Here is a 56,002-nt window from a genome sequence, read left to right as displayed (position 1 = left end):
AGTCGTCAGATCCAGCAGATCGACGTCGGTCAGCTTGTCCAGTGCGGCCAGCGCCTTCTCGACTCCGGTGGTGCTCGACGGTTCGTTGCCCGCGAGGTAGTCACGGACGATCAGTTGGCGATCGACGTCGTTGTCGCCCAACAACTCTTCGAGCTGGAGGGCGAGCTGCCTGCCGTCGGTGCCGAGTTCGAGGACGTTCTGCTCGATCTCCACCGACACTCTCCGCACCATTTCGAGGCGCTGCGCGACGGTCAGGGCGTCGCGCAGGGTCACGAAGTCCTCGATCTCGACCACCGAGAGTTGGCGGGTGTTGTCGTCGAGCCTGGCCTTGTAGCGCTCGAGGGTCGCGACGGCCTGATTGGCGCGCGAGAGGATGGTGGCCGAGCCCTCCACGACGTGCCTGATACCGCCGATGTAGACGCTGACGATGCTCATCGACTGGCTCACCGAGACGACGGGGTAGCCGGTCTGCATGGCAGTTCGCTCGGCGGCGCGGTGTCGGGTACCGGATTCGACGGTGGGGATCTTGTGGTCGGGTACGAGCTGCACATTGGCGCGCACGATTCGCTTACCATCGGTCGAAAGCACCACTGCGCCATCCATTTTGGACAACTCGCGAAGTCTGGTGGGCGCGAACTCGACATCGAGCTCGAACCCGCCGTCGCAGATCGCCTCGACCTCGTCGTCGTATCCGAGGACGATCAGGCCGCCGGTGCGGCCGCGCAGAATTCGCTCGAGACCGTCGCGCAGGGCGGTTCCCGGTGCGAGCCGGGCGATGGTCTCGCGCAACGCTGGGGACGGCGTGGTGCCCTCCATGGCCAACCCCCTCGTGTCATGGCAGCGGCTTGGGCTCAGGCTGCGGATACTGTGCGAACAAAGAATACTGCGCTGCTACATGCGGGCAGTCAGACAAAGAATACTGCCCGGTGTCATACGGGTCGCATACGCGTGTAGGTCAACGCCTCGCCGACGTTCGTGACGGTCTTGACCTTGATGCCGTCCGGTATGGGGCCGGCGTCCTCGGGGACGATGGCGTAGTTGAACCCCAATCGCGCGGCCTCGGCGAGACGGCGACCCAGCCCGGCGACGCGGCGCACCTCGCCTGCCAGGCCCACTTCGCCCAGAATCACCATGCCCGGCGGAAGTGGTTGATCGCGGACCGCCGATGCCACGGCCGCGGCCAGCGCGAGATCGGCCGACGGTTCGCTGGTGCGCATCCCGCCGACCGTCGCCGCGTAGACCTCCGCCTTGGACACTTTGACCCCGCAGCGGCGTTCCAGCACGGCCAGGATCATCGCAACGCGGGCGTGATCGAGCCCGCTGACCGCCCGCCGAGGCGACGGCATCGCGGTGTCGACGATCAACGCTTGCAGCTCCGCCAACAACGGCCGTTTGCCGTCCATCGTGACGGTCACGGCAGTTCCGGGCACGGCGTCGCCCCGATGATGCAGGAACAGCCCGGACGGATCACTGATGCCGACGATCCCGGTTTCGCGCAGCTCGAAACAGCCGACCTCGTCGGATGCGCCGAATCGGTTCTTGACGCCGCGAATCATCCGCAGGGTGGAGTGTTTGTCGCCCTCGAAGTTGAGCACCACGTCGACGAGATGCTCGAGCGACCGCGGACCTGCCACCGCACCTTCCTTGGTGACGTGTCCGACGAGCAGCACCGCAACCCCGGTCGTCTTGGCCAGCGTGGTCAGCGCGCTCGTGATGGCGCGGACCTGGGTGACGCCGCCGATGACGCCGTCGACGTCTGCGGCGAGCATCGTCTGCACGGAATCGACGATCAGCAGGCTGGGCTTGACCTGCTCCACGTGGCCGAAGACGGTGGCGAGGTCGGACTCGGCGGCGAGGAAGACGCGCTCGTGTACCGCGCCGGTTCGATCGGCCCGCAACCGCACCTGACCCGCCGACTCCTCGCCGGTGACGTAGAGCGCGCGGCGATCGGGTGCCGAGCGGGCCCACCGATGCACCACCTCGAGCAACAGCGTCGACTTGCCGACTCCGGGCTCGCCGGCAAGGAGCACGACCGAACCGGGGACGAGGCCGCCACCCAGAACGCGATCGAACTCGTCGATCCCGGTGGTGTTGGCCTGCGAGGTGGCACTGCTGATGGTCGTCAGAGCCGCAGCAGGCGTGGTGGGAATCATGGCCCCGCCGCCCGAACGCAGAGCCGATGCACCCGCGCGCGTCGCGAGCGGAGCGGCAGTGGCCTGGACCTCGTCCATCGAGCCCCAGTCACCGCATTCGGGACAGCGACCGACCCACTTGGAGACCGAGTGACGGCACGCGGAACAGCGGTAGCTCGACTTCAGTTTGACCACGCCGAGAGCCTAACGATCGGCGCCGACAGGGTCGGGGCGGCGGCTATTCGCCTTCGCTGTGCTCGGCTACCGCGGACTCGTCGCGCTCGAGCTCGTAACCGGCATCGACCGGAACGTTGACGACGACCTCGCCCGCGTTCGCGAACTCGAACGTGACCGGCAGCGTCAGGCCCGGTCGAACGTTCTCGGAGATGTCGGCCATCTCCACCTTGATCAGCTGGATCGGCAGCAGCGGATCGTCGAGCTGAACATCCGCGGGCGAACCTGCGCCGAGCGCGGTCAGCGGAGCGATCTCGTTGCTGCCTGCTTCCGCCTCGTCGACGATGGTGACCTGAGCCTCGGGGGAGGAGATGTCGGTCAGCTCGTCGGCCACGGTCGGGTTGGAATTGATGGCCGTGAAGCCGAGCTCGACGGTGCCGCCGGGCTCGATGCTGTATTCCTCGGAGGTGGGGTACACCACGTGCACGTTGCGCAGCTGGATGTCTCCGACGTCGACGGAGTTGCCGTTGACCGCGGCGACCTGAGTTGCAGTCTGGGAGATCTGACCTGCGCCGCACGCGGTGAGGGCCAACGCGCCACCGGCGAGAAGAGCGAGGGCGGCGGCCGTCCTGCGATGGCGGCCAAGCGGTGTCGCAGCGTCTAATGCAGTCACTTCGGTCGTCCTCCATGTGGTGCCGGGCCGGCTCGGTCCATCTCGTCCATTAGGCAGAGTAGTAGTTCTCGTCCACCGGCCGCTCGTGGGGTCGGCCAGCGGCCCGATGACGCCAGGTGAGGGTGCCTGTCAGGAGTGGGAACCGCGGAACGACCCTCGGGAAAATGTGGCCCCGGATACACGTCGATCCGTCTGTGTCAACCCCTGATTCGGCACCGCTATGCCCCTGACCTGCACCGTTGATATGAGCCGTGGTATTCTGGGTAAATCGAAAGGGGCACTTGTCACATGATTTTCAAGGTCGGAGACACCGTCGTTTACCCCCATCACGGAGCGGCGCTGATCGAAGCGATAGAGACACGCACCATCAAGGGTGAACCGAGAGAGTATCTGGTTCTCAAGGTCGCGCAAGGCGACCTCACCGTTCGAGTTCCCGCGGACAACGCAGAATACGTAGGCGTTCGCGACGTCGTCGGGCAAGAAGGTCTCGACAAAGTCTTTCAGGTGCTCCGCGCGCCGCACACCGAAGAGCCCACCAACTGGTCGCGTCGGTACAAGGCCAACCTGGAGAAGCTCGCTTCCGGTGACGTGAACAAGGTTGCCGAGGTCGTCCGCGATCTCTGGCGACGCGAGCAGGATCGCGGACTGTCGGCAGGCGAGAAGCGCATGCTCGCCAAGGCACGTCAGATTCTGGTCGGCGAGCTCGCACTCGCCGAGGGAACGGATCAGGCCAAGGCCGACACCATGCTCGACGAAGTTCTCGCTACAGCTTCATAAAGTGAACGGTACTGCCGGCGACGTGGTCGCCCTGGTACCCGCAGCAGGCAAAGGCCTTCGGCTCGGATATGACGAGCCGAAGGCATTCGTCTGTCTGGGTACCGACTCTCTTCTGACACGGTCCGTCGACGGTCTCCGGGCCTCGGGTGCCGTCGATCGCATCGTCCTCATCGTGCCGGCCGAGCTGCTCGACGCGGCCCGCCGTCATGTCGGTGACGACGTCACCGTCGTGGCCGGAGGGCTCGAGCGGACCGATTCGGTACGCGCCGGTCTCGCCGCTGTCGGCGACGCAGCAGTCGTGCTCGTCCACGATGCAGCCCGGGCCCTCACCCCACCGACGCTGATCGCCCGCGTCGTGGCCGAGGTACGAGCCGGACGCTCCGCCGTCATTCCGGTTCTCCCGGTCGTCGACACCATCAAGGAAGTCGACATCATGGGCGCAGTGGTCGGTACCCCGGACCGCGCGAGTCTGCGCTCGGTGCAGACCCCGCAGGGCTTCGACGCCGACGTCCTGCGCCGCGCGTACGACGCAACATCCGACATCTCCACCGACGACGCGGGCCTCGTCGAGCGCATCGGCGAGACGGTGCACTCCATCGTCGGCGATGCTCTCGCGTTCAAGATCACCACTCCACACGACCTGCTACTGGCAAAGGCGCTGCTGTGAACAGTCGAGACGAGCTGTGAGAGTCGGCATAGGCACCGACGTCCATCCCACTGCGCCCGGTCGGCCCTGTTGGCTGGCCGGCTTGCTGTTCGAGGACGCAGACGGACTCGACGGGCATTCCGACGGCGACGTGGCCTCGCACGCCCTGTGCGACGCGCTGCTGTCCGCGTCCGGACTGGGCGATCTCGGATCGGTGTTCGGGACCGGTCGTCCGGAATGGGACGGTGTCAGTGGAGCTGCCATGTTGACCGAGGTCAAGCGGCTGCTCGACGCGGACGGTTTCGCGATCGGGAACGCAGCGGTGCAGATCATCGGCAATCGGCCCAAGATCGGACCGCGCCGCGTCGAGGCCCAGGAAGTTCTTTCGCGGGTGCTCGGTGCGCCGGTATCGGTGTCTGCGACCACCACCGACGGGCTCGGGCTGACCGGTCGCGGTGAAGGAATCGCGGCCATCGCGACCGCACTTGTCATGACGAGGTAAAACCACCGGTAGCATTGCTGGTCGTGACCCTTCACCTACACGACACCGAGACGAGGGCCCTGCGGGAATTCACCCCCTTGGTCCCTGGCCATGCATCGGTGTACCTGTGTGGGGCAACGGTGCAGGGCGAACCTCATATCGGCCACGTCCGCAGCGGCGTCGCGTTCGACGTACTGCGCCGCTGGTTGCTGGCACACGATTACGACGTCGCATTCGTTCGCAACGTGACCGACATCGACGACAAGATTCTCAACAAGGCGCGTGACGCGGGCCGTCCGTGGTGGGAGTGGGCTGCTACCTACGAGCGATCCTTCACCTGGGCCTACGACCGGCTCGGGGTGCTCCCGCCGTCCGCGGAGCCGCGTGCGACCGGGCACATCACCCAGATGGTCCGGATGATCGAGCGTCTGATCGAACGCGGCCATGCCTACGCCGATTCGTGCGGCGACGTCTACTTCGACGTGCAGAGCTTCCCGAGCTACGGCGCACTGTCCGGGCACAAGCTCGACGACGTGCACCAGGGCGAGAGCGTCGCCGAGGGCAAGCGTGACCCGCGCGACTTCACGCTGTGGAAGGGCGCGAAGCCCGACGAGCCGTCGTGGCCGACGCCGTGGGGTCCCGGCCGTCCGGGCTGGCATCTCGAGTGCTCGGCGATGGCGGAGAACTACCTCGGTTCGGATTTCGACATCCACTGCGGCGGGCTGGATCTGGTGTTCCCACATCACGAGAACGAGCGCGCGCAGTCCATGGCGGCCGGAGACGGCTTCTCGCGGTACTGGTTGCACAACGGGTGGGTGACGATGGGCGGCGAGAAGATGTCGAAGTCTCTCGGCAACGTGCTCTCGGTGCCGAACGTGCTGAAAAAGGTTCGGCCGCAAGAGCTTCGGTACTACCTCGGCGGAGCACACTACCGCTCGATGCTGGAGTATTCCGATACCGCACTCGAGACCGCGGCCGTGACGTACCGGGGCATCGAAGGGTTCGTCAAACGAGCCGTCGAACGCGCCGGTGAGGTGCCGATGGGCAAGTGGACGGCCGGATTCGCCGAGGCTCTCGACGACGACCTCGCAGTTCCCAAGGCGCTGGCCGAGATTCACGCCACCGTCACGTTGGGCAACACCGCACTCGAATCCGGTGACCTACCGGCAGCGGTGGAGTACGCAGGCAGTGTGCGCGCGATGCTCGACATCCTCGGTGTCGACCCGCTCGATCCGCACTGGAGCAAAGACAGTGGTTCCGACGCAGCAGCTCTCAGTGCCCTCGGCGTCCTGGTCCAGGCCGAGCTGGAGCGTCGAGCAACGGCGAAGGCGACCAAGGACTGGGCCGCCGCCGACGACATACGCGATCGACTTGCGAAAGCCGGAGTCGACGTGACAGATACACCCAACGGGCCCGAATGGTCGCTGGGTACGAGTAAGACCGACGAAGCAGGTTTGTGATGGCAGGCAATTCGAGTAGGCGCGGCGCAATCCGCAAGGACGGCACCAAGAAGGGACAGGTCGCCGGATCCGGCGGCAAGCGTCGGAAGGGCCTCGAGGGTCGCGGCGCGACGCCGCCCGCCTCCGAGCGCACCAAGCATCCCGCCGCGCGTCGGGCCAAGCTCGCCGAGAAGTCCGCAACGAACCGCGGCGGCAACACCGGTGGCCGCGCGGGTGGACGACCGGCCGGACGCAAGGCCGAAGACGGTCCCGAGGTGGTACTCGGTCGCAACCCGGTGGTCGAGTGCCTGCGCGCGGGCGTGCCCGCCACCGCACTGTGGGTTGCCGTCGGTACCGACAGCGACGATCGACTCAAGGAAGCCGTGCAGCGGGCGGGCGATGCGCGGATCTCCATCCTCGAAGTTCCTCGTTCGGATCTGGACAAGCTCAGTGCCAACGGACTGCACCAGGGCCTGGCCCTGCAGGTGCCGCCGTACCGCTACGCGCACCCCGACGATCTGATCTCGAACGCGCGCACGCACCAGGAGCCGGCTCTGCTCGTGGCGCTCGACAACATCACCGACCCGCGCAACCTCGGTGCCGTCGTGCGATCGGTGGCTGCCTTCGGCGGTCATGGCGTCGTGATTCCGCAGCGTCGCAGTGCCAGCGTGTCCGCAGTGGCATGGCGAACCAGTGCCGGTGCCGCAGCTCGCCTGCCCATCGCGCGAGCAGTGAATCTGACTCGTACACTGAAGGATTGGCAGTCCAAGGGCGTCACCGTCGTCGGCCTCGATGCCGGCGGCGACACCGAACTCGACACGTTCGACGGTAAGGGTCCGGTCGTCATCGTCGTCGGATCCGAGGGCAAGGGCCTGTCGCGTCTGGTCAGCGAGACCTGCGATCACATCCTGTCGATCCCGATGGCGGGGCCGGTGGAATCACTCAACGCATCCGTCGCCGCGGGCGTCGTCCTGGCCGACATCGCTCGTCAGCGTCGCGGATAGGAACGGTCCGGGGCCGGGATCAACCGACAGCGCGGAAGCGGATCCGGGTGCCGGGCGTCAACTGCGCGGCTGCGGACACGTCCGCCGCGGTGACGACGGCGATCACCGGATAACCGCCCGTGACGGGATGGTCGGCGAGAAACAGCACCGGCTGCCCGGACGGTGGAACCTGTAGAGCGCCGAGAACCATTCCCTCACTGGCCAATTCGCTGTCGAGCGCGCGGGCCAGCGGCTCGGAGCCGTCGAGCCTGATCCCGACGCGATCGGTGTCCGGCGTGACCGTCCACGGCTGCTCCAGCAGCAGCGATCGGGCGTGCTCGGTGAACCAGTTCTCGCGCGGCCCGAACGTGACGTGCAGTGTGGCTCGGCTCGATGGCGGCGGTACGAAATCCGCGGCGGGCCATTCCCCGCTGCCGTTGCCGACGGCGACCACATCGCCGGCGGAGAGCGCTGCCGGTCCGAGACCGGACATCGTGTCCGTCGATCGGCTGCTGAGGACGGCGGGGACGTCGATCCCACCCCGCACTGCCAAATAGCTACGCAGACCCCATGTGGGCGTGGTCAATTCCAGTACCTGTCCGGCTCGGACCACGAGCGTCGTATTCAGTCCCTGCACGGTGCCGTCCACGCGGCAGATCACGTGCGCTCCGGTGACGGCCACGATCGCGTCGAACTCGGCGCGTAGCTTCAGGCCACCGAAGGTCACTTCCAGCGTGGCGGCGTCGGAGTTGTTGCCCACCAATCGGTTCGCGGCATCGTGCGAGAGCCGGTCTGCGGCCCCCGAGCGCCCCACACCGATCGACGCATACCCTGGGCGACCGCGATCCTGGACGGTGCACAGTGGTCCCGTCTGCAGAACGGTCAGGGCTCTCATGCCTGCTCGAATCGGACGGTGGTGCCGGGCCGCAGCAGCGCGGGTGGGTCGCGGTCCAGGTTCCACAGTTGCGCGTCGGTGCGCCCGATCAGTTGCCAGCCGCCGGGGGAGGAGCGCGGATAGATGCCCGAGAACTCACCCGCCAGCCCCACCGAACCGGCCGGGACGCTGGTGCGCGGCGACGTGCGCCGCGGAACGTGCAGCCGCGCGTCGGTGCCGACGAGATAGCCGAAGCCGGGTGCGAAGCCGCCGAACGCAACAATCCACGCTTGATCGGTATGTGCGGCAACGACTTCGGTGGTGGACAGGCCGGTCAGTCGGGCCACCTCGTCGAGGTCTTCGCCGTCGTAGACCACCGAGATAGTCACGGTGTCGGACCGGTCGTCGTCCACGTCGACTGCGGGTTCGGTGGCCGAGATCCAGTCCAGTATCGGCTGCTTCGGCCCGTCGAACATCACCAGCACGGTGCGGGCGGCGGGAACCAGATCGACGACTCGAGACGGTGGATCGGCTGTCAGAGAGCGGTAGTACGCCATCGTCTCGTCCAGCCCGTCGAACTCGACGAGCACTGCATTCTCGCCCGCCGGGACAATGCGCATCAGACGAAGGCTGTCACGTCGATACCGTTGCCGCGCAGCAGTTCCGACACGGCCGTTGCCATCGCGACCGCGCCGGGGGAATCGCCGTGCAGGCAGATCGACTCGGCGGCAACGGCGATGCGCGAGCCGTCGACTGCCAGGGTGGTGCCGTCGGTGATCATGGTCAGCACGCGCTGGGCGACGGCGTCGGGATCGGACAGCACGGCGCCGGGTTCCGAGCGGGCCACCAGCGTTCCCTGCGGGGTGTACGCGCGGTCGGCGAAAGCCTCGGTGACAGTGCGGAGCCCGGCTCGCTCCGCTTCGTCGAGGAACGCCGAACCGGGCAGGCCGAGCACCGGCAGCGTGGGGTCGTAGGCGAGAACGGCGTCGACCACGGCCTTGGCCTGAACGCGATGGTGCACGATCGCGTTGTACAGCGCGCCGTGCGGTTTGACGTAGGCAACGGCCGAACCGGAGACCTGAGCGAGGCCGTCGAGTGCGCCCATCTGATAGATCACGTCGGCGGTGAGATCGGCCGAGGAGACGTCGAGAAAGCGTCTGCCGAATCCGGCGAGGTCGTGATAGCCCACCTGCGCACCGATCCGCACGGCTGCGTTCGAGGCCGAGCGGCACGTGCGCAGCAGAGTGGTGGGATCACCGGCATGGAAGCCGCACGCAACGTTGGCGCTCGACACCAGTGCGAGCATCGCGTCGTCGTCCCCGAGAGTCCATGCACCGTAGCTTTCGCCGAGATCGGCGTTGAGGTCGATGGACACCCTCGTCATCCTAGGCGGCAACCAGCCGTCCGGAATTGGCCTTGCGGGTTCCGCCGATCGCACGGCAGACGAGATAGATCACGAAGGAGATGGTGGTGACGAACGTCGACACCGGAAGCCCGGGGGCGAGGGAGAGCAGGATGCCTCCGACGGCGGCGATTTCGGCGAACAGGATGGACAGCAGCGTCGCCTTGAGTGGGCTGGCAGTGACCCGCGCGGCGGCTGCGGCGGGAGTGATGAGCAGCGAGAGCACCAGCAGCGCTCCGACGATCTGGACGCCCAGTGCGCACGCGACGCCGACGAGCACGGCGAAGACGACCGAGAGTGCGCGGACGGGGACGCCGCGGGCCAGCGCCACCTCGGGGTCGGTGCTGGCGAACAGCAGCGGCCGATAGACCACAGTGAGGACGATCAGCACCAGGACGGCGCACACCAGCAGCAACTGGATCCCGCTCTGCCCGACGCCGACGATCTGGCCGATCAGCAGCGAGAAGCTGGTGCCGGTTCGGCCGGGATAGAGCCAGATGAACAACACCGACAAGCCGAGGCCGAAGGACATGATGACGCCGATGACCGAGTCGCGGTCGCGGGCCTTGCTGCCGAGCAGGGCGAACATCACCGCCGCGACCACGGACCCCACGATGGCTCCGAGGCCGACGGTGATGCCGACGAGCAGTGCGGCAGACGCGCCGGTGAGCGAGAGCTCACTCGATCCGTGCACCGCGAACGCCCACTGGCGGCTGACGATCAGCGGGCCCAGTGCGCCGGCGAGCAATCCGAGGATCGCGGCGGCGAGCAGAGCCTGCTGGACGAAGTCGTAGGTCAGGAGATTGGCGGTGGTGTCGAAGTCGAGCATCTTCGAGAATGCGTCGAGAACCTTCTCGTTCATGCCTTGTCTTCTCTGTCGTGCGGCACGGGTGGATGGTGGGCACCGGCCGAGCCGAGTGCATCGATGGAGTCACCGGTTCCGACCACGATGAGCCGGCCGCGCACCTTCAACACCTCGACCTCGGTGCCGTAGAGCTCGGACAGGACCTCGGTGGTCATGACATCGGCGGGAGTCCCGATGCGGAACCGGCCGTCGACGATGTAGACGATGCGATCGACGAGCGGGAGGATCGGGTTGATCTCGTGCGTCACGAACAGCACTGCCGTCCCGTGCTCCCGCCGTCGGCGATCGATGAGGCCCGAGACCAGAGACTGGTTGGCGAGGTCGAGGCTGAGCAGGGGCTCGTCACACAGCAGGACCGACGGATCGCCGACGAGTGCCTGGGCGATGCGCAGCCGCTGCTGTTCACCGCCGGACATCGAGCCCACGGGAGCGCCCGCGAAGGAGTTGGCGTCGACCTGATCGATCGCGCGCTGCACCGTCTCCTTGCGTTGCCGCATGCCGCGCAGGCCCATGCCCCACCGATGGCCGTCCCAGCCGAGGCCGACGAGGTCGCGTCCGCGAAGGGGTAGATCGTCGTCGATGTTGCGTTGCTGGGGCACGTAGCCGACGCCCGACTGGCCGCGACGGACGGGATGGCCGTCTATCGCGGCCGTGCCGGACGTGAGGTGATTCTGGCCCAGCAGCACCTTGAGCAGAGACGTCTTGCCCGACCCGTTGGGGCCGAGAACGGCGATGAACTCGCCCTTCTCGACCGCCAGATCCAGGTTCTGCCACAGCGTGCGCTCACCGAACGCCAGTCCGGCATCGCGCAGTTCTACAGCAGGCATGTACTACAGCTTTCCATCAACCGGTCCGAGATCAGGAGTCGGATCGGCTCAAGGGGTGGTTGCGAGGGCGGCCTGCAGATCCGTCGCTGCCTTGGTCTGCCACTCGAGGTACGTCATCCCGGCGGGCAGAGTCTCGGTGACCTCGACGACGGGGATGCCCGCGGCCTCACTGGTGGAGCGAATGTCCTGTGTCACAGCATCTTCGGTCTGGATGTTGTAGATCAGCGCGCGGACGGACTTCGAGGTGAACAGATCACGCGTTGCGGCGATCGATGCCGGAGACGGGTCGTTGCCCTCCTCGATGGCGTCCTTGAAATCCTCGGGGGTGCGATCGTCGAGATCGGACTCCTCGATGAGGTAGTGCGCGATCGGCTCGGTCTGCGCCACCGGTGCGTCGGGGTGATCGGCAGCGATCTTCGCCGTCACGTCGGTGATGCCGTGGACCTGCTCGTGGAACGTCTCGGCGTTGGCGGTGTACTGCGCAGCGTTGTCGGGATCGAGCTGACCGAGCTTGTCGGCGATCTCCTCGGCGGTGTGTGCGGCGACCTCGGCGTTGTACCAGACGTGTTCGTTGACCTCGCCGTGCGAATGGCCGTGATCGTCCGTTGCTTCTGCTTCTGTTTCCGGTGTCGCTTCGTCGGAGGCGGGCTCGGAGTCGTGATCGTGGCTGTCCTCGAGCAGGGAGAAGGCATCGACCGACGGCACGTCCTGGCCCTCGGATCCGAGGATGTCCTCGATGAACTGGTCGTAGCCGCCACCGTTGTAGACCACGAGCGACGCCTCGGCTACGGAAGCCGCGTCGGCGGGGCTCGCCTCGTAGGAGTGCGGGTCCGCGGACGGGTCGGAGATGATCGACGTCACTGTCGCCAGGTCGCCTGCAACCGCCTCGGCGACGCTTCCCCAGACGTTCGTGGACGCGACGATCGTGATCGGTCCGTCGACCGCGGTGGCCGGAGCCGACTCGGTGCTCGCGGATTCGGTGGAGCTGCACGCGCTGAGTGTGAGGGCTGCGGCGCAGGTCAGGCCCAGTGCAGCCGTGAGCTTGGTCCGGGACGCGCGATGAGTGGACGACATCGATGTACTCCTGTGAGCGGAACTTGACGCTAATGGAAACCGTTACCGTTGTACTCTAGCGCGCAGTGGGGTGACGGATCGAATCGGACGAACGAGACCTCGAGTTTCTCTACGCCGTGTTGTGGGACTAACGTCCCGGTTATGGTCAGGTCAAGCGAACCGCGACGTCAGGCGACGTTGGCGTCGATCGCAGCCGAGCTGAAGGTATCGCGCACCACCGTCTCGAACGCCTACAACCGACCCGATCAGCTCTCTCCGGAACTCCGCGAACGCGTCCTCCAGGCCGCCAAGCGCCGCGGATACGCCGGCCCCGACCCCGTCGCGCGATCGCTGCGCACCCGCAAGGCCGGAGCCATCGGACTGCTCCTCACCGAAGCTCTGAGCTACTCCTTCCGCGACCCCGCCGCGATGAGCTTCCTCGCCGGACTCGCCGAATCCTGCGAAGCCGCCGGACAGGGCCTACTGCTTATCCCCGCCGGAGCCGAACGCGACGACGTGCAAGCCGCAGCCGTCGTCCAACAAGCAGGAGTCGACGGCTTCGTCGTCTACTCCGTCGCCGACGACGACCCCTACCTCGCAGCCGTTCGCGAACGCCACCTACCGATCGTCGTCTGCGATCAGCCTCGCAACATCCCCGAAGCGGCCCTCGTCGCCATCGACGATCGAGGCGCGATGAAAATGCTTGCCGCACATCTCATCTCGCAAGGACACGAGCATCTCGCCGTCCTGTGCATGCGGCTCGGACGCGACCGCCGCGATGGCGTCGTACCCCCGGGGCGGTTGGCGGACAGCCACTTCCACGTCCAACGCGAACGCATCGCCGGAGTCCAGGCAGCCATGATCGACGCCGGACTCGACCCCGACATCCTCACCGTCGTCGAACGCTTCGACCACACCGTGCGCTCCGGCCACTCCGCTGCAGCCCAAGCACTTCAGGCCAACCGCGAAACCACCGCCCTGCTCTGCACCACCGACGTCATCGCCCTCGGCGCACTCAACTTCGCCCGAGTCTCCGGAATCGATGTGCCGAGCCAACTCTCGGTCACCGGATTCGACGGCATCTCCGACGCCATCCGCGAGAACCTCACCACCGTGCGCCAAGACGCCGAAGAAAAAGGCCGTCGAGCAGGCAAACTGGTGCTCTCGTCCTCCCACTCGGGCATCGTCGCCGCCGAAACTCTGCCGACCGAACTCTTCCGCGGCCGAACCGCAGGACCGCCGCCGAAACAGCCGCCCGCTATCGCCTGAGCTTTGCCGCCGCCCCCTCGTTCGCCCGCCCGCCTCCCGGCCCGCCCGCCCGCGTCAATGGACCACTGCACGGCTCAGACGTATGCAATGCGCCATTGACCCGGAGGACCCCGGTGGGTGAATGAACCATTGCACGGGTCAGACGTATGCAAGGGTCCATTGACGCAGCGGGGTGAGCCCTAGGCGCTGAGCAATCTCGCACAACGCAGCAGACCCAGGTGACTGTAGGCCTGCGGATGGTTGCCGAGGGATCGTTCGGCGATGGGGTCGTATTCCTCACTGAGCAGTCCGGTGGGGCCTGCGGCGCTGACGAGTTGAGCGAACAATGCTTCGGCTTCGGCGCGTTGTCCCACCAGGAGGTATGCCTCGACGAGCCAGGCCGCACAGAGGTGGAAGCCACCTTCGCCACCGGGCAGTCCGTCGTCGTGGCGGTATCGGTACACGGTCGAGCCGCTGCGCAGTTCGGCTTCGGTGGCGGTGACGGTGGCCGCGAAGCGTGGGTCGGCCGGGTCGATCAGTCCGGACAGTCCTATGAACAACGTCGCGGCGTCGAGGTCGGTGCCGTCGTACGCGGCGGTGAAGGACTGCACTTCCTCGTTCCAGCCGTTGGCGAGCACTTCCTCGCGGATGGTCTCTCGCAGCGACGCCCAGCCGGGTTCGGTTGTGCGACCGAAGGTTTCGGCCAGCCGGATGGCGCGATCGACGGTGATCCAGCCCATCACCTTGGAGTAGACGTGGTGACGGGGGTTGTCGCGGATCTCCCAGATGCCGTGGTCAGGCTCGAACCAGCGTCGCTCGACGGCTTCGACCATGGCGCGGACGAGGTCCCAATCGTCGTCGGACAGACCGTGGTCCGATCCTGTGGCCTTGCGTGCGTGGGCGAGAGCGGACACCAGTTCGACGATGGGACCGAAGACGTCCAGCTGAACCTGTTGATTGGCAGCATTTCCCACGCGCACCGGACGCGAACCGGCGTAGCCGGGCAGCTCGTCGATGACAGCCTCGGGTGGGAGGCCGAGACCCCAGATGGTGTAGAGCGGGTGCAGACGCTCGGGGCCGGAGACCGACTCGAGCACACCGTGGATCCAGGAAAGGTAGTTCTCGGCCTCCGCCATCGATCCGACGTCGACCAGCGCGGCTGCGGTGAGTGCGGCGTCGCGCAGCCAGCAGTAGCGGTAGTCCCAGTTACGGACTCCGCCGATGTCCTCGGGCAGTGAGGTGGTGGCCGCAGCCATGATCGAGCCGGACTCGGCGTGTACGAGACCGCGGAGGGTCAGTGCCGATCGCTTCATCAGATCGCGCTTGAGAGGAGGCAGGTCAAGGCCGTCGGCCCAGTCCTTCCAGTACGCCTCCGACGCGCGGCGACGCTCCACCTCGTCCCACGGGTGTTCACTCAGATCGTCTGTGCCGAGCCGCAATTCGAGAACGATCGGTCCGTTGGACGGATCGACCTCGGCGTGTGCCGTCTGCTGAGATCCGTCGGAGACGATGTTCCAGGTGACGCCGGGACTGCGCAGCACCATCGGATCTGCGGTACCGAGAATGCGCAGGCCGTCGACGTCGGGTTCGAGTGAGGCCCAGGCCTTTCCGAATTCCGGACGCGGTGCGAAGGTGACCACGGCGGTGGCCTTGCCGGTGATGACTCGCGTCAGCGCGGTCTGGCCCTGGCCGATGTCGTGCGGCAGGTAGTCGGTGACCTGCAGGCTGGCCCACTTGGTCTGCACCGTCATCGTGCCGTCCACGTACTGCTGACTCAGCGGAAGTGATGCGCGGGTGGGTCCGACGCTGAAGTGGCCGGCCTGATCGCCGCCGAGCAGGTGCGCGAACACTGCTGCGGAGTCGGGTTCGGGGTGGCACAGCCAGGTGACGTCGGCGTCGGGGGTCAGCAGCGCAACGGCATTGGGGCTGGCCAACATCGTCAGTCGTTCGATGCGTGGGGCGTCGGCTCCCGAAAGCCACTGCCGTCGCTCTTCGAGCAGAAATGCCAGGGCGAGCGCGACCTGCTCGGTGCTGTCGATCCGGAACTCCGCGAGGGTGTCTCCCGGCCCGATCTTGACGCCGATGTCCGGCCCGTGCAGGTGTCCGAACGCCTTCTCGTCGGTGACGTCGTCGCCGAAAAAGACTGCAGCAGTAGCGGCTTCCTGGTGGCGAAGAATGTCGAGGGCGACGCCCTTGTCGGTGACGATGACGGCCAGCTCGATGACGGACTTGCCCTCGGTGACCTGAACGCCGTCCCGTGCAGCGGCGCCGGATCGCACCGCTGCGAGCGCTTCGTCACCGGCGGCGGTCTCGGCATTGCGGACGTGCAGCGCGACGCTGGCCGGCTTGGTCTCGATACTCACGCCGGGATGGGCGTCGGCGATGGCCTGCAGTTCGCCGGTGATGGCGGTGAGGAGCTTCTTGGCGTTCTCGTCGATGGCGTTGATGAATCCGGCGTCGAACTCGCTGCCGTGGCTACCCACCAGCTGCACCTCGGACGGCAGGCGGGAGAGGATCGCGAGATCGCGGAGGGCACGTCCGGAGATGACGGCAGCGTTGGTGCCGGCCAGGGAGGCGAGCCCGCGCATGGCGCTGACCGACTCGGGGTGCGGGAAGGCCTTCTGCGGGTCGGAGACGATCGGCGCCATGGTGCCGTCGTAATCGGACGCGACGAGCAGACGCGGAGTCCGAGCTACTCCAACGAGTGCGCGGCGAAGTTCGAGCGGCAATTCGAGAGCAGTCACCCGTCGAATCTAGGCGATGAACCCCGCCTCGGCGTACCTGGCTTTGTGCGCGTGATGTATCACTGCTGGTCGGGGACCAGACCGGGCGACGGAGTCACACCGGAGGCCGCCGACATCGAGGCGGCGGACTTGGTGACGATGGCCAGCATGGCGCGCTGCGCGCCGTCTGCGTCGCCGGATTGGATCGACGAGGCGACTACACCGTGCAGGCGGATCGCCTCCGGGTCGGCCTGCCGCGACATCAGGGCGTGGCGGGTGCGGCCGGCGAGCACCTCCACCACGATGTCGGACATCGACCGCAACATCGGGTTGCCCGAGGCTGCGAGCAACGTGCGATGGAAATTGCTGTCGTGTTCGAGGTAGGCGTCGGAATCCGCGGCCCGGGACGTCGACGACATTCCGATGACAGCGGCCGTCAGCGCGCCACATTGCTCGGGCGTTGCTCGATGCGCGGCGAGCTTGGCTGCCAAAGGCTCGATGCCCGAACGTAATTCGCTGAGCAGCAGCAACTGCTCGGCGCGGGCGGGCCCGGCCAGTTGCCAGCGGATGACCACCGGGTCGAGGGAGTTCCAGTTCTGCGAGCCCTGCACGGTGATCCCCACGCGCCGACGCACGGTGAGCAACCCCAGCGATTCCAGGACACGGACCACTTCCCGGACGACGGTCCGCGACACGGTGAACCGCACGGCGACGTCGTCGGCCGAGATTCGGGTTCCGCTCGGGATCGCGCCGCTCACGATGTCGCGACCGAGCTCGTCGAGCACCGAATCGTGAAGCTGGCGGAAGTCGCTGGTCTCGCTCATGTCCGACCGATCGTCCCATGGGTTGCCCGGATTCTCGCGTCTGTCCGATCCGCCGGAGCGAGATGGAGCAGTATCGAGGGATGGCATCACAGACGACAGGCAGAGCGCATCATCCGGTTCTCGTAGTGATGGGAGTGTCCGGTTCGGGCAAGTCGACGGTGGCGGGAATTCTCGCCGGCGCGTTGAAATGGGACCTGCAGGAGGGCGACGACCTGCATCCGGACGCCAACGTGGCCAAGATGGCGGCCGGTCAGCCGCTGACCGACGAGGACCGGTGGCCGTGGCTAGACGTGATCGCGGAATGGATCACCGACCACACCACGACGGGCCGATCGGGGATCGTGACGTGCTCGGCTCTCAAGCGGACGTATCGGGACGTGCTGGCTGCTGGGTCCAGGGAGGGGTCGGAGGTGATCTTCGTGCATCTGGCCGGAACGAAGGATCGGATCAGCGGACGCCTCAATGCTCGGATGGACCACTTCATGCCGTCCTCGCTGCTCGACACGCAGATCTCGACCCTCGAGCCGCTGGGTGAGGACGAGAACTCCATCGTCGTCGACATCGGTCCGCCCCCGACCAAGATCGCCGAGCACATTCTGCTCGAACTCGAGAAGCGCGCGGGAATGTCCGAGAGCCACTGATCGAGGAAAACTCAAGCAAGCATGCTTGCTTTTAAGTACTACGAATGACCGAAAGGACTTGTAAAAGTATGACGAATACGAGATAGTGAGCTTGTTCACTTTTCAGTGAGGAGACAGCTCATGGTGCGAGGCGCACCCGCCAGGCCGGTCCAACTTCCCGTCCCCAACGCAGACGTTTGGGACTGGCAACTCGACGGACTGTGTCGCGGATTGGACTCGTCCGTGTTCTTCCATCCCGAAGGCGAACGAGGTCGCGCTCGCACCTCGCGTGAGAAATCCGCCAAGCAGGTCTGCGGCCGTTGCCCGGTACTCGAACAATGCCGCCAGCACGCCCTCGAGGCGAACGAGCCCTACGGCGTGTGGGGCGGAATGTCTGCACACGATCGCGCCGACTTCTACCGCGGGGCCGTCCGAACCGCTTGAACCTGCTGTACCGCGGGGAGTCGACCCGAAAGGCGTAGTGCGGCTTCCCATATTGCAGTGACGTCGTCGATCGACAGATCCGATTCGGTTCTGAGTACCCGCAACGCCACATCCGGAGACGGATGGTAGGTGAACCCCATTGCCTGAGTCATATCCCATGTGTGGATGACCGTGTTGTTGACTTGTCGGTCGTACCAGGCGTGGGCCGTGCGGGTGATGCCGTCGATGCTGTGGAGCGATTCCCGGTCGGCAACCGCAGCGAAGGCATTCTCCAATGCCCGTGACGTCCGGCGGTAGCGCTCCTCGTATCCTCCGCCGTACAAATGTGCCGCCGCCTCGAGGTCCGATCTCGTGACCTTGTCGGCTTTGGACACCTTTTTGTGCACCGGCTCATCTGCGAGGCCACGAGCGATGGAGATGTTCTCTTCGATCAGGTGGATGTACAAGTCTCCGATGTCCCAGCTGTTCGCCGGTGTTGCTTGCCCGAGGTCGCCATGAGTCACCTCCGATAGGTACTCGGCCAGAATTTCGGTAGCGGTATGTAGCGCATTGACGTCCATCGCTGGGTCCCTTCGGACATGTCGGTACGCCTCGCCGAGTCGTCGTGTCGTCAGCAAGGGCCGAGGTTGACGGGTGAGTGTTTAACGTTGGCCTTGAAAGCAACGCAAATCATCTACCACGGTAGACGGTACCATCTACGACGGTAGATGAATTTGGGAGGGTTGTCCATGACTGGTTCCGGGAATTCGCCGAGCGACGAGCCTGACCTGGCCGCGCTCATCTTCCGAGTGGTACCACGATTGGGGTCTTTGGAAGCACCCGTCCTTCGCGACGCCGGGCTTTCGATGTGGGAGTACGCAATCTTGACCGAGGTGGCTTCTGGTGCCGCCGTGTCTCAGAAGGAGTTGTCGCGCAGAACCAAGCGAGATCCGACCCGGCTCGGTAAGCACCTGGACGAGCTCATCTCGCGAGATCTCGTCTACCGAGAGCGGTCTCGCGATCAACGTCAGCGCACGGTCGGCATCACGCCGAGTGGACGACTGCTGTTGGAATCGGTCCGCGTAAAGATCAGAATGGTCGAAGACGATCTGCTGCGAACGGGCCTGTCCGAGAGCGAGAGCACGACCTTCCGCGAACTCCTCGCACGACTCGCGAATGCGTGCGAACAGTAGGGTGCGTTCAGGAATGTTTTTCGATGCCGAACTGCTCAGCGAACCGACCAGTGAAGAGATCGGCACCCTTGTACTGGGAAACCATCTCGGTCGGCGCGAGTGTGGGTCCGTCGGGCGAAGGTAGCTGGCCGACGCCAGCTCGAGTGCCCAGGGGGAGAAGAATCATCGGGTACCCGAGAGGCTCGTAGGTGGCTCGAGGAACCCCACCTGCGATTTGGGTCTTGATATTCTCGGCGACGACGGCGGCGTGCTGGCCGGCGTACCCGGCCATCTTCGCCTCGGCGAGGTTGGTGATGTCGCCGATGGCGTAGACGTGGTCATGACCGAGAATGTTGAGCCGCTGGGTGACGGGGACCTCGCCCCGAGCGGTACGCGTCGTGAGCTTCTCGTCGCTGAGGTAGTCGCTGCTGATGGTGGCACCGTAGGCCTGAAACCAGATATCGACCGTGATCTCCACGCTAGTGGTGGTGTGCACGGTAACGATGGCGAGCTCGTTTGGTCGGGTGCGTGGGGGTGCGGTCAGTCTCGCGCCGAGCATCATCTTGATGCCGAGCGCGTCGAGCTGACGGTGCAGTTCGCGGCGGACATCGGGCAGGAACCCGGGTAAGAGCTCGTCGGCGGGGTCGATGATGGTGATGTCTTTGTCGGGCCAGATTTCTCTGGTTTCTCCTGCTAATTCCAGACCGACGGGGCCCGCACCGAGGATCAGAACTCGTTGAGCTCCGTCGAGGGCCTTGTGAGTTCGGCGCAGGTCTTCGAGTGCGGAGGCGGTGGCATTCGAGGTGGGGTTCGCGGGGTAGGGATAGGTGGATCCGGTGGCCAAGACGACGTAGTCGGCCGTGATGCGGTCACCGCTGCTGAGGGTGAGGCCCGCCGGGTCCACTGATACGGCCTTGTCGCGGATGAGGGTGGCGCGGGTCAGAATTTGGTCGAGGGGAAAAAACAAGTTGTCTGCCCAGTCGGGTCTGGCGAGCGCGCGCAGTGAGCCGGCGACGTTGACGAAAGAATCGCGCGGGTCGATGAGGGTGACGTCGGCGTCGTTCTCGAGTTCCTTGGCGAGGGCGGCTCCGCCGTACCCGGCTCCGATGATGGCGACTGTGGGTAGCATTTTCATTTCCGTTCGTGTTGTGGTTTGGGGGTGTGAAGAGGCAAGGTCGTCGTCTTTCCTGGAGGTGGCTCAGGGCTCCGAAGTCGAACGCCACCGCAGGCAGGGGCGTCGCGAACGTCTCCTTGCAAAGGCCAAAGGTCGAGCTCTAGGGATGCGACTGTGGTGAAGGTCAGTAACCGCTGGGTTCGCGGGACGTATAGGGCGCAGCCAGAGCGTGTAGGTCCTCGCTGCTCAGGGTCAGATCGACCGCAGCGGCGGCGTCGTCCAAGTGGCCGGCCCGGCTTGCTCCGACTACTGGTGCCGCGACTACGGGCTGGGCGAGCACCCACGCCAACGCGACTTGCGCCATCGGAACTCGGCGGGCCAGGGAGAGTCGTTCGACCGTGTCGATGATGGGTTGGTCGCGATTGTCGAAGAATCGCTGACCGGTAGGGTCGGTCCGAGAGCGGTGAGTTGCCATTCCGTAGGGCCGGGCGAGCCGACCCTTGGTCAGCGGACACCATGGCAGGCTGGCAACGCCTTGGTCAGCCAGCAGCCCGAACATCTCGCGTTCCTCTTCCCGCTGGACCAGGCTGTATTGGTCCTGCATCGAGACAAAGCGCGTCCAGCCACCCAGCTCAGCGGTGTGCTGCATCGACGCAAACTGCCAGGCCGCCATCGACGAGGCCCCGATGAATCGGGCCTTCCCCGCGGTGACCACCTCGTGCAAGGTCGCCATTGTCTCCTCGGTGGGGGTGTGCGGGTCGAACCTGTGAATCTGGTAGAGATCGACGTAGTCGGTTTTCAGTCGACGCAGCGAGGCGTCGAGCTGTGCTCGGATCGCAGCGCGGGAGAGTCCGGTCCCGGTCGGGCCGTCATGCATCGGCAAGCCCACTTTCGTGGCAAGAGCGACGTCCTCGCGGCGGGTGAACCGACGCATGGCGTCGCCAAGGATCTCCTCCGAGGTGCCGTTGCCATAGACGTTGGCGGTGTCCCACAAGGTGATACCCAGGTCGACCGCGCGACGAAAAATCGGCTCGGCGTTCTCTTTGTCCAGCGTCCAAGGGTTCCTGGAGCTGCGATGACCGAAACTCATCCCGCCCAATGCGATACGGCTTACTCGTAAAGCCGAAGAGCCGAGCTGGACATATTTCATCGGGCGTCGCCCGCTGCGGTTCGAAGTTCGGTGTGTGGCATGCCGGCAACGATGCGCTGGAATGACACGGTCAACCAGACCGAGCCCAGGCTAGCCCCCGGAGGGCCACGCTCACGGTGCCTCACGGATGAGCGGGGCGTAGTTTCTATCCATGGCTACCCCGTTGGGAGACTTCATTAGGGCCAAGCGCGACGCGACGAATCCAACCGATCTCGGGCTATCGGAAGACGGTCGACGGCGTGCTCCCGGACTACGGAGAACCGAGCTCGCTGCTCGCGCCCGGATCAGCGTCGAATATCTCACGCGCATCGAGCAGGGGCGCGACCGGAACCCCACCGGGCCCGTGATCAACGCTGTCGCGGACGCTCTCAGCCTCACCACAAAGGAGCGTCGCCACCTGGCCTATCTCGCGAAGATCACCGGCGGAGCATGCGCTGCGCACAGCGAACCGGAACCGCCACCGCGTTCCGTGCGCGCATCGGTACAGCAGACCCTCGATCTTCTCGAACCGGGCATCGCGTTCCTGACCAACCGAATCGGCGACATTTTGGCGTACACCACCGGTTTCGAGTTCGTCATGCAACCAACTGGACTCCTGGCCGACGATTACCCCAACCTCACCCGCTTTGTCTTCACCGATCCGAACGCCCGAGCGGTCTTCCCCGACTGGGCACACGTCGCTGACGAGCAGGCCTTCGACCTCTGGCTCGGGCCTTCGGCTTCCGCATCCGAATGGTTCAAGTCCGTTCTGGCTCCGCTAGCCGGGCCCGAGTTCACCAGCCGGCTCGACCAACACCTGCCACCAGATCGCGTCGAGCTCGAAATTCGGTTGCCCCAGGGTGACCGCCTGCGGTTCAACCGCGAAACTCTCGAGATTCCGGAGCCGGACAACCAGCAGATCGTGGTCTTACTGCCCGCCGACCACCAGACCACCCAGGCAATCATCAAACTAGGAAACGCACGGGCCGGCATCCAGGCTGGATAACACCCCGTGTCAGATCCCCACGAGCCGGGAACGACGGTGCTGGTCACGGTGCCGAACTCCTGAGGTTGCGAAGGAAATAGAAGCATTGGCCGCGGCAGCAGCACCCCTTGAATCTTTGGGTATCCGGTTCTCGGGTGAGCGCTTCGAGCGGCTGTTGTATTTGGTGATCGACGCGTTAGTCTTTCGCAATGATCACCGGGACGGCATGGCGCCACGCACGGATTGGTGACCCGGCGCTGTTTTGAGGGCCGCGCGGGTCGATGCAGAACCGCCGTTCGAACATGGACGTTACGCAGGTGCTCGAGAACCGCCTTGTTGTGTTGATGGTATCGAAAAATCAACCACGACAGGAGAATTCATGCCCACCAAAACTTTCCAGATCCCGATGGCGGATGGACACGCCGACGTCTTCGCCGCGTTTCCAGATGACCAGGTGCCGCACCCAGGCGTTTTGATGTATCCCGATGCGTTCGGTCCTCGGCCCGTGCTTCGTAAGATGGCACAAAAGTTGGCCGCCCATGGCTACTACGTGCTCGTTCCCAACATCTTCTACCGACATGGTCGAGCGCCCCTCGTCGCGCTTCCCGACCACATCGGAGAAGAAATTCGGCCGGCACTCGTCGACCAGTTGATGCCTTTCATCCATCTGCACACTGCCGAGCGCGTCTCCATCGACGCCGAGGTCTACCTACAATTTCTTGAAGAACAGCCTGAAGTGAGCACAGGTGAAGTTGGGGTGGTCGGTTACTGCATCGGTGGTCTGCTCGCGACGCGATCCGCCGCCGTGTACCCGAGCCGGATTGCCGCGATTGCCGCATTCCATGGCCCGGTGGCAGCGGACGGAATCGAAGAGCTTGCGAAAATCACCGCCGAAGTCCATTTTGGCCACGCCGCAGGCGATCTGACGCCCGAGGCTCTGAACGAATTAAATAGAGCGTTGGACGCCGCACAGTTGAGCTACAACTCCGAGATCTATCCCGGCACAATTCATGGGTACACGATGTCCGACACGGACGCCTTCGATCCGGCTGGGCTGGAGCGGCACTGGGACCGGTTGCTCGCCCTTTTCGAGAGGGCGCTGGGGACCAACTGAATGGCACCGAGAACTCAGGCGAGTGTCTTGACCACAGTCGCCGGAACCCCGGCCACCAGTGTTCGAGGGGGTACGTCCCGAGTGACGACAGCGCCGGCACCGATGATGGCGTCCGCGCCGATGGTGACGCCTTGCAGGATCAGTGCTGATGTTCCGATCCAGACGTTTCGTCCTATCGTGATCGGTGCCGAGGTGACTCCGGCCCGTCGCCCGGCGGGTTCGACCGGATGCCCCGAGGTGATCAGGCTGACATTGGGCCCCAGCATTACGTCGTCATCGATTTCGATCCCGCCGATGTCGTTGAAGCGGCAGTTCTGATTCACGAACACATTTCCGCCGATGCGGATGTTGATCCCGTGGTCCGAAAAGACCGGTGGAATGAGATGGAAGGCGTCGTCGACGGTTTGTCCGGTCAGTTCCTGCCAGCCCTCTCGAATGGCCCGCTGGTCGGTGTAGGGGATCGTACTGATTTTTGCTGTGAGCATGATTGCGCGCTGCACTTTTTCGGCGAAGTTCATGGCGGTCCTCTCTGCGAACCTCTTCCGGATGGGCATGTCGAGCAAACTGCACCCGTTGGCGGTCGGCAAACAACCTCGAGGTCGGCGAGTCACAACCGATGGTTGTCCGTATAGGGTTCGACGGTGGATACGGAGGCCGTGCGGACGTTCGTGGCAGCCGCAGACGGAGGTCAGTTCCAGGCTGCCGCTGACGGGTTGGGGCTGACACAACAGGCTGTATCCAAACGCATTGCGGCACTGGAACGAAGCCTCGGTGTCTCGCTGTTCGTGCGTTCCGGGAGGGGAGCCCGATTGAGTGTGGACGGGCAGGCTTTCCTGCCCCATGCGCGCGAGCTGGTCAAGAGTGCACAGCGGGCCGTCGGTTCGGTGGCGTTGGGCAACAGAGCATTACGGGTCGACGTTCTCAACCGTCGCACGGCTCCTGCGACCTCACTGCGGGCATTTCACAGGATTTACCCACAGATCGATCTGGATGTCGTCACCCTCCCCGACGCAAACACCGACGCTGCCCTCGACGCCGTCTTGGACGGCAGTGTGGACGCAACTTTCCGCGCCATCAGCGCTACGCGCAGTCGAACACTTCCGGCCGAACTTCGGTCGACGCGCGTCATCGACGATCGCCATCAACTACTCACCGGGCCGAAGCATCCCCTCGCTCACAAGGCTTCCGTCTCTCTCGCAAATCTTCGTCCACACCGGATATGGATGCCAGGCGTGCGTTCCGACACCGACTGGGGTGCATATTACGATGAGTTGGGCCGAACGTTCGGGATCCGAATCGACTCGATCGGAACAAGTTTCGGTGTGGACGTACTTCTCGAAGAGCTTGCGAATTCTGCCCATATATCCACTCTGATCGGTGAAGGGTCCAGGTATCTGTGGCCCGAGTCCTACGATCTGCGCAGAATCCCGATCGTCGATCCCATCCCGGTTTATCCACATGCGATCGTCTGGCGCGCTGACAACAGGCAACCCGCGCTGCGGGTTTTCCTCGAGTACTTGCAAAGCTCGCAGAGCAGTCAGAAGAACCTCGCCCTCGCCGAAACCTGGACGCCGCCCGCCTGGGCGTGATGCGCTACGAGGACGCTGGCAAGTGCATGCGCGTGGCCTGAACACGTTCAATCGCAATCGATGTAGACAGGGTGGAGCACGGCCCGGGTGGCGGTGAACGCAGTGGCAGAGTTCTTCTCCTCGGCGGGTGCTCTGCCTAGTACCGGTCAGACGCTTCACGTCAACGGCGGCGCGTTCACCACGCGATAGCCGGGTGCCTCGAGGGCAGCTCCCGCCCGATCCGTCGAACTTGTCGGTGGCATCGTGTTTCATGACGATCCATGAACAAGGTCCTGCGTGCGACACTCGTCAGTGCGGTCGTCATCACCACCGTCATCGGAATTGCGTCCTTCGTGCTGAGCTTCGCCGCACTGTGGGATCTCGCCACGATGGCAGGCGTTCCGCGTTCACTGTCGTGGCTGTGGCCGGTGATCGTCGACGGCACCATCCTGCAGGCCACGATCTCCGTCATCGCGCTCGCCCAATTCGAGGATCAACGCAGTGGTCGACGCTTCTTCTGGGGCGTGTTGATCACGGCAGCTCTGGTGAGTATCGGCGCAAATGCCATGCACGCCTTCATCTCCGACGCCGGCACACTGCATCCGGCCCTGTCCGCGGCCATTGCCACCGTCGCCCCGGTGAGCCTGTTGGCCGCAACCCACGGACTCGGCATCCTCGTTCGGATACCGGCGGAACTGCCGAAGACCACCGACATCGCCGACGAAGACCCAACCCCCGAAGAGGTGGCAACAGCGGTCCCCCGAGCCGAACCCGTGACACCTGCGGCCGAACTCCCCACCCCCGAACTCCCCACCCCCGAGATACCGGCACCCGCGCCGATGGTCCGTACCGAGCCGGTTCGCATCGAGCCTGTCCGCGCCGAACAGCGCCCGCCCGAAGCCCCGGTCACCTCTGTGCGCACGGTCGAACCTCTCGACGACGTCGATCGTTGGATTCTCGACGAGGAACGGGTGGACGATCTCTATCCCGTCGACGCCCCGTGACACCCGGTGGCACCATCGAAGTATGAGTTCACATCTGCCGAGATCCGTCGTTCCCGAGAAGCCGAAGCCGGGCCAGGAGTCCGTCTGGGATTACCCCCGCCCACCCAAGCTCGAGTCCTCGAACCGTTCCCTGGTCGTTCGGCTCGGCGGCGAGGTGGTTGCCCGCACCACCGCCGCGTACCGCGTGCTCGAAACGAGCCACCCACCGACCTGGTACATCTCGCCTGCGGACGTGGTTCCGGGTGCGTTGACGCCCTCGGACGCCCGCTCGACGCACTGCGAGTGGAAGGGTGCTGCCACCTACTGGGACGTCCACGGCGGAGATGCCGTCGCACCCGCCGCGGGATGGAGCTACGAGAACCCCACTCCTCGTTTCGCCGAGATCGCCGGGTACCTCGCCTTCTCGCCCAGTCGTCTGGACTGCGAGATCGACGGTGAGGCCGTGCGACCACAGGAAGGCGGGTTCTACGAGGGCTGGATCACCGACGACGTGGTGGGCCCGTTCAAAGGAATCCCAGGGTCCTACGGCTGGTGACGGCCTAACTACCAGGCAACTCCGCGCGGGTGATGATCTGAATCGAACTGCTCGCGCCCGGGTCGCTGCCGGTCACCAGCACGTCGCCGGTCCGCGGATCGACCGCAACCGAATTGGCCTGCGTCACCGTCGGCACATCGCCCAGGGTGCGCGGAGCAGCGGGATCCGACACGTCGACCACCCGCAGTACGTTCGACGCGGTCAGCGTCACGAACAGCAGCCGGCGTTCGGGATCCACGGCGAGCCCGTACGGGTTGCCGGGTGCGTCGATCGACGCGATCTGACGAATGCCCCCGTCCGCGTCGACCGATGCGAGAAGGACCGTGCCGCCGTCGGTGTCGGCGAACCCGGCCACCGTCTGATCGACCGTCACCGCGTGTGTGAGCTTGACGCCGATCGGAGCCTGCGCAACCTCCTGCTGCGTCGCACCGTCGTAGACCCACACACCGTTGCCCTGGACGTCCGCGACGGCAGCGAACGGGCCGAGAGCCGCGACACCACCGGGTTGGACGGGGCCAGGCGGTAGTTCCCCCACCACCGACCCGCCGCGCAGGAAGATCACTCCGCCGCCCATCTCGTTGGTGGCCACGATGGTGCCGTCGGAGGTCTGCACGGCATCGTGGGGCTGACGGCCCACCCCGGTGGCGGTCGACAGAATCGCACCGTCGGCGAGCGAGATCTCGAGCAGTTCGTCGCTGCCCTCGAGCGGAACCAGCACCGGGCCGTCGGGACCGGCCAGTGAGAGATGGCGCGGCGCACCCGTCGTCGAGACCATCTGCCGCACAGCGCCGGTGGCCGCGTCGAACAGCACCACGCCGTCGGGCTCGCGCACCCCGGCAGCAGCGATCCCGGACGTTCCCACCACAACACCCTCGGGAGCGCCCGGAAGTGGAACGACCGTACCGATCGGGTCGGCAGCATCCGGAGCCTGTGCGGGCTCGGCCGCCGGAGTGGTCGGTGGAGTGGACGGTTCGGTAGGCGATTCGGCAGTAGAGCAGCCGGCCACGAGCAGGCAGGCAGTGGCCACGGCAACCAGACGCGCCCTCATCGGCGGTACTGCTCGAAGTGCAGGGCGTCATCGAGGGGACGCCGGGTGCGCCAACCGAAGCGCTCGAGATCGGGTACCTCCTGGAACGATTCGACCGGGCCGACACACAGCCAGGCGATCGGCCGGACCGGTGCGGGGATGTCGAGCAGTTCGGTGAGGTATGCCTCGTCGTAGAACGAGACCCAGCCGACGCCGACGTTCTCGGCTATCGCTGCGAGCCAAAGGTTTTCGATGGCAAGTACGGCGGAGAACAGTCCGGTGTCGTCGACGGTGTCGCGGCCGAGGACGTGCCGTCCTCCACGGTTCGGATCGTAGGTGACGACCACGCCGGTTCCGCTCGTCTCGATTCCCTCGATACGGATGGGGTCGAACGTCTTTCGGCGTTCGGCGTCCAGCTTGTCCGCGAAGTCCTGTCGGCAACCGGCCACGTGGGCGGCGAATGCGCTCAGAGTGTCGGGCTTGCGGACGACCACGAAGTCCCAGGGCTGGGTGTTGCCGACGCTCGGGGCCTGATGCGCCGCTCCGAGGATTCGGCGCAGAGTCTCGTCGTCGACGACGGTGCCGTCGAACTCGGCGCGGACGTCGCGGCGAGATCTGATCGCGGCGTACACCGACAGGGCTGCCTCGGTCATGATATCCGTTCTCCTGTAGCAGTATTCAGACGTGCGTTCAGTTCGGCGACCAGGGCGGGCAGTCGGTCTGCCGAGGTGGGCCGGCCGAGGTGGTAACCCTGAGCTCGTCCGCACCGTAGCTCGCGCAACGCCGTCATCGTCACCTCGTCCTCCACTCCCTCTGCCGTGACCGACAATCCCAGCGTACGGGCGAGTTCGACGGTCGATCGCACGATGGCTGCATGCGCTGGGTTGCGCGCCATGCCGCCGATGAAGGTGCGGTCGATCTTCAACTCCTGTACCGGTAGCCGCTCGATGTACGCGAGAGAGCTGTAGCCCGTGCCGTAGTCGTCGATGGCGACTTGCACACCCATCGCATGCAATATCGACAGGCTCTCGGTCGCGCCCACCGGGTCGGTCATCGCCGACGTCTCGGTCACTTCCAAGGTCAATCGGCCAGGTGGGCAGGCAAATTCCTTCAGCGCCGTGCACACCTGCCCGATGAGGGTGTCGTCGAACAGATTGCGGGTCGAGATGTTGACGGCGATGCTCAACTCGAGTCCCTCGGACATCCACTGCTCGCGTTGGGCGAGGGCGTGGGTGAGGACGTAGCTCGTCAACGGCCGGATCAGTCCGGTGCGTTCGGCGGTGGGCAGGAATGCGCTGGGGGACAAGACCGCGCCGTTGGGGTGATGCCACCGCAGCAGTGCCTCCACGCCGACGACGGTCATCGTCGTGAGGTCGACCTGCGGCTGATAGTGCAGTCGCAGTTGATCCGTTTCCAGTGCTGTGGTGAGTTCGCCGAGCATGATGAGTTGCTCGCTCTTGTCCCGGTCCATCGACCGGTCGTAGTACGCGATGCGCGACTGAGCGGCTTTCGCGGTCTGGACGGCGAGGTCGGCGCGCTGCACGAGGCGATCGGGTGTCGTCTCGTCCTCACCGTCGCCGGCCGGAGAATTCGTCGCAACGCCGACGCTCGCTTCGATCAGCAGGGTCATGTTCCCCACCTCGAAGGGTGTGGCGAACCGGAGCTGAATCTCGTGTGCCAACGCGGCCGGATCCATCGATTCCGATGCCCCACACAAGGCGAACTCGTCACCGGCCAAGCGCGCCAACAGAATCGAGTCGTCGGCGACGCCGCGAAGGCGCTCGGCGACCACCACGAGGACCTGGTCGCCGAGGCCGCGTCCGAAGGTGTCGTTGATCTCCTTGAAGCGGTCGATATCGACGGTCAGCAAAGTCGATTCACCCGCATTGCCCCAGAGCCGATGTTCGAGGGCGCGCAGGTTGGCCAGTCCGGTGAGGTGATCGGTATCTGCGACGGCACGTAGCTGGACGGTCTGAGTGTGCAACAACCGCAGCAGATCCGTGATGCGGAACATCACCAGCACCACCAATGCGAGTGCGCACAGCAGCACCGCCCATCCCCATTGGGCGATCGGCTCGTCGCGAACGACTTCGATGAACATCACGATCGGCGCAGTCAGGGTGGCCGCGGTCAACACGACGACCGTGGGAGTGGTGAACGACGCCATCAGATGGGCGTCGGACTCGATGTTCGGGTTGGTGATGCGCCGCATGGACGGGTGAAGGGCTGCGACGCCGATCAGGACATAGGAGATGGTCCAACCGACGTCGAACAGAGACCTGTCGGACGAGGAATCCGAGACCATCGCGAAGTTGTTCACGGTGTCGGTGACGACGAGCAGCGCAACGGCCACGGTGAGCAGTCGATAGGACAGGGCTCGCCATTGCCGTGAGCCGACGAAGTGGGCCAGCAGTCCCAGCAGGAAGATGTCCATCGCGGGGTACGCGACCTCGACCAGACCGGCGATTCCGGATATACCCTCTTCGCCGAGTGACGGCTGCACGGCGAACACCCAGGTGAGCAGACCGAACGCGACCATGACAATGGCGCTGTTGGCGACATGGCCGCGCTCACTCGCTCGCCACTTGTGCCGAGCGAGGAGAAACAAGCCGAAACCGTAGACCGGATACCCGACGAGATAGAAGGCGTCTGCCAGCGACGGATACGGGACGCTGCCCCGGGTGATGTGGATCCACTCGTAGGCGATGTCGCCGATCACCCACAGGGCAGTACCTGCCGCGATGGCCAGCCACGCTGTGCGGTTGCGTGGCCGGTGCATTCTGGTGCCGATGACGGTGGCGGCGACGGCGGAGGCTCCGACGAGAACGAAGACCGACTGGCCCCAGACGGTCGTCGGGACCACGAAGTAGGCGGCGCAGCCGAATGCGCCGAGCACTGCGTACCACCGCCACCAGGCCGTCACGATTTTCTCCAGCCGTTCACGCCGATCCGACGGCTTCAACAATGGCACACTCGGTGATCTGGGTCACTTCGTCCACCCTGATTGCTCGGGTTGTGCATGGAGGAGTGTCGGTAGCACGTGCGAGCATAGTTTCGTGGAGTCGAACACTCAGAATTTGGCGAGCATCATGCACGCCGATCTCGACTCCTTCTATGCCTCGGTGGAGCAGCGCGACGACCCTCGGTTGCGCGGAAAGCCGGTCATCGTCGGCGGGGGAGTGGTGCTCGCCGCCAGCTACGAGGCCAAAGCGTTCGGCGTGCGCACGGCAATGAGCGGCGGGCAGGCCCGCGCGGTGTGCCCGCAGGCCATCGTGGTCCCCCCTCGCATGGAGGCGTACTCGCAGGCGAGCAAGGACGTGTTCGACGTCTTCCACGACACCACGCCGTTGGTGGAGGGCATCTCCATCGACGAGGCGTTCCTCGACGTCGGCGGTCTGCGCAAGATCGCGGGCAGCGCCGCCTCGATCGGGGAACAACTGCGACGGGACGTCGCCGAGCAGGTGGGGCTGCCGATCACCGTCGGGATCGCGACCACCAAATTCCTGGCGAAGGTGGCCAGCGCGTTCGCCAAGCCCGACGGACTGCTTCTCGTTCCGCCCGGCGGCGAGCTCGAGTTCCTGCATCCACTGAACATCGAAAGGCTGTGGGGTGTCGGCAAAGTGACCGCCGAGAAGCTCCATGTCCTCGACATCAGGACCGTCGGGGATATCGCAGCCTACGGCGAGCGGTCGTTGGCCTCGGTGCTCGGCAAGGGTGCGGGCGCCCACCTGTACGCGCTGGCCATGGGCCGGGATCCGCGGCGCGTCCAACCAGGGAAGTCGCGTAGTTCCATCGGCGCGCAGCGAGCACTCGGACGCGGTAGGCACGACGCGGCCGAGGTGGAGGCGTCGTTGATCGGGCTCGTCGATCGCGTCACGCACCGGATGCGCGCAGCGGAGCGAACCGGTCGAACCGTTATGTTGCGCTTGCGTTTTGCCGACTTCACTCGCGCCACCCGCTCGCACACACTCGATCGCGCGACCGCCGACACCCGAGACATCCTGGACGCCGCACTCGAACTGCTCCGCGATGCTGCACCGCTGATCGCGGAGAAGGGCATCACCCTCGTCGGTGTCACCGTCTCGAGTATCGACAAGGGCGGAGCGGAACAGCTCGAGTTGCAGTTCGACGCACCGTCGGTGCGAAAGCCCCCGGAGGCATCGGCTCTCGACCGCGCGCTCGACGGGGTACACAAGAAGTTCGGATCCACCTCGCTCACTCGTGGGGTGCTGCTCGGCCGCGATCCGGGAATCTCGGTTCCGCTGTTGCCGGACTGACTACCGTCGTGTTGTCGGTTGCACCCGAAAGCCGGTGGGCATCATGGTCAGTCGTTCCACGACCTGCAGGTTGTACGACGGGTCGGCTCGCAGATCGAAACGCTGGAGAATCGTTCCGAGTACCAGGACCGCTTCGTGAATGGCGAATTGCCTTCCGATGCAGGCGCGTTCACCGGTGCCGAAGGGCTTGTAGACATGAGCCGGTCTGGCTCTGATGCGGTCGGGTAGAAAGTTGTCCGGGTCGAACTCGCCGGGTCGATCGCCCCACACCGGATCGCGATGCAGGGCCGTCACCAGCACGATCGCCCAGTCCCCGGCCGCCATTCGGTAGCCGTCACCGACGGTGGTCTCGGTCCGTGCTCCGCGGCCGAACGCGGGAACCGTCGGCCACAGGCGCAGTGATTCGTCGAGGACTCGGCGGACGTATCGCAGCTTGGGGACCTGCCCGAACTCGGGCTTGCCCGCGCCCCACACCTCGTCGACCTCGGCGCGGGCCCGCTCGAAGACTTCCGGATGTGTCGCCAGGTAGTACAGCGCGAACGACAGTGCACCGGAGGTGGTCTCGTGCCCGGCGATCAGGAACGTCAGGATCTGGTAGCCGATGTTGGCTTCGCTCAGTGCATTCGGATTGTCGACCTCGCGTGCCGCGTCCATCATGATCTGCAGCAGGTCGTCGAAGTCTTCGGTGGACCGGCGTCTGGTCCGGACGACATCTGTGAGGACGTCGGCCAGGTACTGCTTGTTGTGTGCGTACTTTCGATCGGATCGGGCGAACAGGGGCTTGGCGAACGCGGGGATCTTCAGCAACGCACGCCGCTGGTTGTACGTCAGTGCGCCGACCATGGCGGAGACGAACGGATGCGGCTCGGTTCGCTCGAACGAGCCGAAGCTGTAACTGAATCCGGTGCGACCGATGGTCTCGAGCGTCAGCTTCGTCATGTCCGAGGACACGTCGGTCGTTGCGCCTGCGCGTGAGCGGCCTTCCCAGTGCCGAACGAGATCGTCGGCGACGTCGACCATGATCTCGTGATAGCCGCGCATGGCACCGGCGGTGAACGCCGGACGCAGAAGATCGTGGGCGCGTTGCCAGTTCGGCTCGTGGTTGTAGGCGGTGAACAGCCCGTCGGCCCCGATGTCGCGCAGATTCTCGACTCCCGGGGGCAGAAACTTCTCGAAGCGCTTCTCGTCGCACAGCTCGCCCACCACGTCGGCACCGGAGGCGAAGACAAAGCGCCGGCCGAGGACGTTCCGCTCGAACATCGGGCCGAGACGGCCTGCCATGGCGGTCGAATCCTGAACCGGGGTGCGCGGGTCGACGCCGACCAGGTCGCCGAGCACGGGAATTCGGTACGGGGGATGCGGTAGAGCGCCGTTTCGTACCGCGAACTCTGTCGACATCGCCACTCCATGGTTTCGGCTTGTTGAATCGGTGTCCAATAGTGACCGTACTCACTGTTGAACTCGTGTCAAGTAAAGTTCGAGGCCCATGACCACACCTCGCAAGCGCATGACGCCGGCGCAACGGCGTGCGCAACTACTCGAGATCGGCTCGGCACTGTTCGCCGAGCGGCCCTACGAGGACGTGTGGATCGAGGAGGTCGCCGATCTCGCGGGCGTCTCACGCGGGTTGATGTACCACTACTTCCCGTCCAAGCGGGAGTTCTTCGTCGAGATCGTGCGCACCGAATCCGAGCGAAACCTCGACCTCACCGCACCGGACACCTCGCTGCCTGTCCTCGAGCAGATCGCCGCCGGGCTCGACGCCTACATCTCCTACACCGACGAGCACGCGCACGGCGTTCGAGCCGTCAACCGCGGGTCCCTACTGGGGGACCGCCGAATCGACGACATCCTCACGCGTGAGTTCGAGATCCAGCAGGAGCGGATCCTGGCTGCTCTGCCCGAGAGATTTCGCGACGACGAAATGATCCGGACCGCGCTGCACGGGTGGGTGGCCTTCGTGCGAGCGGTGTGCCTGGACTGGGTGGAGCGCAGAACTCTCGACCGAGAGCAGGTCCGTGCCGTGTGTCTACGTGCCGTGGCAGGTCTTCTCGAGGTGTGACCTGCGGGGTTATCGTCGACGCATGTGCCGAAACATCACCACCCTGCGAGGCTTGGAACCCCACGCCACCGACGAGGAGATCGAAGCGGCCGCGCGTCAGTACGTCCGCAAGATCAGCGGCGTGCAGAAGACGTCCGACGCCACCCGTGACGCCTTCGAGCTGGCTGTCAGCGAGGTGACGGCAACGACGCACCGGCTCCTCGATGCGCTCCCGGAACGCCGTCAGCCTCCGCCGACGGTGCCGCCACTGAGGCGTCCCGAAGTGCAGGCCCGAATTGCGGCCAAAACTGGGTCCTAGAGGGTGCTGTCGGGCGGCACCGCGGGGAGTCCTTCGCTCACGCGGAGCTTCTCGGCCATCGAGCTGAGTAGGTTCTGGGATTCCTCGGACAGGTCGAATGCCCGGGCGGACAGGCGGCGTAGGCCGTATCCCTGCAGCTGGGTGAGCAGTTCGAGGTCGTGATCGACCTTGGCTGCGTAGATGTTGTCGAAGAAGTAGTCGGACTTGACCTTGAAGAACGCGGCGAGTGCCGCCACGGTGTCCGCGGACGGATTGGCGCGCTGCCCCGACCGCAATTGCGAGATGTACGGCTTGGAGATCTGATGCCCGCGCAGGGCCAGAGCGTCGGCGACCTCGGCATTGGTGTGTGGCTTGCGTCCGGGCGGGTGGATCGTGGAGAACAGATGGTTCAGACGTGCGGCGAAATCAGCGGACATCGGGGATGTGTGTGCCTTCCTGATACAGCCGCTGCCCACCCGGGCAGATCGGTCCGCCGCGGACCGAACCGGCTCATAGTAGCCGCTGCCGCGATTCCGGCGAACCATGGCTGACCTGCAGAAACTCATCCGAAAATCGTACTGATCGGTTTCATGGGGTGGGTGACGTGCGGGGCCGAGTCCGCGCAGCCGGGTGCCCAGGACACTGGATCGAACGAATGGTTTTCCGCAGAATCGGACACGTGCTTCGAGCCTCGGTGGCAGACTGTCTTGCCAGGCGAAGGGGGTGGAGATGACCGGTCGTCGACGACGAACGTTCGATTCACGAGACGGTGACGCGGAGGTGGTCGAACCACTGCTGCGCGCAGTGCTGTCCTACGCGCCGCGGGACGAGTCGCCCATGCCGCACCCGTCCGAGGGAATCATGCTCCGGGCCGAGGACGGCTCCGGGTTCGTTCGGCTCGAACTCGCCATCGCAGACGATCTCGGCGCAGGCATCCCAGGGCCGTTCGGGTCCAGGTTCTACGAATGCGGTTCGTTCGAAGTGATTGTCCCGCAACGAGATCCACGAGACGGTGCGCTGTTGATGATCCACCTGCTCGACGCGCGAGCGCCCCACCGGTTCGAGTTCGCCACGTCCATGCCGCCCCGGTGGAGCCTGCGGCTCGAGCACGACGGCTCGGTGTCGGTACTCGACGATCTCGGCGATGCAGTGATATTCATCGGCCGCCCATGGGCTTTCGACTCCGACCTGCATCCGGTTCGCGTGCACTACACCATCGAGAACGGCCTCCTGGTGCAGAACGTCCTGGCCACCGCGGACACCGGCTATCCGATTCTGATCGATCCGGATCCCGATGCGATCATCACCGGAGACGGCCGACTCATCACCGAGACCTGGAGTCCACGACTGGTGGCCGGCGGAATCGTCGAGGATCTGCCGCCGAAATCTCTGTCGAGCTGATTTTCCTGCAGCGCAGAGTGATTCAGAACGGATCGTGCTGAATGTGCTCCATCGGCGTGCCGACCTTGCGGAGGGCGTAGATCGTCGTCCGTACCATCGACGGCGACCCGCAGATCTGAATCTGCCGATCGGCCCACGAGCCGAACTGGGTGACCACCTTGCCCACCGCGCCGTGCAGACGGTGGTGCATGCCCCACGGTAGTTCGCGAGGTGTTCCCGAAAACCACCACGGATTCTCGAGCTCCTCGGTCACCGGAACGACCGTCAGCCACGGGTTCGACAGCGACAACTGCCACAGGGTGTCCAGATCGTAGAGGTCGCACGGATACGTACCGCTGACGAACAGATGCACCCGCGGATTGTTGCTGCGCTGCGCCATCTCCATCACCTGCGCACGCAGCGGAGCCAGCCCGGTGCCTCCCGCGATCATCAGCACGTCCTCGCGGATCGCGCGATCGACATGCATCCCGCCCAGCGGCGGACTGATGGACCAGCGATCACCCACGGCGGTTTCGGTGACCATCGCAGGCGACACCCAGCCCCCGGAGACGCGTCGAACATGGAACTCGATCTCGCCGTACGGATTGCTGGGGATGGCCGGGGAAAGGTACCGCCACAGCTTCGGCCGCTGCGGAATCTGCACACTGACGTACTGCCCGGGGAAGTACGGGATCTCGCCGTCGGTCTTCAATCGCACCACCGCGAGGTCGTCGAGAAGCCGATGATGTTCGACGACGGTGGCACTCCAGAACGGCGGCAGTTCGTCGTTGTCGGCTGCGACGGCCATCGCATTGCTCACGACGGTGAGTGCGTCGTTCCAGGCGGTCTCGACCTCGTCGGTCCATACCTCGTTGCCGGCGAAGGTGCGGAACGCGCTGATCAGAGCCGAGCTGCCCGCACGGAAATGCGCGCCCGAGATTCCGTGCTTGCGGTGGTCCCGGCCGAGCTGCTCGAGGAACGGTTCGACGCGGTCGGGGTCGTCGAGATGCTCGAAGACATAGCCGAGTGCCATGACGAAGTGTTCGCGCAACGCATCCATCGACGCGGGGAACAGGGCACGGAACTCGGGGTACTCGGCGAAGAGATGCCCGTAGAACGACCGGGACAGCCGCGCCGGGCCGTCCTGTGCGGCTACGACAGATTTGAATCCGGTGCGAACCAGGGAGATCGTGCGCGCGTCGAGCATCGATCCACCTCCACCCCACCGAATCACTGCCGATGACACACCACCGACCGTCACCAAAGTAGACCGATCGAGGATATCCCGCATTTCGCCGAATGTGGAGAAAAACAAGGTTGAGCGGAACAGACTCAACTTGTCTATGGTTGTAGTCATCGACAGGCTTTGAAATCCACTCTGGAAAGAAGGTGACCGGTGGACAGTTTCACTCCCACCACGAAGTCGCAGGCAGCACTTTCCGCTGCTCTGCAGGCCGCATCCGCGGCCGGTAACCCGGATATCCGTCCGGCACATTTGTTGGTGGCGTTGCTCGATCAGACCGACGGCATCGCCACACCCTTGCTGAAGGCCGTCGGCGTCGACCCCGCAACGGTGCGTCGAGAAGCGCAGAACCTCGTCGACCGCATGCCCTCGGCATCCGGTTCGACCACCACTCCGCAACTCGGCCGTGAAACTCTCGCCGCGATCACCGCCGCGCAGCACCTGGCCACCGAACTCGACGACGAGTTCGTCTCCACCGAACACATCATGGTGGGCCTGGCGACCGGCAGCGACGACGTCGCCAAGCTCCTGACCGGCCACGGAGCCGGACCGAACGAGCTGCGCGACGCCTTCCAAGCCGTCCGGGGCAGCGCCCGGGTCACCAGCGCAGATCCCGAGAACACCTACCAGGCGCTGGAGAAGTACAGCACCGACCTGACCGCGCTGGCCCGAGCAGGCAAGCTCGATCCCGTCATCGGACGCGACACCGAGATCAGGCGCGTCGTGCAGGTTCTCTCACGCCGCACCAAGAACAACCCGGTGCTCATCGGCGAACCCGGCGTCGGCAAGACGGCCATCGTCGAAGGACTCGCACAGCGCGTCATCGCCGGAGACGTTCCGGAGAGCCTGCGCGGCAAGACCGTCGTCTCCCTCGACCTCGGTTCGATGGTCGCTGGCGCGAAGTTCCGCGGCGAGTTCGAGGAACGGCTCAAGGCCGTGCTCGACGACATCAAGAACTCCGCCGGTCAGGTGATCACGTTCATCGACGAGCTGCACACCATCGTCGGAGCAGGCGCGACCGGTGAATCGGCGATGGACGCGGGCAACATGATCAAACCGATGCTCGCCCGCGGCGAACTTCGCCTCGTCGGTGCGACGACTCTCGAGGAGTACCGCAAGTACATCGAGAAGGACGCCGCGCTCGAACGACGCTTCCAGCAGGTCTACGTCGGTGAGCCGTCGGTCGAGGACACGGTCGGCATCCTGCGCGGACTCAAGGAGCGGTACGAGGTGCACCACGGCGTCCGGATCACGGACTCCGCCCTCGTCGCCGCCGCCACGCTCAGCGACCGGTACATCACCGCGAGGTTCCTCCCCGACAAGGCCATCGACCTCGTCGACGAGGCCGCGTCCCGTCTGCGGATGGAGATCGACTCGCGACCCGTCGAGATCGACGAGGTCGAACGCGCCGTCCGCCGCCTCGAAATCGAGGAGATGGCCCTGGCGAAGGAGACCGACGACGCGTCGAAAGCTCGGCTCGACAAGCTCCGCCAGGAACTCGCCGATCTGCAGGAGAAGCTCGCCGGGCTCAGCACACGCTGGCAGAACGAGAAGAACGCCATCGACTCGGTGCGGGTCCTCAAGGAGGAGCTCGAGAACCTGCGCGGCGAGTCCGATCGCGCCGAACGCGACGGCGATCTGGGCAAGGCCGCCGAGCTGCGCTACGGACGCATCCCGACTCTCGAGAAGGAGCTCGCAGCCAAGACCGAGGACTCGCCGGCTCAGGGCGACGTGATGCTCAAGGAAGAAGTGGGACCGGACGACGTCGCCGACGTCGTCGCAGCCTGGACCGGAATCCCCGCGGGCCGGATGCTCGAGGGCGAGACCGCCAAGCTGCTTCGCATGGAAGACGAACTCGGTAAGCGGGTCGTCGGTCAGAAGGACGCAGTACAAGCGGTGTCCGACGCCGTCCGACGCTCCCGCGCCGGGGTGGCCGATCCCAACCGTCCGACGGGATCGTTCCTGTTCCTCGGACCCACCGGCGTCGGCAAGACCGAGCTGGCGAAAGCGTTGGCGGAGTTCCTCTTCGACGACGAACGCGCGATGGTGCGCATCGACATGAGCGAGTACAGCGAGAAGCATGCCGTCGCTCGGCTCGTCGGTGCACCTCCGGGCTACGTCGGATACGAGGCCGGTGGCCAGCTGACCGAGGCTGTGCGCAGGCGTCCGTACACGGTGGTGCTCTTCGACGAGGTCGAGAAAGCGCACCCGGATGTGTTCGACATCCTGCTCGCAGTGTTGGACGAGGGCCGGCTCACCGACGGCCAGGGCCGAACCGTCGACTTCCGCAACACGATCCTGATCCTCACCTCCAACCTCGGTGCCGGCGGCACCAAGGAGCAGGTCATGGACGCGGTGCGGCGGTCGTTCAAGCCCGAGTTCGTCAACCGACTCGACGACGTGGTGGTGTTCGACGCGTTGTCCGAGGATCAGCTCGAGTCGATCGTCGACATCCAGCTCGGCTTCCTCGCCAAGCGTCTGGCGGCTCGTCGCCTGACGCTGGACGTGTCGTCGCCGGCGAAGTTGTGGCTCGCGGTGCGCGGCTACGACCCGCTGTACGGAGCGCGGCCGCTGCGCCGACTGATCCAGCAGGCCATCGGGGATCAACTGGCGAAGCTGCTGCTCGCCGGCGACGTCCACGACGGCGATGTGGTGTCGGTGAACGTCAGCCCGGATGGCGATCGCCTGATCCTGGGCTAGCTGCGGTCTTTTCCTGAACAGGCCCGCACGAGCACTGCTCGTGCGGGCCTGTTTTGTGCCTTCAGCTGGGATGTACCGGGTAGGTACGCTCGTGGAATGACGAATCCGGACGACCCGCGGTCACCTCGAGAACGCGATCAGGACGCGGCACGCCAGACGGAGTCATCCGAGCCGACCCAGGACTACGGTCGGCCGTACCCCGAAGCCCAGCACTACCCCGACGGCGCTCACCCCACCGAGGCGTATCCGACGCAGGCGTATCAGAACCCGGCTTACCAGAATCCGGCCCAGCAGAATCCAGACCCACAGGCGTATCCGCAGGGGTATCAGCCCACGCAGGCATTTCCGCCGTACGACCCCGAGCAGCAGGCGGCGGCGAATCAGGCCTACGGCCAGACCCAGCAATACGGCCAGGCTCCGCAGTACGGCCAGGCCCCGGGGTACGACACAGCTCAGTACGGCCAGCCCCAGCAGTACGGTCACACTCAGCAGTTCGGCCACACACAGCAGTTCGGGCAAACGGGGCAATTCGGGCAGCCGCCGGAGTACGGCGCTCCGCCTCCCACCGATGAACCGAACGCCGCTGATTCGGGCAGCAAGGGCCCCCGCCCATGGGTTCTGGCGCTGATCGGATTCGTTGTCTTCGCCATCGTCGTGGTGTTCGGAATTTCCTTCCTGAGTGGGGGATCGGACGAGCCCGGCACCACGGCCACCGGCCCGTCGACGTCGACCTCGATCCGGCCGCCCACCTCGAGTGCGCCCACGACTGCGCCGCAGCCCACCGAAACGGGCACGGCCACCACCCCCGAGCTGATCCCGGGTGGAATCCCCGAGATTCTCGGTCAGCTGGGCTCGTCGGTGGGAACGATCAGCGCCAACGACGGTTCGACTCTGACGCTCGACGGACTCGACGGCGCTCCGGTGACGGTGCAGACCACACCTCAGACGCAGATAATCTCGTTGTCCGGTAGCGATCTGGCGTCGCTGACCGTCGGTGCTTTCGTCGTGGTGCAGGGCGAGGCCGTCGAGGACGGAACGATTCGCGCGAACGTCATCATCGAAACGCCCAGTCTCGGTGGATAGGCGACCCGAGCTGTCGTAGGGACCGTTCACAGGACCCGGCGGTGGTGGGCGGCGCAGGTGTTGATGTCGATTAAGGTGGTTCGCGATGACGGCAATGTGGTTCGGCCTTGCGGCAATTGCACTGATGGGTGCAGTGGCGCTGCTCTACATCGACAGGTCCAAGCGAGATCAGTCCGGACGTGTTCGGCAGATGTGGGCCAAGGCTCAGGGATACGAGTATCGACCGTACGATCGAGAACTGGTCACTCGGTTCTCTCGCGCTGCCCTGTCCAAGCCCGAGTTCGACGTGGCTCTCGGAGTGGTGACCGGCGTTCGGCGCGGTGAGGAGTTCGTTCTCTTCGACGTCGAGGAGACGGGCACGATCGTGGCCGTGCAGCGCTCGGTCGGTTCCGATGTCGACATCGACCTTCGGCCCCGCTCGACGCCACCACCGCGCGACGAGGACATGGAACTGCTCGGCTCCATCGGCCCGCGCGTGGTGTTCGCCACCGACGTCGATATCGCTCGCCGTGTCTGCGACCAGCGGATGGCTGCGTTCACCGAGTCCATCCCGGCGAATCTGCAGCTGTTGTGGAGCGAGAAGGACTGGACGCTCGGATCTCTGCCGCTCAGCAGTGCCGGTCGCGATTGGGATGCCGCGATCGACGCGGTCGCGCGACTGTCGGGCATGTTGCATGTGTTGCCCCCGGTTCGCGGAAGCGCGGTCTACGGCTCTCGCCCCGGCGATCCCGGCCGTGATCGAAGCGATCCCGGTAGGCCACTGGTGCAGGAGGCGCACACTCAGCAGGCGCGCACGCCGCAGAATCCCCAGCCTCGCGTGGCGGAACCTCGTATTCAGGCGGTTCGAAGCCCGGAGCCGCGTGTTGCCGAGCCGAGAACCTCTGCACCCAAGACGCCCGAGCCACGGGTTCGGCCACCTCGGGTAGCCGAGCCGCGCCCTCAGGAACCCCGTATTCAGGAACCCCGCACCCAGGAGCCGCGTCCGCAGGAGCCGGGACGTAGGCCGCGTCCACCGAGGCCCGATGCGGCCGGTCCGCAGGCTGCGCGTTCGGCGAATCCGTCGCGTCCGGTGCCGCGTCCGCCCGCGTCGCGTCCGATTCCGTTCGACTCGGAGCGCCGACGCAACCAGCCCTGATGAAACTTCGGGCGTGTTTACGAGCGCAGACGCGCTTACGCGGCTAAATTCGTACCCTGTGACGGTTTCTTCAAGTGTTGTCGTGGCGGTCGTGATTCTGGTCCTGGTTGTCGTGCTCGGTTACGTGGTGATCGCGGTGCGTCGACTCGGTCGGTACAGCGAACAGACGGAGCAGAGTCTGCGGCTGGTCGACGTCGAGCTGGATCGACGTCACGAGCAGTTGGGCCCGTTCCTCGCCGCCGCGGAGGCAACCGGGCTGTCCGGTGATCTGCTGCGTCAGCTCGGCGGCGCGCGTTCGTGGTCCAAGGCCGTACGCGATCGCAGCCTGGGTCTGCAGGCGCAGGCCGCTGCCGAGAATGCGTTGTCCGCCGCGTTCCATGCCGTGCTCGCCGATGCCGATGCGCGTCAGACCGCGTTGGGCAATTGGTCGTTTCAGGGTCCGGCCGGAGAACTGAACGTCACCGAGCGTCGTATCGCAGGCGCGGTGCGCGTGTACAACGACAATGCGTACCGGTTGTCGCAGGCGATCGGCACGTTCCCGTCCTCGCTCGTCGCCAGGTCTCGCTCGTTGACCGCACCGGAACCGTTCGTGGAGACCAAGGAACTGCTCGACGAGCAGCAGTCGGCCGAGATCGCTGCCTAGTAGCAACAACGATCAGCGGTGCCGGCGGGAGCGCATGCGCGGTTCGGTGGGTAAGTTCGTACCGACCTATCGAAGATCCGTGGTGCGACGAGAGGAACCCGAACATGGCCGACAGTGGCGCGAACTCGGACCGGCAGGAACTGGCCGATCTGGTGAAAGAGCTTGCCGTCGTGCATGGGAAGGTCACGTTGTCGTCGGGCAAAGAAGCCGACTACTACGTGGATCTGCGTCGCGCGACACTGCATCATCGGGCGGGTGCGCTGATCGGTTCGCTGATGCGTGATCTGGTTGCCGATTGGGATTTCGTGTCGGTCGGCGGTCTGACGATGGGTGCAGATCCGGTGGCCATGTCGATCATGCATGCCCAGGGGCGTCCGATCGACGCGTTCGTGGTGCGCAAGGCTGCGAAGGCGCACGGCATGCAGCGTCAGATCGAAGGCCCCGACATCGTCGGCAAACGTGTTCTGGTGGTGGAAGATACGACGACCACCGGAAATTCTCCGCTCACTGCCGTGCAGGCTCTGCGTGACGCGGGCGCGACGGTCGTCGGAGTGGCCACGGTGGTCGATCGGGCGACCGGGGCGGACGAGGTCATCGCCGCCGAGGGGCTCGAATATCGATCCCTCCTCGGACTGGCGGACCTAGGCCTGTAGCCCGAGTCCTCGAAGAGCTTGTCAGCGAACCAGTTGCGCGACGACGACGAAGTTGTCGTCGGTGGGTTCGCCGCCTTGGACGTCGCAGTTGGCGAGGATCAATCGTCCCGGCACCGAGCGTCGGAGTTCGTTGTCCGCCAGCAGGGATCCCTTCGGTAGTGGGCCGACCGATTCGACCGCGTACTGCAGGGTGCCGCTCGCTGTGCGCAGCACGACGGTGTCGCCCGGTGTCACCACGCGCAGTGCCTTGAATGGGGCATCACGCTTCGAATAGTTATGTCCCGCAACCACTACCGTTTGTTCGGTGGATGTTCCTGGCATACCGCTCTCGGCCCACCATGCGGGCAGTTCGTCGACCGGGTTCAGCACCTGGCCACTGTCGCCGCCGCGGTAGAGCGGGTCGGGATGGATGGGGCTGCTCAGGTAGGTCGTGCCGTCCGAGGACCGGAGTTCGATGTATTCCGGCTGAGCGGGAGCGACGTCGGTCGCCGGTGCAGCCACCGAGATCTGTGACTGCACCGGCGAGCGATCGGGCGCGGCGATCCCGACTTCGTCACTCGCACAACCTGATACGAGTAGAACGAGGGTCAGGATCGCCGTCCACAGCCAGCGGGTGTTACGAGGTGGCATCGGTGGAGCTGCGGCGACGCAGGTAGAACGCTCCACCTGCTGCCGCGACCACGACCACGCCGACTCCGGCCAGAATCGCCGGGGTGTTGGACGAGCTGTCCGACCCGCCCGACGCCTCGTCGGAGGAATCGCCGAGAGCGAGATCGACCGGCGGCAGATCGCCTGCAACGCTGACGACACCGTTCTCGTCGGTGGTGAAGTAGTCCGCGACGGTGAACGATCCGTCCTCGTTCCTGACACCGACCAGGGAGACTCCGGTCTTGTCGACGACGACGGTGTTCTCGTCGACCTCGGTGACCGGAACGTCCTCGCGGACAACATTTCCGAGGTTGATCGTCCACTCGAACTTCGGTCCGCTGGCGGCCAGTTCGGCTGCTGCGGCCTTCAGATCGGCCTCGGCCTTGGCCTTCTCGTCGGCATTGGCCCTCGCTGCATCGACGTCGGCCTGTACGGCTGCCAGTGCGTCCGCGGCCTCGGTGGCCTTGGTCTTGGCTGCAGCGGCTGCGTCGGTCTTGGTTGCCAGATCTGCATCGGCGGCCACAACTGCGGCGTCTGCGTCCACGACTGCCTGTGCGGCGTCGGCTGCGGCCTGCTCGAGGTCTGTGATGTCTGCATCCGACGGGGCGGCGTCGAGTGCAGCCTGCGCTGCGGTTGCCGCTTCTGCCTTGGCCTCGGCGTCGGCCTTGGCCGCATCGGCTGCGGTTCGGGCGTCGGCTGCGGCCTTCTCGGATTCGGTCTCCTCGCCCGCGGCAGCCTCGGCTGCGGCTTCGAGGTTCACGGCATTCTGCTCGGCCATCGCGGCCACCGCGGCTGCAGTCTGTGCTTCGACGTTCAGTGCCAGCGACTTCGCGGCAGTGGCAGCGGCAGCGCGAACCGCAGCGGTCACTTTGGCGAGGTTGAAGTTCTTGAACGAATCCTGAACGGCGGTAACGGAATCTGCGAGGGCCTTGTTCGACTCGTCGGCCTCGACCTTGGCACTGGCGGCGAGCTCGGCCTTCGCGTTGGCATCCGCGCGGGCCGCCTCGGCTTCGGCAGTAGCCTCGGGATCGCCCGAGACGGCTGCGTCTTCGAGTTCCTTGGCCTTTGCGTCTGCCTCCGCAGCGGCTGCTGCCGCACTGTCGGCGGCGGCCTTGGACTCCTCTGCCGCGGTCTGCAGCTCGGCTGCGGTGTTCTTGGCAGCGGTGACGGCCGCACTCGCGGCCTCGCTCTGGACCTTGGCCGATGCGGCGGCCGTGACGGCTGCCTTCGCCTTGACGTCGGCCTCGGCCGCGGCTACCTCCGCTTTGGTGGCGTCGCTACTCGCGGCGGTGTCGGCGGCCTTGGCTGTGTCGAGGCGCACCTGAGCAGCGGCAGATGCTTCGGCGGCAAGCTTGCTGGCCGCTTCGGCGTCGGCGATTGCCTGCTTCTCCGCGTCGGACAGCTGCGGGATGATGTCGAGGTTGACCGTCGCGGTTCCGTCGTCGTTCATGACGATGCCGGGGACGATCTGGGGCAGGGGGCGGATGCTCGACGGTGCTTCGGGGGCCGGGACCGCTGCGACGGCAGCCGCAGCCTCGGCCGCGGCTGCAGCCGCATCCTCCGAGGTCACAGCGGGTGATTGAAGTTCCCCGTCGACGGTGGCGGATCCTTCGACGGCTGCGCCCTCCTCGGCGGTGGGATCTCCGGATTCGGTGCCGCCTTCGGTGGCGGGCTGCTCGACGACGGAGCTGTCCGGTGTGGTCGGTTCCTGCGCACTGGCGATTCCCGGTGCGGCGAGGGAGAGGGACAGTGCCATGGCGGCCCCGGCAGCGGCGAGGCGCGCCTTCTTGGACCTGGCGATCGACTTCTGCGACATGGAGATTGTGGCCCTTCGGTCAGTGGCAGCTTCGTGCTGCGCGCACCCGCCCTCCCACGCGGAACGGGTGTTGTTGGTGAGTCACACGAACAACCGTGTTGACGTGACCGTAAACCAACCGGCCGGTCTCGGGAACCGATAACGGCTTTACCTGAGAATTGGTTATGAAAGTGTTACTGATGGGGCACATGTGACGAGAGGGATACGTGACATGCAACGGCGGTCGAGACGTGTACGTCTCGACCGCCGCGAAAAGCCTTTCGGATGAAGGTATTTCAGTCGCCGACCGTCACGGCCCGGGCCTCGTCGATGCTGTGAGGTGCAGGTTCATGGTCGTCGACGTGAGCGAGCACCTTCCGGCCGGTTGCCAGGACCACGATGGCGAGGGCGGTGCAGGCGGCACCCACCCAGAACGGGACGTGCATGTTCGACTCGCCCAGTTTTCCGGCCAGGTAGGGAGCTGCGGCCCCGCCGGTGAAGCGGACGAAGCTGTAGGCCGCCGATGCCGTCGAGCGCTCGACCGGCGCCGAGATCATCACGGTCTCGGTGATCAGCGTGTTATTGACACCGAGGAACAACCCGGCCACGACGGTTCCCACGATGAGGACGGTCTTGTTCTCGGTGAACATCGCCATGACGGCGAGATCCAGCGCAAACAGCAGCAGTGCGAGCATCATCATGTTCAACGTTCCGAAGGCCCGCTGCAGCTTCGGTGCGACGAACACCGACGCGACCGCCAGGCACAGGCCCCAGCCGAAGAAGATGAAGCCGATCGAGTACGTGCCCATGTCCAACGGGAACGGGGTGTAGGCGAGGAGGGTGAAGAATCCGTAGTTGTAGAGCAGCGCGGTGATGCCGACGGTGAGCAGGCCGCGGTGTCGAAGCGCGCGGAACGGATCGAGTATCGACGTGGTGTGCGCGGGCTTCGGGGTGTCCGGGAGCATGACGATGAGCAGGATGAACGCGACGGCCATCAGTGCGGCAACTCCGAAGAACGGTCCGCGCCAGCTGAATCCGCCGAGAACTCCACCGACGAGGGGCCCGGTGGCGATACCGATACCCAGCGCGGCCTCGTAGAGGATGATCGCGCGGGCCACACCTCCTGATGCGGCACCGACGATGGTCGAGAGCGCCGTCGCGATGAACAGGGCATTGCCCAGTCCCCAGCCTGCGCGGAAACCGATGATCTCGCCGACCGATCCGGACGTGCCTGCCAGGGCGGCGAAGACGACGATGATCGCCAGTCCCACCAGTAGGGTGCGCTTGGGTCCGAAGCGGCTCGAGACCACTCCGGTGATCAGCATCGCGACACCGGTCACGAGCATGTAGCTGGTGAACAGCAACGACACCTGAGACGGCGAGGCGTCGAGTTGTTCACCGATGGGCTTGAGGATGGGATCGACGAGGCCGATGCCCATGAAGGCGATGACGCTGGCGAACGCGACGGCCCACACCGCTCGCGGTTGCTTCAGCAGGCTGTCGGAGGAAGTGCTGGTGGTCACGAAATAGTTCCTCTCATTTCGTGATCGACGGGCTCGAGGATGCTGCGAAGCTCGCTCAAGCCGTCGGTCAGTTTCTGGATCTGGTGTGGGTCGCGGTCGGACAGGTACGGCACCAGTCCGTCGACGATGTGGCGTCGACTCGCGGCGAGCCATCGGTGGCCGTCTTCGGTCATCTCGATGAGGACGGCACGGGAATCGTCGGGATCGGCGGTCCTGGTGACGAGGCCGCTCTTGCTCAGCTTGGTGAGCAATGCCGTCGCCGACGGTTGGGAGCAGCGGTCCAGCTCGGCGAACGTGCTGATGCGCAGGGGCTGATATTCCTCGAGCAACGACAGCGCTCGCATCCACGCTCTGGGCCATTCGTCGCTGCCGAACCGTGCGGCCAATCGGACGAACCGTGACGAGCTGGTGACCAATTGCGACAGGAGGTCCCGGATGTCTGCGTCGGAGTGACTCACCGGATTATTATTACATACGCTAACTATCTATACGAAAAGCGCACTGTATCGCCGCCTGGGATCGGCGGCGACGAGTCAGTACTGGCGCAGGAGATCGGCGATGTCGCGGTCCCATTGGGCGTCCCGCCGACCGTCGTAGCGGAAGCGCATCAGGTGATAGAAGCCGATGAGAACGGATGCCACGAGCACCCAGCTACCGATGGTGTTGAAAATGGACGCGGCGACGACGTCCGACGAGGTCAGTGGTCGCATGCTCAGATCACCGCTGTTGTCGACCCAGATCTGCGTGGTGGTACCGACAGGTGATCCGGTGTCGACGCTGACGCGTCCGGTGTGCTCGACGCCTCGGTAGACCCACCGTGAGTCGACTGCGGTCGCAGCCGCGCCGGACGCGCCGAACTCGGTCGATGCCACGGGTGTGGATTCGGCGGGGGCCGTCGTGGTCGCGGTGACCTGGTGGATCGAACTCTTCTGGTCTTCGAGTCGTTGTTGTTGATCGGAGTGGGCGGTGGCACCGATCCACAGCGACACCGGAACCATGAGTATCAGCAGTGCGGTCACCCAGTGCTTGATGCGTGCCTGGCGTACGTCGCAATCGCGGAGCAACGGGTTGGGGTGGCCGGCGAAGGCGGAGCGACCCGAACTGTCCTGCCCGGTGAGTTTGCGGCGCATGATGGTCCCCACTACCTCGAAATGATCCGACCGACCTTTCCACGATGGCCACGCCACCTGCGAGTATCAAGCGATAGGGGTAAGCGTCACATGTGACGTTCACTGTGACGAGATTTTCGGTGGAGGTCTGCGAATGGTTGTAGGTCGGGTTCGGCGGGCTCGTGCGGCCGCGCTGGTAGCGGGTGCGGTGACCGTGGTCGGTGCGTGGACGGGGTCGATGCCCCTGCAGCGCGTGGCCAAGCCACTGATAGTTCCGGCACTGGCCTGCGGGCTCGATCCGGTGCCGAACCGGGTGCTCCTGGCAGGTCTTGCGGCCGCCACGGTCGGCGATGTGCTCTTGATCGACCCCGACGACGATTCCGCTCTGGAATGGGGCGCGCGGGCGTTCGCCGTGATGCAGGGCAGCTATACGTATCTGCTGCTTCGCAGAGGCGCGCGTCCGTCGCTGGTCGACGCTGTTCCGCGGTACACCGGATGGGCGGTCGCGGCGACGCTACTTGCCAAGCGTCAGCCCGCGGTGGCGTCGACCTTGATCGCCTACGGTGCAGTGCTCGCGACCACGTCGACCCTGTCTGCTCGTTCCGTTTCTCGCGGCGGCGATCGGCGGCTGATGATCGGCGGAGTTCTGTTCACCGTCTCCGATGCGCTGATCGTGTTCAGACGACTGTTTCTGACCGAGGACCGTCAGCGGCGGACCGCGGAGGCGATCATTCTGTCGACGTATGTCGCGGCGCAGGTCCTACTCGTCGAGGCCCTGGCTGCGGGGTAGTAGCAGTACTCGCTCGCGGTGGGCAGGGTCGACGCGAACGGCGATGACGGTGCCGGGTTCGAATCGCGAGGTGTCCGAACGTGGGATGTCGTACACGATCTTGCCGAAGTAGCTGCCCGAGCCGGGCACAGTGAATTCGAGGTCCAACTCGGCGGTGTCGTCGTCGATACGGCGAATGGCGTCCACCGTCGCCCACCCTTCGACGCCGTGTTCGATCAGTTCCTTCTGCTCACGCGTCGGTCGTCCGGCGATCATCATGGCCAGGCCCAGCGCTGCGCCGAATCCGGCGACCAGGGCCGCCAGCTGGTACGGAAGCGTCCCCGGTGGGGTGCGGTCCATCAACCAACCGATCCAGATCGCCAGCACAAGTGCGTAGCCGATCGTCACAAAGACGACGGATCGCACGATTCTCGCGTTGTTCACTACGGTGCTCCTGCGCCGCCGAAAGCGGCTGTTCGATATTCGACGATAGGGGGTTACCGGTAAGTAGGGTTACATGTACGGTGATCGATGTGACTCGACCAACTGTCTTCATCTCAGGCGCAGCTGCCGGTATCGGCCGCGCGACGGCTCTCAAGTTCGCAGCCAATGGCTACCTCGTCGGTGCGTACGACATCGACGAGACCGGCTTGGCATCGCTCGGCAAGGAAGCTGCTTCGCTCAGCGGCCGCGTGGTCACCGGCATCTTGGATGTAACCAACTCGGACCAGTGGGAAACCCGGTTGAAGGAATTCGTCGCCGAGGGCGACGGTCGTCTCGACATCTTGGTCAACAACGCAGGCATTCTCGCCGCGGGTGCCTTCGAAGACATGCCACTGGCGGTGCACCGCCGACAGATCGCAATCAACTTCAACGGCGTCGTCTACGGCACGCACGCCGCGTTCCCCTACCTGAAGGACACTCCGGGCGCTCAGGTGGTCAACCTGTGTTCTGCGTCTGCGATCTACGGTCAGCCCGAGTTGGCGACGTACGGCGCATCCAAGTTCGCGGTGCGCGGTATCACCGAGGCGCTGGACCTCGAGTGGAGCAAGTACGACATCTCGGTCAAGGCCATGTGGCCGCTGTTCGTGCAGACGGCGATGACCCAGGGTGTCTCGACGGGAACCACGAGTTCGTTGGGTGTCAAGCTCACCGTGAAGGACGTATCCGACGCGATCTTCGACGCCACCCGTCCGGTCAAGCGTCGGTTGCACAAGGTGCATTTCCCGGTCGGCTTGCCGTCCAAGGCCCTCTCGCTCGGATCACGCTTCTCGCCCGCATGGCTCACTCGCGAGGTCAACCGGCGCCTCAGCCACACCTAGAACTCCTCGCCGGACGATGCCGGCGCTGCGCCGGTATCGTCGGTCTTTCGAGCAATCGGTGTCGAAAGGCGGGTCGGGGTTTTTTCATGCTGAGTACGTGGGGTTCGAGCAGGCGGCGGTCGAGCAGAGTGCGGCAAATGGGTTGGGTGCGAGCCTGGTTGGTGGGAATCGGGGCCGGTACGGCGCTCGTTCTCACCGGTTGCAGCAGTGAGTCCGCTGCCCAGCCTCCGCGGCCTGCGTCGACCACCACCCCCGCGCCGACAACCACGACGGCAACCACCACCCCTGCGCCCGTGACGACCACGGAGATACCACTCCCGCCGCCTCCGCCTCCGGCCGAGCCGCCGCCCACCGAGGAACCGCAGACGACGTACGCCGCCATCGGCGGTGCGTACTACTTCAGTTCCCCCGACGGTTTGTTCCAGTGCGGAATCGTGCCGTTGTCGAGCCGTACCGAGGCCGGGTGCCAGGGCACCACAACTCCGGTGCCGCCGCGGCCCGAGGACTGCATGATCAACTGGGGCAACGGTATTCGAGTCACCAACGAAGGGCCGGCTGCATTCATGTGCTCCGGCGGCGTGGTCTACACCTCGGGTGGGGACACGATCGATCCACCGCTCGCGGTCGGCGCGTCCATCGCCGAGAACGGATTCACCTGCACGTCCGCCGAGAACGGCATCTCGTGTGTCGACGATGCGACCGGACACGGTTTCCGCATCGCACCGGACAGCAACGAAGTCTATTGAGCGAGAACACGATCGGCAGCGAGCCGTCGTCGGACGACGCCGGCCCCACCGAGTGGGGTGAGAACCCCAACGGCGTCGGACCGTGGTCCGACACGCACACCGAACCGCCGCCCGACGATCCACGATTGGACCCGGAACTGCTCGCCGGCGGTGACCGCCGCAACGTCGTCGACGCCTACCGCTACTGGCGACGCGAGGCGATCGTCGCCGACATCGACACCCGACGCCATTCGCTGCACGTCGCCATCGAGAACTTCACCAACGACGCCAACATCGGGACGGTGGTGCGCACCGCGAACGCCTTCGCGGCTCAGGCGGTCCACATCGTCGGACGTCGTCGGTGGAACCGTCGCGGTGCCATGGTCACCGACCGCTACCAGCACATCCATCACCACGACTCGGTGGAGGCGCTGATGGCGTTCGCCGCGGAGCAGCACCTCGTCGTCGTGGCCGTCGACAACACGCCGGGGTCGGTGCCCATCGAGACGGCGGAGTTGCCGCGTCACTGCCTGCTGCTCTTCGGGCAGGAGGGACCGGGGGTCACCGCCAGTGCCCGCGAATCGGCCACGATGACGGTATCGATCGCCCAATTCGGTTCCACCCGCAGCATCAATGCAGGTGTTGCCGCCGGGATTGCCATGCACTCCTGGATTCGGCGGCATGCCGACCTCGATACTGCGTGGTGAAGCTCAGCGCTTCCGGGTGTGCTTTCCGGGGCGGGATGTAACGAATCAGCAACGGTAGTGGCAGGATTGCGGGTATGCAGGAGTTGTGGTCGCAGCGTGCGGACGCTGCGGAGGGGGCCGTCGTCGCGCGGCACATGCGTCGGCTGTGGGGGCTCCCGGGCACGACGTTGGGAGTCGTCGCCTGGCCACCGGCGCGCAAGGAACGGATGTTCCTGCGCTGGCACTACTGGTGGCAGGCCCACCTGCTCGACTGTGCGGTCGACGCCGCAGATCGCGACCTCACGGCCAAGCGCCGTCGGCGACTGAACAAGATCACCCGAGCGCACCGAACCCGCAACGTCAGCGGGTGGACCAACAACTACTACGACGACATGGCGTGGCTCGGGTTGGCGCTCGAACGCGCGCAGCGGCAGCACTTCGTCGGCAATCGCGGTGGCATCCAGCAGATCGAGATGGAATTGTTCGACGCCTGGGCTCCGGCCGAGGGCGGCGGCATTCCGTGGCGCAAGAAGTCGGATTTCTACAACGCACCCGCCAACGGTCCGGCCGCGATCATGCTGGCGCGCACCGGTCGGCTGTGGCGCGCCCAGGAGATGGCCGACTGGATGGACCGCACCCTCAAAGACCCGCGCACGGGGCTGATTCTGGACGGAATGCACTCCACTCGCGCACTCGTCGAGGCCGGAAAGCCCGGCGAGATGGAACGCGCCGTCTACAGCTACTGCCAGGGCGTCACGCTGGGCCTCGAGACCGAACTCGCCGTTCGACTCGGCGAACCCAGGCACGCCCAGCGAGTCCATGCCCTGGTCGACGCCATCGACAACCACCTGACCCGCAACCTCGTCATCACCGGCGGCGGTGGGGGAGACGGCGGCCTGTTCAACCCGATCCTCGCGCGCTACCTGGCGATCGTCGCGTTGGAGCTCCCCGGAGACTCGGACGCCGACGACCGAGCACGCGAACTCGCAGCAGCGATCGTGCTGAACTCGGCCGAGTCTGCGTGGGAGAACCGCCTCGAAGTGGAAGACAATCCACTGTTCGGAGCCGACTGGACCCGCGAAGCCCGATTCCCGGGGCAAGGCCTGCACATCGCCACCTTCACCGAAGGAACGGTCCGACCGTCCGATGTGCCCGAACGGGACCTCTCGGTGCAACTCGGCGGCTGGATGCTCATGGAAGCCGCATACCGCGTCGCAGCTGCAGGTTTCTAGTCGTTCCGCAGGCTCCACTCCTGCCGGTTTCCAGTCGTTCCGCAGGCTCCACTCCTGCCAGGCTTCCAGGGCCGCTACTCGACGACCTCTTCGACCTCGATGGTCTCCTCGGGGCGGGCCATTTCCTTGCGGTACTGCCAGATACCGAGCCCGGTTCCGACGACGAGCAGCACGATCATGCCGATGAGGACGGCGGGCATCAGCCACGGGATGCCGTCGATGAACGAGCCGAAGTAGAACCCGATCAGCAGCAGTACCGGAGCCCAGATGATGGCTCCGAGGGTGCTGGCGATCGTGTACTTGCGGTGATCCATCTTCGCGGCACCTGCGACCAGCGGGCAGAGCGTGCGCACCCAGGGGATCCACCGCGCGACCAGTACCGCCCAGAATCCGTGCTTCTCGAGCAGGAGATTGACCTTGTGCAGGTTCTTGGTGTTGAGGTACTTGCCGTTCTTGCGGGCCACCAGCGTCGAGCCGGTTCGGTGACCGATCGAGTACCCCACCTGGTTGCCTGCGATGGCGGCGACCATCGCACCGAGCGACAGCGCCCAGATGTGACCGGTGCCCGACGCATGGGTCGCCATCACGATTCCGGCCGTGATCAGCATCGAATCTCCGGGCAGGAACAACCCGATGATCACCGCGCATTCGATGAACACGAACGTCATCACGATGATCCACACGACGAGCGGGCCTGCCGTCTCCAGCGGACCGAAACTGCCGACCGCCTGAACGGACACGCTCGGCAGCGCAGTGGTAATCGACGACATGGACTCGATCACTTTCGGAAGATCTCGATCAGGACTTGGTGTCCGGGGCGACGGCCTCGATCACGTCGGTGGCCTCCCCGAGCGGAGTCTTGCGGGCCTTGATCATGCGCTTGCCGACCTCGATGACGATGGGGAGGACGGAGACGGCGACGATGAGAAGGAAGATGATGTCGACGTGGTCACGAATGAACGCGATCTGCCCGAGCAGGTACCCCAGCACGGTCACGCCGGCACCCCAGAGGATGCCGCCGACGACGTTGTAGGTGAGAAACAGTGAGTACTTCATGTGCGACGCACCGGCGACGACCGGTGCGAACGTACGCACGATCGGCACGAAGCGCGCCAGGATGATGGTGATCGGACCGTGCTTCTCGAAGAAGATATGCGATTCGTCGATGTACTTCTTCTTGAAGAATCGCGAATCGTTGCTCTTGAAGAGGGCCGCACCACCCTTCGTGCCGATGAGATAGCCGACCTGATCGCCGAGGATGGCCGCGATCGGGATCAGGATGACCAGGGTCCAGATGGACGCGAACGGCTCGATCTCGGTGGACTTCGACGCCGCGATCAACCCAGCTGTGAAGAGGAGGGAATCACCTGGGAGCAGCGGAAACAGCAGCCCCGACTCGATGAAGACCACCAGCAGCAGCCCGATGAGCACCCAGTGACCGAAGGAGTTGAGCAGGTTCACCGGGTCGAGGAATCCGGGCAACAGGGCCAGGTTCGTCGTCATCGTTTCCGAGGCAGCTAGGAGACTCACCGCGCCCACACTACCGGCCGAAACTGGTAAGTCCTGAACAGAAGGTGTCGCCCCGCTGTGAACGTCATGGCCTGTTCGGCACCGTCGACGGGCCGTCGCTCCCGGCCGACGTCAGCGGGAGTGGAGCCTGCGGAATGACCAGAGGGGGCGGGAGTGGAGCCTGCGGAATGACCCGAGGGGCGCGGGAGTGGAGCCTGCGGAATGACCAGAGGGGCGCGGGAGTGGAGCCTGCGGAATGACCTAGTGGGCGCGGGAGTGGAGCCTGCGGAATGACCAGAGGGCGCGGGAGTGGAGCCTGCGGAATGACCAGAGGGCGCGGGTACGCACGACACCGGGCCCGGAGGTTGCCATACTGCAGAGGACACAACCGAACTTTTCAATGGAGGAATGACGCCGTGCCTATCGCAACTCCCGAGGTCTACGCCGAGATGCTGGGCCGGGCGAAGGAACACAAGTTCGCCTTTCCGGCAATCAACTGTGTGGGTTCCGAGTCCATCAACGCCGCCATCAAGGGCTTCGCCGACGCGGGTAGCGACGGCATCATTCAGTTCTCGACCGGCGGAGCCGAATTCGGATCCGGACTCGGTATCAAGAGCATGGTCACGGGCGCTGTTGCACTCGCCGAGTTCGCGCACGTCGTAGCCGCCGAGTACGACGTCACCATCGCTCTGCACACCGACCACTGCCCCAAGGACAAGCTGGACACCTACGTGCGTCCGCTGCTCGCGATCTCGCAGGAACGCGTCGACGCCGGTAAGAACCCGCTGTTCCAGTCGCACATGTGGGACGGCTCGGCCGTTCCGATCGACGAGAATCTGGAGATCGCCAAGGATCTGCTGGCCCGCGCGGCGGCCGCAAAGATCATTCTGGAGATCGAAATCGGTGTCGTCGGCGGCGAGGAAGACGGCGTCGAGGCCGAGATCAACGACAAGCTGTACACGTCGAACGAGGATTTCCTCAAGACCGTCGAGGCCCTCGGCGCAGGCGACGCAGGCTCGCGCTACCTGCTGGCGGCCACGTTCGGCAACGTGCACGGCGTCTACAAGCCGGGCAACGTCAAGCTCAAGCCTTCGGTGCTGGCAGACGGTCAGCGGGTCGCGTCGGAGAAGCTGGGCCTGGCCTCGGGTTCCAAGCCGTTCGACTTCGTCTTCCACGGCGGATCCGGCTCGGCGAAGAGCGAGATCGAAGAGGCTCTCGAATACGGAACGGTGAAGATGAACGTCGACACCGACACCCAGTACGCGTTCAGCCGCCCGATCGCCGGACACTTCTTCTCCAACTACGACGGTGTGCTCAAGATCGACGGCGAGGTCGGTAACAAGAAGGCCTACGACCCGCGCAGCTACCTCAAGAAGGCCGAGGCAGGCATGACCGCCCGTGTCGTCGAGGCCTGCAACG

General features: G+C 65.3%; 58 protein-coding genes (2 of these 58 cut by a window edge). 29 read left to right on the top strand and 29 right to left on the bottom strand.

From position 1 onward, the window contains the following. The 3 genes from disA to AB0366_RS06795 all read right to left on the bottom strand — a co-directional run. Positions 1-816, bottom strand: partial view of a DNA integrity scanning diadenylate cyclase DisA gene (disA, locus tag AB0366_RS06805; protein ID WP_121872158.1) — the 5' portion only. The gene continues 270 nt to the left of window position 1, outside the view; 816 of the gene's 1,086 nt are visible here — the first part of the coding sequence; the start codon lies at positions 814-816; its stop codon lies beyond the left edge, outside the window. Positions 817-929: 113 nt separating this feature from the next. Further along, positions 930-2,327, bottom strand: coding sequence for a DNA repair protein RadA (gene radA, locus AB0366_RS06800; protein ID WP_037195051.1), 1,398 nt, complete (start codon positions 2,325-2,327; stop codon positions 930-932). 43 nt (positions 2,328-2,370) lie between these two features. Beyond that, positions 2,371-2,979: a hypothetical protein gene (locus AB0366_RS06795; RefSeq protein ID WP_366243201.1), complete on the bottom strand. Its 609-nt coding sequence runs from the start codon at positions 2,977-2,979 to the stop codon at positions 2,371-2,373. A 288-nt stretch (positions 2,980-3,267) separates the two neighbouring features. Between AB0366_RS06795 and AB0366_RS06790 the strand changes: the two genes are divergently transcribed. From AB0366_RS06790 to rlmB, 5 genes are read left to right on the top strand one after another with little or no spacing between them, the layout of a single operon-like run. Beyond that, positions 3,268-3,756 (top strand): CarD family transcriptional regulator, encoded by a 489-nt coding sequence (locus tag AB0366_RS06790; RefSeq protein ID WP_027494344.1) that lies wholly within the window; start codon positions 3,268-3,270, stop codon positions 3,754-3,756. A gap of 1 nt (position 3,757) precedes the next feature. Then, the gene (gene ispD / locus AB0366_RS06785) at positions 3,758-4,423 is read left to right on the top strand and encodes a 2-C-methyl-D-erythritol 4-phosphate cytidylyltransferase (protein WP_366243200.1); all 666 of its coding nucleotides are present in this window, start codon (positions 3,758-3,760) and stop codon (positions 4,421-4,423) included. 16 nt (positions 4,424-4,439) lie between these two features. Continuing rightward, positions 4,440-4,904: a 2-C-methyl-D-erythritol 2,4-cyclodiphosphate synthase gene (gene ispF / locus AB0366_RS06780; protein ID WP_366243199.1), complete on the top strand. Its 465-nt coding sequence runs from the start codon at positions 4,440-4,442 to the stop codon at positions 4,902-4,904. A 23-nt stretch (positions 4,905-4,927) separates the two neighbouring features. Next, the gene (gene cysS / locus AB0366_RS06775; protein ID WP_366243198.1) at positions 4,928-6,343 is read left to right on the top strand and encodes a cysteine--tRNA ligase; all 1,416 of its coding nucleotides are present in this window, start codon (positions 4,928-4,930) and stop codon (positions 6,341-6,343) included. Further along, a complete protein-coding gene (rlmB, locus tag AB0366_RS06770; RefSeq protein WP_121872162.1) occupies positions 6,343-7,326 on the top strand; it encodes a 23S rRNA (guanosine(2251)-2'-O)-methyltransferase RlmB in 984 nt (327 codons plus the stop codon). The genes cysS and rlmB overlap by 1 nt, the downstream gene beginning before the upstream one ends. 19 nt (positions 7,327-7,345) lie before the next feature. Here the strand turns inward: rlmB and AB0366_RS06765 are convergent, their stop codons facing one another. Genes AB0366_RS06765 through AB0366_RS06740 form a run of 6 tightly spaced genes read right to left on the bottom strand, consistent with a single transcriptional unit; the run spans position 7,346 to position 12,347 of the window. Further along, positions 7,346-8,200: a biotin-dependent carboxyltransferase family protein gene (locus AB0366_RS06765; RefSeq protein ID WP_366243197.1), complete on the bottom strand. Its 855-nt coding sequence runs from the start codon at positions 8,198-8,200 to the stop codon at positions 7,346-7,348. Then, positions 8,197-8,799 carry a 5-oxoprolinase subunit PxpB gene (gene pxpB, locus AB0366_RS06760; protein WP_366243196.1) on the bottom strand — a complete coding sequence of 201 codons (603 nt, stop codon included), beginning with the start codon at positions 8,797-8,799 and terminating at the stop codon, positions 8,197-8,199. Before pxpB ends, AB0366_RS06765 begins: the two co-directional genes overlap by 4 nt. Further along, positions 8,799-9,563 (bottom strand): 5-oxoprolinase subunit PxpA, encoded by a 765-nt coding sequence (locus AB0366_RS06755; protein ID WP_366243195.1) that lies wholly within the window; start codon positions 9,561-9,563, stop codon positions 8,799-8,801. The genes pxpB and AB0366_RS06755 overlap by 1 nt, the downstream gene beginning before the upstream one ends. 1 nt (position 9,564) lies before the next feature. Further along, positions 9,565-10,443 (bottom strand): metal ABC transporter permease, encoded by an 879-nt coding sequence (locus AB0366_RS06750; RefSeq protein ID WP_094614623.1) that lies wholly within the window; start codon positions 10,441-10,443, stop codon positions 9,565-9,567. Beyond that, positions 10,440-11,273: a metal ABC transporter ATP-binding protein gene (locus tag AB0366_RS06745; protein WP_366243194.1), complete on the bottom strand. Its 834-nt coding sequence runs from the start codon at positions 11,271-11,273 to the stop codon at positions 10,440-10,442. The genes AB0366_RS06750 and AB0366_RS06745 overlap by 4 nt, the downstream gene beginning before the upstream one ends. Before the next feature lie 48 nt (positions 11,274-11,321). Then, the gene (locus AB0366_RS06740) at positions 11,322-12,347 is read right to left on the bottom strand and encodes a zinc ABC transporter substrate-binding protein (protein WP_121872168.1); all 1,026 of its coding nucleotides are present in this window, start codon (positions 12,345-12,347) and stop codon (positions 11,322-11,324) included. A gap of 141 nt (positions 12,348-12,488) precedes the next feature. Between AB0366_RS06740 and AB0366_RS06735 the strand changes: the two genes are divergently transcribed. Beyond that, entirely contained in the window at positions 12,489-13,595 is a 1,107-nt protein-coding gene (locus AB0366_RS06735) for a LacI family DNA-binding transcriptional regulator (RefSeq protein WP_121872169.1), read from the top strand. Between the two features lie 179 nt (positions 13,596-13,774). Here the strand turns inward: AB0366_RS06735 and otsB are convergent, their stop codons facing one another. Further along, the gene (gene otsB, locus AB0366_RS06730) at positions 13,775-16,318 is read right to left on the bottom strand and encodes a trehalose-phosphatase (RefSeq protein ID WP_366243193.1); all 2,544 of its coding nucleotides are present in this window, start codon (positions 16,316-16,318) and stop codon (positions 13,775-13,777) included. 59 nt (positions 16,319-16,377) lie between these two features. Beyond that, the gene (locus tag AB0366_RS06725; RefSeq protein WP_037190693.1) at positions 16,378-17,121 is read right to left on the bottom strand and encodes an FCD domain-containing protein; all 744 of its coding nucleotides are present in this window, start codon (positions 17,119-17,121) and stop codon (positions 16,378-16,380) included. An 80-nt stretch (positions 17,122-17,201) separates the two neighbouring features. Here AB0366_RS06725 and AB0366_RS06720 point away from each other — a divergent pair, with 80 nt between their 5' ends. Continuing rightward, entirely contained in the window at positions 17,202-17,762 is a 561-nt protein-coding gene (locus AB0366_RS06720) for a gluconokinase (RefSeq protein ID WP_121872172.1), read from the top strand. 120 nt (positions 17,763-17,882) lie between these two features. After that, the gene (locus tag AB0366_RS06715; RefSeq protein WP_008713079.1) at positions 17,883-18,185 is read left to right on the top strand and encodes a WhiB family transcriptional regulator; all 303 of its coding nucleotides are present in this window, start codon (positions 17,883-17,885) and stop codon (positions 18,183-18,185) included. Here AB0366_RS06715 and AB0366_RS06710 read toward each other — a convergent pair. Beyond that, positions 18,158-18,745: a maleylpyruvate isomerase family mycothiol-dependent enzyme gene (locus tag AB0366_RS06710; protein WP_366243192.1), complete on the bottom strand. Its 588-nt coding sequence runs from the start codon at positions 18,743-18,745 to the stop codon at positions 18,158-18,160. The two genes, AB0366_RS06715 and AB0366_RS06710, sit on opposite strands and share 28 nt — an antisense overlap. 168 nt (positions 18,746-18,913) lie before the next feature. Here AB0366_RS06710 and AB0366_RS06705 point away from each other — a divergent pair, with 168 nt between their 5' ends. Then, positions 18,914-19,357, top strand: a complete 444-nt coding sequence (locus AB0366_RS06705) for a MarR family transcriptional regulator (protein ID WP_347872457.1) — start codon at positions 18,914-18,916, stop codon at positions 19,355-19,357. Positions 19,358-19,364: 7 nt separating this feature from the next. Here the strand turns inward: AB0366_RS06705 and AB0366_RS06700 are convergent, their stop codons facing one another. Together AB0366_RS06700 and AB0366_RS06695 are read right to left on the bottom strand one after the other, a co-directional pair. After that, on the bottom strand, positions 19,365-20,471 hold the full coding sequence (locus AB0366_RS06700; protein WP_366243191.1) for an FAD-dependent oxidoreductase: 1,107 nt from the start codon (positions 20,469-20,471) through the stop codon (positions 19,365-19,367). A 163-nt stretch (positions 20,472-20,634) separates the two neighbouring features. Next, positions 20,635-21,600 (bottom strand): aldo/keto reductase, encoded by a 966-nt coding sequence (locus AB0366_RS06695; protein ID WP_347872459.1) that lies wholly within the window; start codon positions 21,598-21,600, stop codon positions 20,635-20,637. Positions 21,601-21,751: 151 nt separating this feature from the next. On the opposite strand from AB0366_RS06695, the gene AB0366_RS06690 reads away from it, so the two are divergent. Then, the gene (locus AB0366_RS06690) at positions 21,752-22,585 is read left to right on the top strand and encodes a helix-turn-helix transcriptional regulator (RefSeq protein WP_347872460.1); all 834 of its coding nucleotides are present in this window, start codon (positions 21,752-21,754) and stop codon (positions 22,583-22,585) included. Between the two features lie 358 nt (positions 22,586-22,943). Further along, a complete protein-coding gene (locus AB0366_RS06685; protein WP_347872461.1) occupies positions 22,944-23,678 on the top strand; it encodes a dienelactone hydrolase family protein in 735 nt (244 codons plus the stop codon). 14 nt (positions 23,679-23,692) lie between these two features. Here AB0366_RS06685 and AB0366_RS06680 read toward each other — a convergent pair whose 3' ends face one another. Beyond that, positions 23,693-24,196, bottom strand: coding sequence for a sugar O-acetyltransferase (locus AB0366_RS06680; RefSeq protein ID WP_347872462.1), 504 nt, complete (start codon positions 24,194-24,196; stop codon positions 23,693-23,695). Positions 24,197-24,319: 123 nt separating this feature from the next. Here AB0366_RS06680 and AB0366_RS06675 point away from each other — a divergent pair, with 123 nt between their 5' ends. The 3 genes from AB0366_RS06675 (at position 24,320) to AB0366_RS06665 (ending at position 26,785) form a co-directional block, all read left to right on the top strand. Next, positions 24,320-25,267, top strand: a complete 948-nt coding sequence (locus tag AB0366_RS06675) for a LysR family transcriptional regulator (protein ID WP_347872463.1) — start codon at positions 24,320-24,322, stop codon at positions 25,265-25,267. Positions 25,268-25,527: 260 nt separating this feature from the next. Then, positions 25,528-26,250, top strand: a complete 723-nt coding sequence (locus AB0366_RS06670) for a DUF2637 domain-containing protein (protein ID WP_366243190.1) — start codon at positions 25,528-25,530, stop codon at positions 26,248-26,250. Between the two features lie 22 nt (positions 26,251-26,272). Next, positions 26,273-26,785 (top strand): DUF427 domain-containing protein, encoded by a 513-nt coding sequence (locus AB0366_RS06665; RefSeq protein WP_243594627.1) that lies wholly within the window; start codon positions 26,273-26,275, stop codon positions 26,783-26,785. 4 nt (positions 26,786-26,789) lie between these two features. Here the strand turns inward: AB0366_RS06665 and AB0366_RS06660 are convergent, their stop codons facing one another. Genes AB0366_RS06660 through AB0366_RS06650 form a run of 3 tightly spaced genes read right to left on the bottom strand, consistent with a single transcriptional unit; the run spans position 26,790 to position 30,735 of the window. Further along, the gene (locus AB0366_RS06660; RefSeq protein WP_366243189.1) at positions 26,790-27,833 is read right to left on the bottom strand and encodes a hypothetical protein; all 1,044 of its coding nucleotides are present in this window, start codon (positions 27,831-27,833) and stop codon (positions 26,790-26,792) included. Next, positions 27,830-28,450 carry a 5,6-dimethylbenzimidazole synthase gene (gene bluB / locus AB0366_RS06655; protein ID WP_366243802.1) on the bottom strand — a complete coding sequence of 207 codons (621 nt, stop codon included), beginning with the start codon at positions 28,448-28,450 and terminating at the stop codon, positions 27,830-27,832. The genes AB0366_RS06660 and bluB overlap by 4 nt, the downstream gene beginning before the upstream one ends. Positions 28,451-28,461: 11 nt before the next feature. Then, on the bottom strand, positions 28,462-30,735 hold the full coding sequence (locus tag AB0366_RS06650; protein ID WP_366243188.1) for a bifunctional diguanylate cyclase/phosphodiesterase: 2,274 nt from the start codon (positions 30,733-30,735) through the stop codon (positions 28,462-28,464). Between the two features lie 133 nt (positions 30,736-30,868). Here AB0366_RS06650 and dinB point away from each other — a divergent pair, with 133 nt between their 5' ends. Continuing rightward, a complete protein-coding gene (dinB, locus tag AB0366_RS06645; RefSeq protein WP_366243187.1) occupies positions 30,869-32,089 on the top strand; it encodes a DNA polymerase IV in 1,221 nt (406 codons plus the stop codon). On the opposite strand, the gene AB0366_RS06640 is transcribed toward dinB, so the two are convergent. Then, positions 32,090-33,487, bottom strand: a complete 1,398-nt coding sequence (locus AB0366_RS06640; RefSeq protein ID WP_366243186.1) for a cytochrome P450 — start codon at positions 33,485-33,487, stop codon at positions 32,090-32,092. It lies immediately after the preceding gene. A gap of 88 nt (positions 33,488-33,575) precedes the next feature. On the opposite strand from AB0366_RS06640, the gene AB0366_RS06635 reads away from it, so the two are divergent. Both AB0366_RS06635 and AB0366_RS06630 read left to right on the top strand, forming a co-directional pair. Beyond that, positions 33,576-34,151 carry a TetR/AcrR family transcriptional regulator gene (locus AB0366_RS06635; protein WP_366243185.1) on the top strand — a complete coding sequence of 192 codons (576 nt, stop codon included), beginning with the start codon at positions 33,576-33,578 and terminating at the stop codon, positions 34,149-34,151. Between the two features lie 22 nt (positions 34,152-34,173). Next, entirely contained in the window at positions 34,174-34,449 is a 276-nt protein-coding gene (locus AB0366_RS06630; RefSeq protein WP_366243184.1) for a DUF2277 domain-containing protein, read from the top strand. On the opposite strand, the gene AB0366_RS06625 is transcribed toward AB0366_RS06630, so the two are convergent. Further along, entirely contained in the window at positions 34,446-34,865 is a 420-nt protein-coding gene (locus AB0366_RS06625) for a helix-turn-helix domain-containing protein (protein WP_366243183.1), read from the bottom strand. The two genes, AB0366_RS06630 and AB0366_RS06625, sit on opposite strands and share 4 nt — an antisense overlap. 292 nt (positions 34,866-35,157) lie before the next feature. Here AB0366_RS06625 and AB0366_RS06620 point away from each other — a divergent pair, with 292 nt between their 5' ends. Continuing rightward, on the top strand, positions 35,158-35,829 hold the full coding sequence (locus AB0366_RS06620) for a hypothetical protein (RefSeq protein ID WP_366243182.1): 672 nt from the start codon (positions 35,158-35,160) through the stop codon (positions 35,827-35,829). A gap of 22 nt (positions 35,830-35,851) precedes the next feature. On the opposite strand, the gene AB0366_RS06615 is transcribed toward AB0366_RS06620, so the two are convergent. Then, on the bottom strand, positions 35,852-37,015 hold the full coding sequence (locus AB0366_RS06615; RefSeq protein WP_366243800.1) for a globin domain-containing protein: 1,164 nt from the start codon (positions 37,013-37,015) through the stop codon (positions 35,852-35,854). Between the two features lie 189 nt (positions 37,016-37,204). Between AB0366_RS06615 and clpB the strand changes: the two genes are divergently transcribed. From clpB to pyrE, 5 genes are all read left to right on the top strand, one after another. Further along, on the top strand, positions 37,205-39,751 hold the full coding sequence (gene clpB / locus AB0366_RS06610; RefSeq protein ID WP_366243181.1) for an ATP-dependent chaperone ClpB: 2,547 nt from the start codon (positions 37,205-37,207) through the stop codon (positions 39,749-39,751). Between the two features lie 96 nt (positions 39,752-39,847). Further along, a complete protein-coding gene (locus AB0366_RS06605) occupies positions 39,848-40,834 on the top strand; it encodes a DUF5666 domain-containing protein (protein ID WP_366243180.1) in 987 nt (328 codons plus the stop codon). A gap of 85 nt (positions 40,835-40,919) precedes the next feature. Next, positions 40,920-41,969, top strand: coding sequence for a hypothetical protein (locus tag AB0366_RS06600; protein WP_366243179.1), 1,050 nt, complete (start codon positions 40,920-40,922; stop codon positions 41,967-41,969). A gap of 82 nt (positions 41,970-42,051) precedes the next feature. After that, positions 42,052-42,612: a LemA family protein gene (locus AB0366_RS06595; protein ID WP_366243178.1), complete on the top strand. Its 561-nt coding sequence runs from the start codon at positions 42,052-42,054 to the stop codon at positions 42,610-42,612. A gap of 104 nt (positions 42,613-42,716) precedes the next feature. Beyond that, the gene (gene pyrE / locus AB0366_RS06590) at positions 42,717-43,265 is read left to right on the top strand and encodes an orotate phosphoribosyltransferase (RefSeq protein ID WP_366243177.1); all 549 of its coding nucleotides are present in this window, start codon (positions 42,717-42,719) and stop codon (positions 43,263-43,265) included. Between the two features lie 21 nt (positions 43,266-43,286). On the opposite strand, the gene AB0366_RS06585 is transcribed toward pyrE, so the two are convergent. From AB0366_RS06585 to AB0366_RS06565, 5 genes are all read right to left on the bottom strand, one after another. Continuing rightward, the gene (locus AB0366_RS06585) at positions 43,287-43,895 is read right to left on the bottom strand and encodes a class F sortase (protein ID WP_366243176.1); all 609 of its coding nucleotides are present in this window, start codon (positions 43,893-43,895) and stop codon (positions 43,287-43,289) included. Then, positions 43,882-45,729, bottom strand: a complete 1,848-nt coding sequence (locus AB0366_RS06580) for a hypothetical protein (protein WP_366243175.1) — start codon at positions 45,727-45,729, stop codon at positions 43,882-43,884. The genes AB0366_RS06585 and AB0366_RS06580 overlap by 14 nt, the downstream gene beginning before the upstream one ends. 275 nt (positions 45,730-46,004) lie before the next feature. Continuing rightward, positions 46,005-47,231, bottom strand: a complete 1,227-nt coding sequence (locus AB0366_RS06575; protein WP_366243174.1) for an MFS transporter — start codon at positions 47,229-47,231, stop codon at positions 46,005-46,007. Next, complete coding sequence (locus AB0366_RS06570; RefSeq protein WP_366243173.1) at positions 47,228-47,689, bottom strand: MarR family transcriptional regulator; 462 nt, start codon at positions 47,687-47,689, stop codon at positions 47,228-47,230. Before AB0366_RS06570 ends, AB0366_RS06575 begins: the two co-directional genes overlap by 4 nt. Before the next feature lie 75 nt (positions 47,690-47,764). Beyond that, the gene (locus AB0366_RS06565) at positions 47,765-48,361 is read right to left on the bottom strand and encodes a hypothetical protein (RefSeq protein ID WP_366243172.1); all 597 of its coding nucleotides are present in this window, start codon (positions 48,359-48,361) and stop codon (positions 47,765-47,767) included. 133 nt (positions 48,362-48,494) lie between these two features. Between AB0366_RS06565 and AB0366_RS06560 the strand changes: the two genes are divergently transcribed. Further along, complete coding sequence (locus AB0366_RS06560) at positions 48,495-49,130, top strand: lysoplasmalogenase family protein (protein ID WP_366243171.1); 636 nt, start codon at positions 48,495-48,497, stop codon at positions 49,128-49,130. Here AB0366_RS06560 and AB0366_RS06555 read toward each other — a convergent pair. Continuing rightward, positions 49,101-49,553 (bottom strand): hypothetical protein, encoded by a 453-nt coding sequence (locus AB0366_RS06555; RefSeq protein ID WP_366243170.1) that lies wholly within the window; start codon positions 49,551-49,553, stop codon positions 49,101-49,103. The genes AB0366_RS06560 and AB0366_RS06555 overlap by 30 nt on opposite strands. 89 nt (positions 49,554-49,642) lie before the next feature. Here AB0366_RS06555 and AB0366_RS06550 point away from each other — a divergent pair, with 89 nt between their 5' ends. The 4 genes from AB0366_RS06550 (at position 49,643) to AB0366_RS06535 (ending at position 53,074) form a co-directional block, all read left to right on the top strand. Next, complete coding sequence (locus AB0366_RS06550) at positions 49,643-50,431, top strand: SDR family oxidoreductase (protein ID WP_366243169.1); 789 nt, start codon at positions 49,643-49,645, stop codon at positions 50,429-50,431. 137 nt (positions 50,432-50,568) lie between these two features. Then, the gene (locus AB0366_RS06545; RefSeq protein ID WP_366243168.1) at positions 50,569-51,177 is read left to right on the top strand and encodes a DUF6636 domain-containing protein; all 609 of its coding nucleotides are present in this window, start codon (positions 50,569-50,571) and stop codon (positions 51,175-51,177) included. Continuing rightward, entirely contained in the window at positions 51,174-51,863 is a 690-nt protein-coding gene (locus tag AB0366_RS06540; RefSeq protein ID WP_366243167.1) for a TrmH family RNA methyltransferase, read from the top strand. Before AB0366_RS06545 ends, AB0366_RS06540 begins: the two co-directional genes overlap by 4 nt. Positions 51,864-51,937: 74 nt before the next feature. Next, positions 51,938-53,074: a glycoside hydrolase family 76 protein gene (locus AB0366_RS06535; RefSeq protein WP_366243166.1), complete on the top strand. Its 1,137-nt coding sequence runs from the start codon at positions 51,938-51,940 to the stop codon at positions 53,072-53,074. Between the two features lie 74 nt (positions 53,075-53,148). Here AB0366_RS06535 and AB0366_RS06530 read toward each other — a convergent pair whose 3' ends face one another. Beyond that, entirely contained in the window at positions 53,149-53,844 is a 696-nt protein-coding gene (locus tag AB0366_RS06530) for a DedA family protein (RefSeq protein ID WP_366243165.1), read from the bottom strand. A 28-nt stretch (positions 53,845-53,872) separates the two neighbouring features. Next, positions 53,873-54,577, bottom strand: coding sequence for a VTT domain-containing protein (locus tag AB0366_RS06525; RefSeq protein WP_121872197.1), 705 nt, complete (start codon positions 54,575-54,577; stop codon positions 53,873-53,875). Positions 54,578-54,999: 422 nt separating this feature from the next. Between AB0366_RS06525 and fbaA the strand changes: the two genes are divergently transcribed. Continuing rightward, positions 55,000-56,002 carry the 5' portion of a class II fructose-bisphosphate aldolase gene (fbaA, locus tag AB0366_RS06520; protein WP_243594553.1) on the top strand. The gene runs 38 nt beyond the window's last position, so the window shows 1,003 of its 1,041 coding nt (coding positions 1-1,003); it begins with the start codon at positions 55,000-55,002; the stop codon falls past the right edge of the window.

It is taken from the genome of Rhodococcus sp. NPDC076796, from assembly GCF_040702765.1.
Lineage (GTDB): Bacteria > Actinomycetota > Actinomycetes > Mycobacteriales > Mycobacteriaceae > Rhodococcoides.
This window is presented reverse-complemented; position numbering and strand designations above follow the sequence as displayed.

Excerpts from the sequence above, each read along its gene's own strand:
- AB0366_RS06545 (WP_366243168.1), top strand. The coding sequence starts at position 50,569 with ATGGGTTGGGTGCGAGCCTGGTTGGTGGGAATCGGGGCCGGTACGGCG.
- AB0366_RS06740 (WP_121872168.1), bottom strand. The coding sequence starts at position 12,347 with ATGTCGTCCACTCATCGCGCGTCCCGGACCAAGCTCACGGCTGCACTG.
- pyrE (WP_366243177.1), top strand. The coding sequence starts at position 42,717 with ATGGCCGACAGTGGCGCGAACTCGGACCGGCAGGAACTGGCCGATCTG.
- AB0366_RS06700 (WP_366243191.1), bottom strand. The coding sequence starts at position 20,471 with ATGAAAATGCTACCCACAGTCGCCATCATCGGAGCCGGGTACGGCGGA.
- AB0366_RS06620 (WP_366243182.1), top strand. The coding sequence starts at position 35,158 with ATGACCGGTCGTCGACGACGAACGTTCGATTCACGAGACGGTGACGCG.
- AB0366_RS06705 (WP_347872457.1), top strand. The coding sequence starts at position 18,914 with ATGACTGGTTCCGGGAATTCGCCGAGCGACGAGCCTGACCTGGCCGCG.
- AB0366_RS06765 (WP_366243197.1), bottom strand. The coding sequence starts at position 8,200 with ATGAGAGCCCTGACCGTTCTGCAGACGGGACCACTGTGCACCGTCCAG.
- AB0366_RS06725 (WP_037190693.1), bottom strand. The coding sequence starts at position 17,121 with ATGAGCGAGACCAGCGACTTCCGCCAGCTTCACGATTCGGTGCTCGAC.
- AB0366_RS06690 (WP_347872460.1), top strand. The coding sequence starts at position 21,752 with ATGGCTACCCCGTTGGGAGACTTCATTAGGGCCAAGCGCGACGCGACG.
- AB0366_RS06580 (WP_366243175.1), bottom strand. The coding sequence starts at position 45,729 with ATGTCGCAGAAGTCGATCGCCAGGTCCAAGAAGGCGCGCCTCGCCGCT.
- AB0366_RS06660 (WP_366243189.1), bottom strand. The coding sequence starts at position 27,833 with ATGAGGGCGCGTCTGGTTGCCGTGGCCACTGCCTGCCTGCTCGTGGCC.
- AB0366_RS06745 (WP_366243194.1), bottom strand. The coding sequence starts at position 11,273 with ATGCCTGCTGTAGAACTGCGCGATGCCGGACTGGCGTTCGGTGAGCGC.
- AB0366_RS06560 (WP_366243171.1), top strand. The coding sequence starts at position 48,495 with ATGGTTGTAGGTCGGGTTCGGCGGGCTCGTGCGGCCGCGCTGGTAGCG.
- AB0366_RS06720 (WP_121872172.1), top strand. The coding sequence starts at position 17,202 with ATGGCATCACAGACGACAGGCAGAGCGCATCATCCGGTTCTCGTAGTG.
- pxpB (WP_366243196.1), bottom strand. The coding sequence starts at position 8,799 with ATGCGCATTGTCCCGGCGGGCGAGAATGCAGTGCTCGTCGAGTTCGAC.
- AB0366_RS06635 (WP_366243185.1), top strand. The coding sequence starts at position 33,576 with ATGACCACACCTCGCAAGCGCATGACGCCGGCGCAACGGCGTGCGCAA.
- AB0366_RS06790 (WP_027494344.1), top strand. The coding sequence starts at position 3,268 with ATGATTTTCAAGGTCGGAGACACCGTCGTTTACCCCCATCACGGAGCG.
- AB0366_RS06685 (WP_347872461.1), top strand. The coding sequence starts at position 22,944 with ATGCCCACCAAAACTTTCCAGATCCCGATGGCGGATGGACACGCCGAC.
- AB0366_RS06530 (WP_366243165.1), bottom strand. The coding sequence starts at position 53,844 with ATGTCGTCGATTACCACTGCGCTGCCGAGCGTGTCCGTTCAGGCGGTC.
- AB0366_RS06585 (WP_366243176.1), bottom strand. The coding sequence starts at position 43,895 with ATGCCACCTCGTAACACCCGCTGGCTGTGGACGGCGATCCTGACCCTC.
- AB0366_RS06695 (WP_347872459.1), bottom strand. The coding sequence starts at position 21,600 with ATGAAATATGTCCAGCTCGGCTCTTCGGCTTTACGAGTAAGCCGTATC.
- rlmB (WP_121872162.1), top strand. The coding sequence starts at position 6,343 with ATGGCAGGCAATTCGAGTAGGCGCGGCGCAATCCGCAAGGACGGCACC.
- AB0366_RS06735 (WP_121872169.1), top strand. The coding sequence starts at position 12,489 with ATGGTCAGGTCAAGCGAACCGCGACGTCAGGCGACGTTGGCGTCGATC.
- AB0366_RS06710 (WP_366243192.1), bottom strand. The coding sequence starts at position 18,745 with ATGGACGTCAATGCGCTACATACCGCTACCGAAATTCTGGCCGAGTAC.
- AB0366_RS06665 (WP_243594627.1), top strand. The coding sequence starts at position 26,273 with ATGAGTTCACATCTGCCGAGATCCGTCGTTCCCGAGAAGCCGAAGCCG.
- AB0366_RS06600 (WP_366243179.1), top strand. The coding sequence starts at position 40,920 with ATGACGGCAATGTGGTTCGGCCTTGCGGCAATTGCACTGATGGGTGCA.
- AB0366_RS06750 (WP_094614623.1), bottom strand. The coding sequence starts at position 10,443 with ATGAACGAGAAGGTTCTCGACGCATTCTCGAAGATGCTCGACTTCGAC.
- AB0366_RS06525 (WP_121872197.1), bottom strand. The coding sequence starts at position 54,577 with ATGACGACGAACCTGGCCCTGTTGCCCGGATTCCTCGACCCGGTGAAC.
- AB0366_RS06670 (WP_366243190.1), top strand. The coding sequence starts at position 25,528 with ATGAACAAGGTCCTGCGTGCGACACTCGTCAGTGCGGTCGTCATCACC.
- AB0366_RS06640 (WP_366243186.1), bottom strand. The coding sequence starts at position 33,487 with ATGTCGACAGAGTTCGCGGTACGAAACGGCGCTCTACCGCATCCCCCG.
- AB0366_RS06630 (WP_366243184.1), top strand. The coding sequence starts at position 34,174 with ATGTGCCGAAACATCACCACCCTGCGAGGCTTGGAACCCCACGCCACC.
- AB0366_RS06755 (WP_366243195.1), bottom strand. The coding sequence starts at position 9,563 with ATGACGAGGGTGTCCATCGACCTCAACGCCGATCTCGGCGAAAGCTAC.
- AB0366_RS06625 (WP_366243183.1), bottom strand. The coding sequence starts at position 34,865 with ATGTCCGCTGATTTCGCCGCACGTCTGAACCATCTGTTCTCCACGATC.
- AB0366_RS06715 (WP_008713079.1), top strand. The coding sequence starts at position 17,883 with ATGGTGCGAGGCGCACCCGCCAGGCCGGTCCAACTTCCCGTCCCCAAC.
- AB0366_RS06615 (WP_366243800.1), bottom strand. The coding sequence starts at position 37,015 with ATGCTCGACGCGCGCACGATCTCCCTGGTTCGCACCGGATTCAAATCT.
- AB0366_RS06565 (WP_366243172.1), bottom strand. The coding sequence starts at position 48,361 with ATGCGCCGCAAACTCACCGGGCAGGACAGTTCGGGTCGCTCCGCCTTC.
- AB0366_RS06680 (WP_347872462.1), bottom strand. The coding sequence starts at position 24,196 with ATGAACTTCGCCGAAAAAGTGCAGCGCGCAATCATGCTCACAGCAAAA.
- AB0366_RS06605 (WP_366243180.1), top strand. The coding sequence starts at position 39,848 with ATGACGAATCCGGACGACCCGCGGTCACCTCGAGAACGCGATCAGGAC.
- AB0366_RS06535 (WP_366243166.1), top strand. The coding sequence starts at position 51,938 with ATGCAGGAGTTGTGGTCGCAGCGTGCGGACGCTGCGGAGGGGGCCGTC.